At 36.0% G+C, this 57,671-nt stretch carries 37 protein-coding genes (1 of these 37 running past the window's edge); 24 read left to right on the forward strand and 13 right to left on the reverse strand.

Translation table 11 applies throughout. From position 1 onward, the window contains the following. Positions 1-6,924, reverse strand: a 6,924-nt coding sequence (locus GCQ56_RS00910) for an alpha-amylase family glycosyl hydrolase (protein ID WP_152733289.1), incomplete at its 3' end; no start/stop codon positions are given. Positions 6,925-7,301: 377 nt separating this feature from the next. Between GCQ56_RS00910 and GCQ56_RS00915 the strand changes: the two genes are divergently transcribed. Together GCQ56_RS00915 and GCQ56_RS00920 are read left to right on the forward strand one after the other, a co-directional pair. Continuing rightward, positions 7,302-7,973: an inorganic pyrophosphatase gene (locus tag GCQ56_RS00915; RefSeq protein WP_152732511.1), complete on the forward strand. Its 672-nt coding sequence runs from the start codon at positions 7,302-7,304 to the stop codon at positions 7,971-7,973. 249 nt (positions 7,974-8,222) lie between these two features. Next, positions 8,223-8,747 carry a GNAT family N-acetyltransferase gene (locus GCQ56_RS00920; protein ID WP_152732512.1) on the forward strand — a complete coding sequence of 175 codons (525 nt, stop codon included), beginning with the start codon at positions 8,223-8,225 and terminating at the stop codon, positions 8,745-8,747. A gap of 112 nt (positions 8,748-8,859) precedes the next feature. Here GCQ56_RS00920 and GCQ56_RS00925 read toward each other — a convergent pair whose 3' ends face one another. The 9 genes from GCQ56_RS00925 to GCQ56_RS00965 form a co-directional block, all read right to left on the reverse strand. Beyond that, positions 8,860-9,339 (reverse strand): nuclear transport factor 2 family protein, encoded by a 480-nt coding sequence (locus GCQ56_RS00925; protein WP_152732513.1) that lies wholly within the window; start codon positions 9,337-9,339, stop codon positions 8,860-8,862. Between the two features lie 176 nt (positions 9,340-9,515). Beyond that, positions 9,516-11,906, reverse strand: coding sequence for an ABC transporter permease (locus GCQ56_RS00930; protein ID WP_152732514.1), 2,391 nt, complete (start codon positions 11,904-11,906; stop codon positions 9,516-9,518). Positions 11,907-11,922: 16 nt separating this feature from the next. Then, positions 11,923-14,313, reverse strand: coding sequence for an ABC transporter permease (locus GCQ56_RS00935; RefSeq protein WP_152732515.1), 2,391 nt, complete (start codon positions 14,311-14,313; stop codon positions 11,923-11,925). A gap of 71 nt (positions 14,314-14,384) precedes the next feature. Continuing rightward, complete coding sequence (locus tag GCQ56_RS00940; protein ID WP_152732516.1) at positions 14,385-15,923, reverse strand: DUF4933 domain-containing protein; 1,539 nt, start codon at positions 15,921-15,923, stop codon at positions 14,385-14,387. A gap of 18 nt (positions 15,924-15,941) precedes the next feature. Beyond that, the gene (locus tag GCQ56_RS00945; protein WP_152732517.1) at positions 15,942-18,326 is read right to left on the reverse strand and encodes an ABC transporter permease; all 2,385 of its coding nucleotides are present in this window, start codon (positions 18,324-18,326) and stop codon (positions 15,942-15,944) included. 15 nt (positions 18,327-18,341) lie between these two features. Beyond that, on the reverse strand, positions 18,342-20,759 hold the full coding sequence (locus GCQ56_RS00950) for an ABC transporter permease (protein ID WP_152732518.1): 2,418 nt from the start codon (positions 20,757-20,759) through the stop codon (positions 18,342-18,344). A 55-nt stretch (positions 20,760-20,814) separates the two neighbouring features. Then, positions 20,815-23,148, reverse strand: a complete 2,334-nt coding sequence (locus GCQ56_RS00955; RefSeq protein ID WP_193323686.1) for an FtsX-like permease family protein — start codon at positions 23,146-23,148, stop codon at positions 20,815-20,817. Between the two features lie 76 nt (positions 23,149-23,224). Continuing rightward, positions 23,225-25,591, reverse strand: coding sequence for an ABC transporter permease (locus tag GCQ56_RS00960; protein WP_152732520.1), 2,367 nt, complete (start codon positions 25,589-25,591; stop codon positions 23,225-23,227). A 122-nt stretch (positions 25,592-25,713) separates the two neighbouring features. Continuing rightward, a complete protein-coding gene (locus GCQ56_RS00965) occupies positions 25,714-26,403 on the reverse strand; it encodes an ABC transporter ATP-binding protein (protein ID WP_152732521.1) in 690 nt (229 codons plus the stop codon). A gap of 213 nt (positions 26,404-26,616) precedes the next feature. On the opposite strand from GCQ56_RS00965, the gene GCQ56_RS00970 reads away from it, so the two are divergent. The 10 genes from GCQ56_RS00970 to GCQ56_RS20835 all read left to right on the forward strand — a co-directional run bounded on the left by GCQ56_RS00970 (position 26,617) and on the right by GCQ56_RS20835 (position 36,635). Then, positions 26,617-27,981 (forward strand): sigma-54 dependent transcriptional regulator, encoded by a 1,365-nt coding sequence (locus tag GCQ56_RS00970; RefSeq protein WP_152732522.1) that lies wholly within the window; start codon positions 26,617-26,619, stop codon positions 27,979-27,981. Beyond that, positions 27,971-29,314 carry a PAS domain-containing sensor histidine kinase gene (locus GCQ56_RS00975; RefSeq protein WP_152732523.1) on the forward strand — a complete coding sequence of 448 codons (1,344 nt, stop codon included), beginning with the start codon at positions 27,971-27,973 and terminating at the stop codon, positions 29,312-29,314. The genes GCQ56_RS00970 and GCQ56_RS00975 overlap by 11 nt, the downstream gene beginning before the upstream one ends. A gap of 109 nt (positions 29,315-29,423) precedes the next feature. After that, complete coding sequence (locus GCQ56_RS00980; RefSeq protein ID WP_152732524.1) at positions 29,424-29,945, forward strand: hypothetical protein; 522 nt, start codon at positions 29,424-29,426, stop codon at positions 29,943-29,945. A gap of 35 nt (positions 29,946-29,980) precedes the next feature. Further along, a complete protein-coding gene (locus tag GCQ56_RS00985) occupies positions 29,981-31,738 on the forward strand; it encodes a tetratricopeptide repeat protein (protein ID WP_152732525.1) in 1,758 nt (585 codons plus the stop codon). Positions 31,739-31,750: 12 nt separating this feature from the next. Beyond that, positions 31,751-32,023: a hypothetical protein gene (locus GCQ56_RS00990; RefSeq protein WP_152732526.1), complete on the forward strand. Its 273-nt coding sequence runs from the start codon at positions 31,751-31,753 to the stop codon at positions 32,021-32,023. Positions 32,024-32,041: 18 nt separating this feature from the next. After that, positions 32,042-32,401 (forward strand): nuclear transport factor 2 family protein, encoded by a 360-nt coding sequence (locus GCQ56_RS00995; protein ID WP_152732527.1) that lies wholly within the window; start codon positions 32,042-32,044, stop codon positions 32,399-32,401. Between the two features lie 175 nt (positions 32,402-32,576). After that, positions 32,577-33,491: a DUF6263 family protein gene (locus GCQ56_RS01000; protein ID WP_152732528.1), complete on the forward strand. Its 915-nt coding sequence runs from the start codon at positions 32,577-32,579 to the stop codon at positions 33,489-33,491. A 238-nt stretch (positions 33,492-33,729) separates the two neighbouring features. Continuing rightward, the gene (locus tag GCQ56_RS01005) at positions 33,730-34,923 is read left to right on the forward strand and encodes a porin family protein (RefSeq protein ID WP_152732529.1); all 1,194 of its coding nucleotides are present in this window, start codon (positions 33,730-33,732) and stop codon (positions 34,921-34,923) included. Between the two features lie 368 nt (positions 34,924-35,291). After that, on the forward strand, positions 35,292-35,924 hold the full coding sequence (locus GCQ56_RS01010; RefSeq protein ID WP_152732530.1) for a GyrI-like domain-containing protein: 633 nt from the start codon (positions 35,292-35,294) through the stop codon (positions 35,922-35,924). Between the two features lie 456 nt (positions 35,925-36,380). Next, positions 36,381-36,635: a transposase gene (locus tag GCQ56_RS20835; RefSeq protein WP_227005960.1), complete on the forward strand. Its 255-nt coding sequence runs from the start codon at positions 36,381-36,383 to the stop codon at positions 36,633-36,635. Positions 36,636-36,896: 261 nt separating this feature from the next. Here GCQ56_RS20835 and GCQ56_RS01020 read toward each other — a convergent pair whose 3' ends face one another. Beyond that, positions 36,897-37,598: a hypothetical protein gene (locus tag GCQ56_RS01020; protein WP_152732532.1), complete on the reverse strand. Its 702-nt coding sequence runs from the start codon at positions 37,596-37,598 to the stop codon at positions 36,897-36,899. Positions 37,599-38,375: 777 nt separating this feature from the next. On the opposite strand from GCQ56_RS01020, the gene GCQ56_RS01025 reads away from it, so the two are divergent. The 6 genes from GCQ56_RS01025 (at position 38,376) to GCQ56_RS01050 (ending at position 46,259) form a co-directional block, all read left to right on the forward strand. Next, entirely contained in the window at positions 38,376-38,792 is a 417-nt protein-coding gene (locus GCQ56_RS01025; RefSeq protein ID WP_152732533.1) for a very short patch repair endonuclease, read from the forward strand. A 131-nt stretch (positions 38,793-38,923) separates the two neighbouring features. Beyond that, positions 38,924-39,997, forward strand: coding sequence for a DNA cytosine methyltransferase (locus GCQ56_RS01030; protein WP_152732534.1), 1,074 nt, complete (start codon positions 38,924-38,926; stop codon positions 39,995-39,997). After that, entirely contained in the window at positions 39,997-42,900 is a 2,904-nt protein-coding gene (locus GCQ56_RS01035; RefSeq protein ID WP_152732535.1) for an ATP-binding protein, read from the forward strand. The genes GCQ56_RS01030 and GCQ56_RS01035 overlap by 1 nt, the downstream gene beginning before the upstream one ends. Continuing rightward, positions 42,893-44,620 (forward strand): response regulator receiver domain, encoded by a 1,728-nt coding sequence (locus GCQ56_RS01040; RefSeq protein ID WP_152732536.1) that lies wholly within the window; start codon positions 42,893-42,895, stop codon positions 44,618-44,620. Before GCQ56_RS01035 ends, GCQ56_RS01040 begins: the two co-directional genes overlap by 8 nt. A gap of 58 nt (positions 44,621-44,678) precedes the next feature. Continuing rightward, positions 44,679-45,458 carry a DUF3883 domain-containing protein gene (locus GCQ56_RS01045; protein ID WP_193323687.1) on the forward strand — a complete coding sequence of 260 codons (780 nt, stop codon included), beginning with the start codon at positions 44,679-44,681 and terminating at the stop codon, positions 45,456-45,458. Between the two features lie 27 nt (positions 45,459-45,485). After that, positions 45,486-46,259 (forward strand): hypothetical protein, encoded by a 774-nt coding sequence (locus tag GCQ56_RS01050; RefSeq protein ID WP_227005961.1) that lies wholly within the window; start codon positions 45,486-45,488, stop codon positions 46,257-46,259. 74 nt (positions 46,260-46,333) lie between these two features. Here the strand turns inward: GCQ56_RS01050 and GCQ56_RS01055 are convergent, their stop codons facing one another. Next, positions 46,334-48,349 (reverse strand): PQQ-binding-like beta-propeller repeat protein, encoded by a 2,016-nt coding sequence (locus tag GCQ56_RS01055; protein ID WP_152732539.1) that lies wholly within the window; start codon positions 48,347-48,349, stop codon positions 46,334-46,336. A gap of 10 nt (positions 48,350-48,359) precedes the next feature. Next, positions 48,360-49,751 (reverse strand): OmpA family protein, encoded by a 1,392-nt coding sequence (locus tag GCQ56_RS01060; RefSeq protein WP_152732540.1) that lies wholly within the window; start codon positions 49,749-49,751, stop codon positions 48,360-48,362. 383 nt (positions 49,752-50,134) lie between these two features. Between GCQ56_RS01060 and tnpA the strand changes: the two genes are divergently transcribed. The 6 genes from tnpA to napG form a co-directional block, all read left to right on the forward strand. Further along, positions 50,135-50,575 carry an IS200/IS605 family transposase gene (tnpA, locus tag GCQ56_RS01065; RefSeq protein ID WP_152732541.1) on the forward strand — a complete coding sequence of 147 codons (441 nt, stop codon included), beginning with the start codon at positions 50,135-50,137 and terminating at the stop codon, positions 50,573-50,575. A 457-nt stretch (positions 50,576-51,032) separates the two neighbouring features. Then, positions 51,033-51,932: a 4Fe-4S dicluster domain-containing protein gene (locus GCQ56_RS01070; protein ID WP_152732542.1), complete on the forward strand. Its 900-nt coding sequence runs from the start codon at positions 51,033-51,035 to the stop codon at positions 51,930-51,932. A 174-nt stretch (positions 51,933-52,106) separates the two neighbouring features. Next, complete coding sequence (gene nrfD / locus GCQ56_RS01075) at positions 52,107-53,429, forward strand: NrfD/PsrC family molybdoenzyme membrane anchor subunit (RefSeq protein WP_152732543.1); 1,323 nt, start codon at positions 52,107-52,109, stop codon at positions 53,427-53,429. Between the two features lie 4 nt (positions 53,430-53,433). Continuing rightward, complete coding sequence (locus GCQ56_RS01080; RefSeq protein ID WP_152732544.1) at positions 53,434-54,324, forward strand: cytochrome c; 891 nt, start codon at positions 53,434-53,436, stop codon at positions 54,322-54,324. A 172-nt stretch (positions 54,325-54,496) separates the two neighbouring features. Next, positions 54,497-57,286 (forward strand): nitrate reductase catalytic subunit NapA, encoded by a 2,790-nt coding sequence (napA, locus tag GCQ56_RS01085; RefSeq protein ID WP_152732545.1) that lies wholly within the window; start codon positions 54,497-54,499, stop codon positions 57,284-57,286. Positions 57,287-57,349: 63 nt separating this feature from the next. Next, positions 57,350-57,671: the 5' portion of a ferredoxin-type protein NapG gene (gene napG / locus GCQ56_RS01090; RefSeq protein WP_152732546.1), read on the forward strand. 470 nt of this gene lie beyond the right edge of the window; the window shows 322 of its 792 coding nt (coding positions 1-322); its start codon is at positions 57,350-57,352; its stop codon lies beyond the right edge, outside the window.

Below are 57,671 nucleotides of genomic sequence, written 5' to 3' on the forward strand. Positions count from 1 at the left end.
CTTGTTTACACTGATACTGATGTTTTCAGAAACTGTATTGTAGTTATCCGCATCAGTTGGTGTAAAAATCACCTCCACAGATTGCATTCCCGCATCAGGAGTAGCAGATGGGTTTGCAAAAGCAAAGCTTCCATCCACATTTGCAGTTCCACCAGTCAGATTGGATTCACTTAAGGTTTGACCATAAGTGATGGCATTTGCCGTTGACCAAACGCCCACACTTGGAGTAGCCTTGTTTACACTGATACTGATGTTTTCAGAAACTGTATTGTAGTTATCCGCATCAGTTGGTGTAAAAATCACCTCCACAGATTGCATTCCCGCATCAGGAGTAGCAGATGGGTTTGCAAAAGCAAAGTTACCATCTACATTTGCAGTTCCACCAGTCAGATTTGATTCACTCAAGGCTTGACCGTAGATGATTGCATCTGCCGTTGACCAAATGCTCACACTTGGCGTTGCTTTCTCAACACTGATGTTGATATTTCCGCTTACTGAATTGTAGTTATCTGCATCGTTTGGCGTGAAAATCACCTCAACAGATTGCATTCCCGCATCAGGAGTTGCCGATGGATTCGCAAAAGCAAAGCTTCCATCCACATTGGCAGTTCCACCTGTTAGATTTGATTCGCTCAAGGCTTGACCGTAGATGATTGCATCAGCCGTAGACCATACTCTAACACTTGGCGTTGCTTTCTCAATACTGATGTTAATATTTCCGCTTACTGAATTGTAGTTATCCACATCAGAAGGCGTGAAAATCACTTCTACGGATTGCATTCCTGCATCAGGAGTTGCCGAAGGATTCGCAAAAGCAAAGCTTCCATCGACATTTGCAGCACCACCAGTCAGATTGGATTCACTTAAAGTTTGTCCGTAGGTGATGGCATCAGCCGTAGACCATACGCTCACACTTGGCCTTGCTTTTACAATAGTGATGTTAATATTTCCGTTTACTGAATTGTAGTTATCCGCATCGTTTGGCGTGAAAATCACCTCAACGGATTGCATTCCTGCATCAGGAGTTGCCGATGGATTTGCAAAAGCAAAGCTTCCATCTACATTTGCAGTACCACCAGTCAGGTTTGATTCACTTAAAGTTTGTCCGTAAGTGATTGCATCAGCCGTTGGCCAAAGGCTCACACTTGGCGTTGCTTTCTCAATACTGATGTTAATATTTCCGCTTACTGAATTGTAGTTATCCACATCAGAAGGCGTGAAAATCACTTCTACGGATTGCATTCCTGCATCAGGAGTTGCCGAAGGATTCGCAAAAGCAAAGCTTCCATCTACATTTGCAGTTCCACCAGTCAGATTTGATTCACTTAAAGTTTGTCCGTAAGTGATGGCATCTGCCGTTGGCCATACGCTCACGGTAGAATTTGCCTTACCAACACTGATGTTGATATTTCCGCTTATTGAATTGTAGTTATCCACATCGGTAGGCGTAAAAATCACCTCAACAGATTGCATTCCCGCATCAGGAATTGCCGAAGGATTTGCAAAAGTAAAGCTTCCATCCACATTTGCAGTTCCACCAGTCAGATTGGATTCACTTAAAGTTTGCCCGTAAGTGATTGCATCTGCCGTTGACCAAAGGCTCACTGTAGAATTTGCCTTACTCACACTGATCGTGATGTTTTCAGAAACTGAATTGTAGTTATCTGCATCGTTTGGCGTGAAAATCACCTCAACAGACTGTGTTCCTGCATCAGGAGTTGTCGATGGGTTTGCAAAGGCAAAGTTACCATCTACATTTGCAGTTCCACCAGTCAGATTGGATTCACTTAAAGTTTGTCCGTAGGTGATTGCATCTGCCGTTGACCAAATGCTCACACTTGGCGTTGCTTTCACAACACTGATGATAATATTTCCGCTTACTGAATTGAAGTTATCCGCATCGTTTGGCGTAAAAATCACCTCAACAGATTGCATTCCCGCACCAGGAGTTGCTGCAGGGTTTGCAAAAGCAAAGCTTCCATCCACATTTGCAGTACCACCAGTCAGGTTTGATTCACTTAAAGTTTGTCCGTAGGTGATGGCATCAGCCGTAGACCATACGCTCACACTTGGCCTTGCTTTTACAATAGTGATGTTAATATTTCCGTTTACTGAATTGTAGTTATCCGCATCGTTTGGCGTGAAAATCACCTCAACAGATTGTATTCCCGCATCAGGAGTAGCAGATGGGTTTGCAAAAGCAAAGCTTCCATCCACATTTGCAGTTCCACCAGTCAGATTGGATTCACTCAAGGCTTGACCGTAGATGATTGCATCTGCCGTTGACCAAATGCTAACACTTGGCGTTGCTTTCTCAACACTGATGTTGATATTTCCGCTTACTGAATTGTAGTTATCTGCATCGTTTGGCGTGAAAATGACCTCAACAGATTGCATTCCCGCACCAGGAGTAGCAGATGGGTTTGCAAAAGCAAAGCTTCCTTCCACATTGGCGGTTCCACCTGTTAGATTTGATTCACTCAAAGTTTGTCCGTAAGTGATTGCATCAGCCGTTGACCAATTATCAACAGTAGGTGTTGCTTTATTAATCGTTAATTTACCTGGTACATAAGTAATGTCGTAGTGTGGAGAACTTAGGCCAGAGGCTACGATATTTTCATCTTGTACTTCAAAACTTAAAGTTCCTTCTAGATCATCAGCAGTATGGTTATGAACAAAGCCTTCATATGTAACAGTAAAATCTGGTAAAGGATCTCCGTAAGTCATACTGGCATTTTGAACTGTAATGCTTAGAGGATGTTGAATAGGATCTACCGTTACAGTGAATGAAAATACATCGCTCGTATATTTTCCATCCGAAACCTGCGCTTTAATCTGTAAATCTCCATAATAGAATGGATCAGGAGTAAGTGTGGAATTACTTATTGTGTAATTATCTCCACCCAGATAGGTAAAGCTATATATCGCAGCCGGATCTTCATCTTCATCTTTTACAGTAAACCATTCGGGAAGGAAATTCAAATTGTCATTCTCGTCAAATGAAATATCCTGAACACTTTCTATTAATGGCTGATGAAAGTTGGCTCTTGATAATTGGCGGGAGCAAAGAATTTTGTATTCCCCTCTTTTCAGGTAGTATTGCTGACTGGTGCTTGATACATTTATATTGCTGCCATCTTCAAAATTGTACCATGTACCTGTGCTTCCAAAATGTGGAGTAATGTTCCCATCGTTCTCACTAAAATTTCCAATTACAATTAACTGAAATCCTTCATCAGATTTTGTTTTGCCATTTAAGGTAATTCGTTTCATAGTACCGGAAATGTCAAAATCCTGAGCTGTATCGTTGTTGTAAAGCGTGTAAGTATTTCTAAGGTGCAGCAAGTCGGCATAAAATTCATACATACCCTTACGCTGTTCATTTTCGAAATAATCCCAGCGCACTGGTTTTCTTCCAGTTCTGCCATTGTAATCAATGCTGTAATCGTAACCCAACTCGCCAAACTGCCAAATCATTCTGGCTCCAGGCAGCAATAGGTTAAAGGCAGTGGCAGCCTTTAGTCTTGGAATGATGATTGCCAATTGTTCATTTGTTGGTTCCTGGTAAAGGTCGAATGATCCGGCGTTTATATCCCTGCCATATTTCATTGCTTTAAAAGCCAAACGTTCCTCATCGTGGCTTTCCATATAACTCATGAGGTTGGCATATTGGTAGGACTTGTTTCTGTAGTATGCTTCAGAAATGTTTACATTGTTACTCCATCCCATAGCCATTTCTTCGTATTTTTCAGAGATGCCTTTACCTCCCCACATCATGATTCCATCGTTGGCCAGTTCACTGTCTTCGCTGGCATCAGCCAAATGTTCGAATATGGTAATAACACTCGGGTGCTTGCTTCTCATGGCACCAACCATTCTTTTAAGAATGCCAATGCGCTGAGCATCGTAAGAACTTCCCCAGCTATCGGCAGGATAACTTGTATTGCTGAATCCTTTGGTAAAGTCAAATCGGAATCCGTCGAAATGGTATTCCTCTATCCAAAAATTAAGGATGGAATCTACCAGGTGTTGAGTGTGTTCGCTTGTATGGTTAAAATCGGCACCCCAATGCGCTCCCGGGTTTTGAAAGTTGTGTTCTTCATTGTACCATGGATTGTTTACAGCCGGACGGTTATCTGTATCGTTCCAATACATCTTAGCCAAGGGACTTGAGTAAAAAGAATGATTTAATACCATATCGTTAATAACAGCAATGCCTTTTTCATGGGCAGCATCAATGAAACTTTTCAGATCTTTTTTGGTTCCATAAGCCTTATCTGGAGCAAAGTAAAAGTTGGGATTGTATCCCCAGCTGTCGTTTCCTTCGAACTCACTTACCGGCATCAAATGAATGCAGTTGATGCCCATATCTTTTAGATATTCCAGTTTTTGAGCAGCAGCCTTGTAGTTGCCTTCAGTGGTGAAATCACGGATGTGTAGTTCATAAATATTTAAGTCGTTATGAGACGGAACAGTAAAATTATTGACTTGCCACTGGTATGAAGATTGTCCGGTTTGAAGAACAGAAGCACGGTCGTTGGCTTTTCCACTTGGATAGGCAATCAGCCCCGGATAAGTTGTAGATGAAATGTATTGATCATCCGGATCGCTTACCTTTTCGGTATATGGATCTGCAATTTGTAAATAACCATCAATCAAGTATTGGAATACATACTCTTGTTCAGCTGTTAAATCTTCCAAAGTAATCCACCAGTAATTGCCATCAGTTGTTTTCTTCATTTTGCTGGCTTCACTTGCAGTCCAGTTGTTAAAATCACCCAATACATGGACTACCGATTTGGAAGGAACAGATCGGTTGGCATATACATTTCCGTAACCATCTTTGTAAGTGATAGAAGTAGGAGTATGAAGAACAAGTGTTGCTTTGGTATCGTTATCTTCCAATCCGGATCTGTTTTTGTGATAGATAATTCCTTTTTCTCCGGGCTTAATCCATGAAGGAAGATCTTCCACAATAACGGAAGAATAAACATTCATCTCAATAGTCTTCTCTTTGCCAACGCTTCCGTTGGTACCCCGAATAAGAATTGTATGAGCTCCTGCTGTACTGAAACTATGGTTTACAGTACTTGTGGAAACATCTGTTTCGATATGAATGGACTGATTATCTGCCAGTATTTCAATATTTGAGATTTCAGAAGTGGTGAAATTGATTTCAAAGGAAGATCCTGCCTCAACTGTTCTTTCCTGAGCAATTGGGTGAAGGATACTGATATGAAATTCAGGGTCAGTTTCCAGATAATAATCTTCATCCTCTTCATTTTTCTGGACCTTTGATCCATCCTGATTTCTGAAAAGTAAACCAATTCGGAACAGGTTTTCGTTCGTATCACTGATTCCAAAGTAAATTGATGGTGTTAAGGTAATTTGCCATACTCCAGTTGAGATTTCGGTTAGTTGTCCGCTTGTATTGTCACCCCATTGTGATTGACCTACATAATCGGCTGTACTGTTTCCCGGTCCCGAAGTCACCGCCCAGCTGTGCATATAGATTTGGCCTTCATCTTGTAGTTTTTTACCAGTAGCAAGGTCCGGTCGAAAGGTAATAGTAATTTCATCAGATATTTTTGGTAAGGCAGGACTTATCTCAATCCAATCGGGGATGGTGGCAGCTTGAAGAGCTAAAGAGAAATTCGCTCCACTATTGTCCTCTTTCAAAGTTCCGTCAGCTGATCTAAAGAGAAATTCTAATCCGCTTACTTCTTCTCCTGGAAGTAAGTCTGCAAAATCAGATGTTGGTGTAAAACTGAAGATCCATTGATTTGCTGAACTTCCCTGAGTCATAATTCCAACATTATCATCTTCTCCCCAGTTGCCTATCCATTCATTTTTACCCGATGTAGTGCTTACACCATAATGCAGATAAACTTTTGAGGCATTTTCCAATGCAGTTCCTTTGGCATTAAAAGTGATGCTTACCTGCTGGTCAGCAGAAGGATTTTCAGGTGAGGTAACAAGCATAGGAGGATCGGCAATCGTTATGCTTATTGTATAGTCTTTGGTTGAATTGTTTTCCGCGGTAACCGTATATGTTTGTGGATTTGTAAAATCTCTTTCAACGCCTGAAAGTGGAGAGATAGAAGCCTCCGGTGATACTTCAATAGTTGGAGTCACCTGGCTTAGGCCTATACTTGTATTGTAAGGTAATACCAAACTAACTGTATTGTCACCTATAGTGGCCTCGATATCATCAACTGTAAATAGGATTATGTCCTTAGCGATACTTAATTGGGTTACCGAAGCTGTATATGTACTTTCTGAACCGTCTTCAGCTGTTACTACATACTGAACAGGGGAAGAAAAATCTTGTGCAGTACCCGATGCTGGTGATATTGTAGCATGCTCTGAAACTTCGATTACCGGACTTAGACTGGTAATGTCTGTTTCTGCAGGGATTTGAATTGAAATCTGGTCACCAGAGATTTGAGCACCTTGACCGTTAATTGCAAAAGAAGTAATCTCTTTTCCGGAATGGAAAACATGTGCTTCGGTGAGTGTTAGTTCAAAGTTTCCTGTTTCGTTGTTACCTCCAGGATCATATTGATTTCTAAATTTTAGATCAATACTGTAAACCGTTGTACCTTCAGTCAGGGAGAAATACTCTTTAGGAGTGATGGTTTTTTTCCACACTTTTGTTCCTTCATGGGCGGTCATTTCCTGACTGTCATTCAGATTTGAAAAAGCATCATTTATATTTTTCCAGTGACCAGCAGTTGTATTTACTCCTGCATGCAAGTAAATTTTGGCTTCCCCATCGGTCCAAAAAGAAGAACTTTCTTTATCGAAATAGATGGTAATTTCGTTGTTGATGGTTGGATTGGCAGGTTCAACCCATACTGTTTGGGCTATTCCGTTCAGGAGATATCCTGTAAGTAAAATAAAAAGAAGTAAAGATTTTCTCATATGTTATAATTGTAGGATTAGATGAGAGTCAAAAATAAGATTATGAGTGGCTTAAGTTGTTTCTATCGTTTGCGAAGTGGTGAGATATTCCTGCAAACGATACCGCAAACGTTTTCTGTTCTTTTTATTTTTGATGAATGCAGTATTATATGTCAGATGGTTAAGGTTTCAAATGGTACTATTGTACAATGGGCATTCATAGAAACTGTTTTTTGAGTATAGATTGCAGTTGAGATGTCGGATAATACTCATTTTATTACAATATTCAGAAAAGAAAAAGACGATTAGCTCGTTATTTATATTGTTTTATTACATTTGTTTATACCAAATGAATGAAATCGTTGTGCCAAAACGAGGCTTAAAAAGATACACTAACTATGGGAAACAAATTAAATGATCCGATTGCAAGATTAATGGGTTTGCGTTACAAGTCACACCCTTGGCATGGATTAGATGTTGGAGACAATGCACCGGAATCGGTAATGGCTTTTATCGAGATGGTTCCAACAGACACAGTTAAATACGAAGTCGATAAAGTAAGTGGTTATCTAAAAATTGATAGACCTCAGAAATATTCGAATGTAATTCCTGCATTGTATGGGTTTTTACCACAAACCTATTGCGGTAATTCTGTAGGAGAATACTGTAGCGAGAAATCGGGTAAAAAAGATATTAAAGGAGATGCAGATCCTTTGGATATTTGTATCCTGACCGAAAAATCGATTTCTCATGGAGATATTATTGCTGAAGTTCGTCCAATTGGGGGCTTTAGAATGATTGATGGAAATGAGGCTGATGATAAAATTATTGCAGTGTTGATTAACGATGCTACTTACGGTTCATTTACAGATATTAAATGCATGCCAGATGTAATTGTAGATCGTTTGAAGCATTATTTCCTGACCTATAAGGATATGCCGGGATTGGATCGTCAGGCTGAAATTACGCATACTTATGGTGTTGAAGAGGCACATGAGGTAATTGTTCGTTCGATGAACGATTACAAAACTAAGTTTGAGAATTTGGAAGATATCCTAAAGCACGTATAAAAATGAATAATTGGTAATTATCAATTTATAATTACATAAGATATAGAAAGCGATGACTCTGAAATGGGTTATCGCTTTTTTGTTGATGTTAAGTGATTGATGAGGCAAGTTTTGGAAATTGTTAAGCGGTAGTTAAATGTTGTTGTAATTTAATCTAAATAAGAATTTTGACTGGTAAAAACTTGCACAATTCACAGATATGTGCGAGATTAAGAATCCTAGTATGAATTTTAAAATTAGAAGATTAGAATGAAGATAATTATAGATACCGAACGATTATACCTCAGAGAAATATTACCTACCGACGATGAAAGCATGTTTGAAATGGATTCCGATCCTGAAGTATATAAATTTTTAGGACGAAAGCCCATTCGTGACATTGGACAAAGTCAGGATATGATTGAGAATATTCGAAAGCAATACAAAGAAAATGGGATAGGTCGTTTGGCAATTATCGAGAAGGAAACGGATCAATTTATTGGCTGGACAGGTTTTAAATTGGAGAAAGGAAATTATAACGACTACAGCAACTTTTACGATTTGAGATTTCGATTACTTCGTAAATATTGGGGTAAAGGTTATATTACCGAAGCTACAACAGCAGCCATAAAATATGCATTCGAAGAACTAAAGATTCCTGAGATCTGTAGCATGACATTAATTAGTAACCAGAAATCACAGCATGTTTTGGAGAAATTAGGCTTTAAGTTGTTGGATAAATTCAACTATCAGGGTGATGAAATTACCTGGTACAAGAGAATTAATAAGGAGTAATTTTCCTTCTATTGCAGAAGCGATTGTTTTAATCACCCCCAGCTATAGCTGAGGGTAAAATGATAAAGTAGTTTATTAATTCATGTTGCCTCGGGTTTCAACCCGAGGAATATTATTCTTTCTTTTTTGGTAAAGCGTGATAAGTTTTAGTCACAATCTTCCACCCTGTCTCAAATTTCAATAGTGACAAATAATCGATAAATTTAAGTTCATCGCCTTCGTAAAAATCAATTTTAGCGACAGCAGCTTTACCAGTCACATCAATAAATTGATATTTTATGGTGGTCAATTCATTCTGGAAAGAATATTTTAGCTTTTTACTTTTTTTACCAGATTCAGCATACTGAATCCAATTGTAGATAGGAGTTTTATGCATGATATCACCAGTATGTCCTACACTAAGTAAAGAAAATCCGGGGTGAAATCCTTTGTTGACAGCATCAAGATCAGTGTTGTTGCACAAACCATCAACATAAGCGTTTTGAATAATTTTTTTAATCAATTCCTTTTCCTTATCAACATCATTTTCTTGTGCTATTAGTAATGTGAAAGATGAGAAAAGAAGGATTGCGAATACGAGTGTTTTTTTCATTTTGGGATGTTTTATTATTAGTTATACTTAAAGATAATCTTTCATTCTTTAGATTTTAACTTTCTCGAAAATATGAGGTTTTGCATTGTAAAGCATGGATACTTGTTCACTTACACTCATGTTTGTTTTTTTAAGCCCCTTTAGGGGTTTGGGGTTAGTAAGGTGTTCCATATTCTCTACTCATACCTCAAACTCTCTACAGGATTTCTTTTCGCAGCTTTCCACGATTGCCAGCTTACTGTAATCATTGCTATCGTTATTGCCACGATTCCTGCTAGTGCAAATATCCACCAACTCAATTCAATTTTATAAGCGAAATTTTCCAACCATTTGTTCATGCTGTACCACGCCAATGGAAACGCAATTAGTAGTGCTGATAGGATCCACCATAATAAATCCTTATTCAACATGTTCACAATTTCCAGAGTTTTGGCACCATTGGCTTTTCTTATACTAATTTCTCTTTTTCGGGCTTGAGTCATAGATACTGATACAGCTACTAAACCAATGCAAGCAATTAAAATAGAGAGTATAGCTAAGGAGAGTAGAAAGTTTCGTTGGTTGATATAGTGTTTGTATCGGTGCAGATACAAATCATCAATGAAATGATATTTAAAATCATAATTTGGAAATAGTTCATTCCAGGTAGCTTGAATTTCTGGTAAGCTTCGAGAAAGAGCTTCCGGACTAAATCGAATACTGATACAAGAATTCACCATGTTCTGATACAGAAGTACCATAGGCTTTTCTTTCTCATTCATGCTGGTCAAGTGAATGTCCTTACAAACACCAACAATTTCTCCATTTGGGAGAAGTTTTTTATAGTCAAAATCAAATTCAAATTTTCTGTTTAGAAAATCATCTGCCGGTAGATCTTGTTGAATGTGTTGAATTGCAGACTCATTGAGAATGTATTGCTTCTTGTCCGGATCGGGATCAAAATTGTTTCCGGCAATGAGTTTAATCTTGTAGAAATCAAGAAAATTATGATCGCAGGTTAAGACATTCAATCTTTGTTTAGAGAATTTTTCTTTAGTTATACCTTCCAGGTTATAGTAAAAAGCATCCATAGTTTCGCCTCCTGGCTCTTCCATGGCGCTGGTTACATCCTCGATTCCTGAAATTTGTAGCAACTTATTTTTAAAAACAGTATAATCTTCAATTACAGAGTGCGATAGGTTGGTAATGTTTAAAATGTTCTGATCATTTCCACCAATTCTCTTTGTCATTATCAAATTTACCTGACTTTGAATCACAAAAGTTGAAACCAATAAACCTGTTACAATGGCAAATTGAAGAAATAAAAGAATACCACTTACTCTTTTCTTAGAGTGGGATGCCGGGCGTCGACCATTTCTATTAATCGTATTCGAATAAAACTTATGCCTCAGAACAGGAAAAGTTCCAATAAGAGAACCACAGATGATTAATAGTAACACTATACCAGCGAGTGGTAAGATAATTCCCGAAGAAATTGAAAATTCAGGCAATGAGAACACCTGTTGAAAATAGGGATATACAATTCCAGCCAGTGTCAAGCCCAATAAAACCGAAAAACCAACAATGATTATATTTTGCCACAAAGCCATCATAGAAATGTGATACAATTTGCTACCAAACAGATGATGAACTAAAATGTTTTTAGATCGTTTTTCAACTGATACCACATTTAGGTTCGTAAAATTAAGAAAGGCAACCAGTACAATTAAGATAGCCAGAACCACAAGTATTTTAATATTCTTGATATCCCCATTGATTTCTAATTCCCGATCTTTATGGCTGTGTAAATGAATATCATGAAGCTTCTGGAGGTGTAGTGTGTTGTATTTTGCATTTTCAGCTTCAAAATGTTTCTTTTTAAAGTTGGCAAGCTGCTCATTTATCAAATCCAAACTATTTGGATTTTCAAGCAAGAGATAGGTATAATTCCAATTTGAATAATTGTCTTGATTTTCAAGTGAAGTAAGAATTTCAGGATGAAAATGTGCTTGAACTGGAGCATCCTTCATTACACCTACAATTGTGTAATCGAAGAATTGCGTAATTTGCTGATGTTCCAGAGATATTTTTTTACCAATTGGATCTTGATTGGGAAAGTATTTTTTTCGAATCGATTCCGAAATGACAGCTTGCTTTCCTGAATTTAGAATGTTTTTTGGATTCCCCAGCAGCAAGGTATCATTGAAAACCGTGAAATAATTCGAATCGGTAGCAAATGCTCCTTTACTGTAGAACTTATTTTCGCCAATTTTTACTGCACATGTCCTGAAAGGAGAAAGTCGTGCCATGCTCTTTACCTCAGGAATATCATCAACCAGGTATTGAATGCCGGAATATCTTACTCGGGCAAAATGACTAGTAAAGTCATCTCTGTTGTATTCTATTGTGAAACGTGCAATACGATCGCTATTTGTAAAATACCTATCGAATCCGCTTTCAAATTGTATATAGTAAAGAATTAAAAATACAGAGGCAAAGGATACCGACAATCCAATTAGATTTGTGATGCTATAAGCTTTCTGTCTAAGGATATTTCTTATTGCGTATTTGATTGTATAAAAGTTCATAAATTCTACAGATTAATTATTCATACCTCAAACTTTCTACCGGATTTCTTTTTGCAGCTCTCCACGATTGAAGTGAAATGGTCAAAGAGGCATTAGCTATTGTTATTATCCCCGATAGAGCAAAAACCCACCATGAGAGTTCTGTTTTGTAGGCAAAATTTTCCAGCCATTTGTTCATCACATACCAGGCAATAGGGCAAGCAATAACAAAGGAGAGTATGATCCATTTCAATAAATCTTTGTTGAACATGTTGATGATTTGCCAGGTTTTGGCTCCATTTACTTTTCGTACTCCTATTTCTTTGGTTCGTTGATGAATAACGAAACTTGCAATTCCCAATATTCCTAATAAACTTACCAGTAAGGCTAGCAATGAAAATACTTCGGTGGTGTTTTTCAAATGAATCTCATCCTGATATTTACTTTGCAAAATATCATCAAAAAACTGATAGGAGAAATCTCTGTTATCTCTATGCTTCTGATATGTTTCTTTTATATAGTTAATGGTTTCTAATTGCTGATAGCCTGAAATTTTAATATTCATTGTCATGATATTTTCAGGAGAATTCATGAGTACCAAAGGTTCAATTCGATGATGAAGAGGTTTAAAATGAAAATCTTTAACAACACCAACAATAACTTCATCTCCAATTCTTTGTCCGATAGGATCATTAAAGCCAAATAACTTTTCAGCAGTTTCGTTAATTACTATTGGAAAAGAAAGTTTTTCTTGTTTTTGCGTATTTTTTTCTTTTTTGTGTTCTTTCCAATATGCTTCGTAATCCATTTTTAGAAATTGTCCTTTTGTTATTTCCAATTGATAATTTTTTGCAAAATTTTCATCGGTATGAATTACCGAAACAGTGATACTGTCTCGCTTACCATTTTTGTCTATCGCGTAATTTGCACGCCAAGAATACTCAATTGGAGCATAGGTACTGGCTGATACACTTGTAATATTTGGATTTTGGAGCAATTCATTTTTAAAAGCTTCACTATCATACCACAATCCGGTAGGAACAACAAGCATGTTATTGTGACTTAATCCTAAATCTTTTGAGTTGATAAAGTAAAATTGCTTGATTAAAATTCCGGAGGATATGAATGAAAATATGGCAATGGAAAACTGGATCACAATCAAGAGCTTTAACAAACCAGATTTGTTGCCAGTTATATTTTGTTTGTTGAGAATTAAAGTAGGTCTTAAATTTGATAGGTACAATGATGGATATAATCCGCCAACCAATGCTGTGAAAAAGGTCAGGACAATTAAGTTCAAGAGTAATTTAGAGGAAAGGTGAAAGTGAAGATTTTGTCCTGTTAATTGATTGAATTGAGGCATGAAAATCCAACTTAAAACAATAGCTAGAATAGCTGCAATAAAGGTTTGAATTAAGGAATTACTCATGAACTGGATCAACAAATGAATTCGTTTGGCTCCATTTACCTTTTGTATTCCAATTTCCTGTGCTTGTTCACTGTAACGAGCAGTGGAAAGAATTGAGAAGTTTAAGATTACCATTATCAAAATCAGCAAGGCTAATCCCGAAAAAATCAAGACATATTTATAACTGCTAATATGTTGATCAAGAATATTTGGTGTATAATCAGAATGCAGGTGAATATCTGCAATGGGTTGAAACAGGAGTTTATCTGTTTTGTTCGAGTATCTGCTAATATGATTGCTTACTTTAGCAAGAAATGAATCATCGATTAATGCATTTTTCCCGAGTTTTATATAGGTCCTAATCCAATAGGAATCACCCCAAAGATTTAGATAATGACTAGTTGAAAGAAGTTGCTTCGATACCAAAAAATCAAAACTAATATGACTGTTTGATGGGACTTTAAGAACGGCTCCAACGGTATAAATTATTTCGTCGTATTTGTCACTGATAATTTTCTTTCCCAAGGCTGATTCCAATCCAAACAATTTGTGCGCAATTTTCTCAGACAATACAATGTTGTATTTGTTTTCGAATGCACTTTCTTTGTTGCCTTCGATAAAAGTGAAGCCATTAAATATGTCAAAGAAACCTTTATTTGTGTAGCACTTACGGGCTTCTATTTTTCTGTTTTTATTATCGACATATAAAGGAGCATCTTCCGATGAGGACATGAGAAATGTAGCCGCTTCAATTTGTGGATAATCCTTCTTTAATGTTCCGGCAATTGGCTGATAAGATCTACTTGATTTTACAATATCTTCTCCGGCTTTTGACAAGGTAAGAACACGATAAATTTGATTGTAATCTGAATGAAATTTATCGAAGTTTAGCTGATTGTACACCCAAAGATAGATCAGTAAAGAAGCCATTATTCCAATGGTAAATCCGGTAAAGCTTACCAGAGTTAGAATTGGCTTTTTTAGCATCGATCGGAAAATGATTTTAAAGGTTTGCTTCATCTGTATGTCTTGTCAAGTAAGATTAGAGGAAGGTTCACGGGAATAAAATCCCATGAACCCAATTATCAGTTTTATTTTACCAGCATTAATATCTGGTCATCATTGGTACAATTGTTTGCCAAATCGATCAACTTTTGTTTGTTCTCGGCAGGAGCTATAGAATTTTTAAATTCATCTGATGCAACTTGTTCCTTGATATCTTCACCACGTAGTGCCATCATAATTTCTCCATAACGATTGATCATATAGGATTTAGGCCACACACTAAAACCTCCATCAATATCATTAACCAGATTATCTAATGTATAACTGGTAGGATTGTTTTTTACAAATTGTAAGTTTTTATTTTTCTTATCGTAAAGTGCATAATGTAATTTCACACTTTTACTTTTCATGGAGTTTGGACAAAGATTATTGTCTTTGATGAAACTCATGTAGATATAATCTTTTGAATCAGCCCATTCATAAGGTGTTATTTTACCTGTAAGATCAAATGTTGAATTCAATGCTTCTTGTTTTTTTACTTTATGATTTCCTAGATTAAATACATATTCCGGTTGAATGATGTTAGGAGGAATTACTTTAAAAATGGTGTCGTTGTAATCTGTTCGGAAGTAGTAATTTCCATTTTTCTCGTATGAATTTCCGTAATCGAAACCACGATAACTTCTTCGCTTAAAGTTTTTCAATTGTTCCAACTTTTTAAAGCTCGATAAAGTGTCACCTCGTGTGTTTAAAATTTTCAGCATATTGCTTCCATTTGGACTTTGTAATAGATAGGTGTTTTTATCAGGACTAAAAATGCCGATCATATCATACAAGTATTTAGATCCATAAGATGACATTCCATTAGGATGTGCGGCTTTAAAAACCTTATCCTGACCATGGTTTAAATCAACTGATATTTTGCCCATACCTATTACTTTTCTTGGATTTTCAGGCTCAAATTCAGTGTTTATTCCAAGCAATTCCTGGGAGCAGTCCAATTCCATAATATAGTCCTGACCGGTATTGGTATTTTTATAATGGTAGAACAAATTGTCACCTCTCGACCATACTGAAGTATTGCCTCCTATTTTTGCAAAATTGGAAAAGTAAACACTTACTTCATCTCTTTTGCGATCATATTTTACTCCACTTAAGTTGTTTTTTATAATCGTGTTTTTGAATTTTCCATCCTTAGTGAACAAATGGATACCGTATATATTTGAAGCAACCAAATGTTTATCGGTCATATAATATTTGTAATTCATATTATTAGAAATACTCGAATCGGGTAGGTTCTGAATTCTTATGTATTCGATTGTGCTGGCAACATCCGAAAGTTTAAATTCTTTAGTGCTGTCAATACGATTTACCACATCGATAATATGTGGACGATGTTGCAAATTGACTTTACGAATGGCTTCAAACCTAAATCCTTTTGGAAGTTTTGCTAACGAATCAGTCAGTTCTTGTTCTTTTTGCTGACGCAATTCTTCCTTTTGAGCAAGAATCTCTTCTTCACTAAGAATTTTTTCAGATAACTTTTTTTCATTGATTTTCATCTTGTTGTTCTGACAAGCAAATGAAAATAGGAGAAGAAATAGTGTAAGGTGAATTAATTTCATAATTATATTGGGTTTTGATTATTCATATCTCAGACTTTCCACTGGATTTTTTCTTGCTGTATTCCAGGATTGGAATGATACAGTTATCAAAGTTATTGCCAGGGCAAATGCACCGGAAAGAATAAAAATCCACCAGGAGATTTCAGTTTTATAGGCAAAGTTTTCGAGCCATTTATTCATGGCATACCAAGAAATGGGGCAAGCCAGAACAAAAGCAGCAAAAACCCATTTTTGAAAATCTTTGTTTAGCATACCAATTATTTCGTAAGTTTTGGCCCCGTTTGCTTTACGAACGCCTATTTCTTTGGTGCGCTGTTCCGATGAAAAATAGGAGAGAGCACTTATTCCAATAATTCCAATGATAATTCCAAGTATGGAAAAGCTCAATAATATCTTCCTCAGAATATTTTCCGATTTGTATTGTTGTGCGACCTTTTCATCCATAAAGAAATAGTCCATTTTTTGGTTTGGATAGTGTTTCTTCCATTCTTCTTGTATGAACTTCATTGCCGATCGTATGTTTTCAGAAGCTATTTTAATATGAGTAAATCTTGCATTACTTCTAGATTCTCCTAACCAGAAGAAATAGTTTCCAACTTGCTCGTGAGCCGAACTATAATTAAAATCTTCAACTACACCTATAATATTGAATCTGATTTGATCTTCTTCTAGTGCTCTACTTGACAGATGGGTTTTAATGTTATCCATACTTAGATGCTTTTCAAGCAATTTCCTGTATAGGTGATTGTTAATTACCATACCGCTTATTGTATCTTCTAATTCGTTGATATCATTATAAATGAATTTAATATCCATTGTTTTTAGGTATTCATAATTTGCTAAACCCATTTCGGCAGTGCCTTCTACATTAAATTCTTCTAACGAGTACTCCTGCGTTGGATATCCAAAATATTGCCTGGTAAAACCAACCGATTCTATTTGAGAATTTTTGCTTAGCTCGTTGGCAAACACTTTAGGATCTTTGGAGAAATCCTTTTGATGAATGACCACAACATTATTTTTGGTAAAGCCGAGAGGTTTATCCAATATAAAGTTGATTTGTTTGTTTACCAGAATTGTAGATGAAATCAAAACAATTACAATTAGGATTTGAAATATCATCAATGGCTGTAGCAAACGCTTTCCAGTTAATGGTTTTAAACCTTTTATTATTTCGCTGGTAGAATTGCTTTTTAGGATAAAGAATCGAACAAATAAAACGGATATTAATCCACTGCAAGTAAGAATTAATAGAATGGACCAATAAATTATGGGTTCATTATAGAAAATATCAAACTGAATTTCGTAAAACTGATTGATGAAAGGTTTTATCAATTGTATTGCAAACAATGAAATTGCAATTGATATAGAATTTAGAACCAATACTTCAAGAAGAACCTGATACAGCAAATGTTTTTTATGTGCACCAATAGATGATTTTAATCCAAATTCTTTCGATCGTTTGAAAAGGTTCACAGTAATTAAGCTGATAAAATTGACCAGAGACACAAATAATATCACGAAAGAAACCAGAGTAAACAGGTTGATATTTATTTTAGTATTGCTCTCTTTTAGTTCAAATCTGTTGTTTGATTTTAAATGGATATCCGTCATCTTTTGAAGACGAAATTTGTAATCTTTTGGACCTCTTGTTTGTCTGAAACTGGACTTATTGAAATGAGTAAGTATTTTATCAGCAATAAAATTTGGAGAAGTGCCTTTCTTCAATTTTAAATAATTGTAAACCCACTGAATTTTCCTTGTTGATAAGGATGCATATCGTTCTTCCAAAGTTCCTTTTTGGGAAAGAAGTATTTCGCAATTGAAATGAGTTTTTATAGGGGTGTTTTTAATTACTCCTGCTATTTCATACTTTCCCAAATCCCTTTGATATTGTAATGCCTCAACTTCAAAATATTGACCAATTGGGTTCTTATTCTTAAAGTACTTTTTCGCAAATTTTTCAGATACAAAAGCTTTATTGGGTTTATCAATTTCTGATAGATTTCCGATCGTACTTTCTATCTTAAATATGCTAATAAAATTAGTATCAACAGATAAAATATCTTCTTGAACTACGCTCTCATTATTTATTTTTATTGTACCAGATTTACAATGCGAAAATTGAGTGGCATTTTCAATTTCAGGTAATTGTAATGCCGCTTCTTTAATAAAGCCTAAACTTCTTGCCCACGAATCATCTATATGCGATGGCGTTGACAATACTCTATATATTTCTTGGGAACCTTGTATGTGATTGTCATAACTTTTTTCATTTTGCACATGAATGAATAGGACAAAAAAGGATGCGATTCCAAAACTGAGTCCCAGAATATTTGTTACAGAAAAAGCTCTATTCTTAAGCAATCGTAAAACGGATAATTTTAAATGATACCAAAGCATAATTTTTAGTTTTTATTATTCATCTCTCAAACTTTCTACAGGATTTCTTCTGGCAGCTCTAAAGGATTGTATCGATACTGTTAGTAGAGTAATTCCCATTGCTATGAACCCCGATAATGCAAATATCCACCAGGAGAGTTCGGTTTTATATGCAAATATTTGAAGCCACTTTTGCATAAAGACATAGGCAATAGGGCAGGCAATAACAAATGCAATAAATGTCCATTTTGTAAAATCTTTAAGAAGCATAGACATTATTTCTATTGTTTTTGCACCGTTTACTTTTCGTACACCTATTTCTTTATTATTTTTTCGTGTAGTTATTGTAATAAGTCCTAAAAGTCCCAGACATGCTACAAATATTGAAAGCACAGTAAATAAAAGTAGAATGGTACCAAATTGTTGATCCGCATAATATAACTCACTTAGGCGATTATCCAGAAAATTGTAAATATACGGATCATCAGGATAGACCAATTGCCATTTTTTTTGAATAAAATTTAGTGTGGTACTAATATCCGTAGTATTAATTCGAACTGAATAGGTTCCAAAATTTGAAGGATGATTAAAGAAGTAAACTGTTGGTTGAAGTTTACATTTTAAGCTTTCTTGATGGAAATCAGCAATAACGCCTCTTATTTGATTTTTGGAATCGTTATTTATTAGATAACTGCCAATTGCATCTTTAGGATTTGGAAAGCCAAGTAACGTACTTGCTGTTTCATTTATTAAAACTTGTTGTTTGTTACTGTATTCTTTTAAGCTGGTATTGTTTCCGGCTAACCATCGAATGTTAAAAACATCAATAAAATGTTCATCAATAGAATTTGTTTTGAAGGAGTTATCGATTTTTCGATCATCTAAAAACTGATAAGATATATCACTAAATAATTGTGAACCTATTCCGGTACCAGAACTGGTTACGGAGTTGATTAGACTATTAGTAAGCAATTCATGTTTGAAACTTTTATACTTGTCTTGTTTCGTGCTATCCATGTTAAGTGTACATGGTGCATCAATCATTATTATTTGTTCTTTTTGATAACCTAAATCTTTTGATTGAATAAACTTAAGCTGTTTGTTTATTGATATTACACCTATTGTTAGTACGATTGATGCTGTGAGTTGAAATATGATTAATATTTTTTTGAAGTTTAGACTTCCCGAATTGGAAAGCTTATATCCTTTAATTGAATTTTGAGGCGTAAGAGATGCTATTATCAATGCAGGATAAATGCTTGATATTACAACTCCCATAAATAAGAGTGCAGGAAATAGAAGATACAACCATTGATTTTCGATTAAGTAAGAAAATATTGGTTTACCAGAAAGAGATTCAATTTTTGGAATAAAGAGGAATATAAATACTATAGAAATAAGAACACTTATGGAATTGACAATGAAAACTTCGGTTACGAATTGCTTAATTACATTTGATTTTGATGCTCCATTTACCTTCCTAATGCTTATCTCTTTTAAATTGTCATAAAGTGAGCTGTTGATTAAATTGAAATAGTTAATCCAGGCAATCGAGATTATTAGAATGCCTATGATAAGAATAATATCTGCATCACGTTTAGAGCCATTTACTTTAAATTCATTCTCAATTTGTGAGTTTAAATGAATATCACAAATTGCTTGCAGATTAAAATTGTATTGAAAATTATCCTCTTTAAGTCGCTCCGGTAAATGTTTGTCAACTATTGTATTGATCTTATTCTTGATTGCATTTTTATCAGTGTTTTCCTTTAATTGCACGTAAGTGTAAAGCCAGGAATCTCCTTCCCAATTGATATTATTTGTTCCCCAACCTGGCCATAATACATTTCCTGTACTTAAAGACAAGAGAACCTTAAAATTAAAATGGCTGTTGTCGGGTAGTGATTTAAAGACTCCTTTTACCGTAAATGCTAATTGTTCGTTTACATAGATAGTTTTATTCAGAGGATCTTCATTGCCAAAATAAAATTTAGCCATTTCATCTGAAAGTACTGCGGAGTATGGATCAGCAAGAGCTGTGTTACGATCTCCAACGATCATTTCCACAGGAATAACATTTAAAAATGTGGAATCTACCCAAAATAAATCTACTCTTTTTTGTTTTTCTCCCTTCAAATAAACCAGGCATTTTTCATATCCAGCTCTAGCATATTCTTTAACTTCAGGAAGTTCTTTTTTTAGTAAAGGTCCAATAGAATAGCTTGAGGTAGCTTTGTTAAATATGGTTCTATCATTTTGTTTTAATTCAAGGCTAAGTCTGTAGATATTTTCAGAATTTGGAAAAAAGCGATCATAGCTATTTTCATAAGCAAAATATAAGCTTAGAATAAAAAATGAACTTACTCCAACACACAGACCAATGATATTAACTAATGTAAAAGAATTTTTACTGAATATTTTTCGGAAGGCATATTTAAGGTATTGAACGATCATGTTTGATAGGTTTTAATTTTAATCAAGGGTTAGATTTGATGTTTATTCAAAGAGATCATTCATACCTTAAACTCTCCACTGGATTTTTCTTTGCTGCTTTCCAAGATTGCCATGAAACAGTTAGTAAAGAAATACCCATAGCAACTATACCTGCTAATGCGAATATCCACCACGAAAGTTCAGTTCTATAGGCAAAGTTTTCTAACCATTTGTTCATAACATACCAGGAAACCGGACAGGCTGGTATAAAGGCAATGAATACCAGTTTTGAAAAGTCCTGATTGAGCATTTTTATGATTTCGTGAGTTTTAGCTCCATTGGCTTTTCGAACTCCAATTTCCTTTATTCTTTGTTTTCCAATAAAGAGAGACAAGCCTAATAAACCAAGGCTGGCGATTAGTATGGCAATAAATGCTAGCAAACCAATGGTTTTTGAAAATTGAATTTCAGATTGGTACAGCTCGTTAAGAGCATCATCGGTAAAAGTGATATCAAAAGCTTGTTCATCCTCGAATGATTCCCAGGTATTTCTAATTTGACCAATGGTGTTGTGGATATTATTAGTTGAAATGCGAATAACCATTTGTTTGCTTGATGAAGGAGATAAAGCCAATAGCATCGGTGGAATTTCATCCGTCAAAGAAAACATGTGAAAATCGGCAATAAGCCCACGTACTATTCCAAAGTTTGTTTTTTTACCAATTAGATCCGTTAAACCTAAGGCATTGGCAGCCGATTGATTTACCAAAACACCCGATTGATGTTTCTCTATCTGAAAATCTTCTCCTAAGAGAATTTTGATTCCCATTGTTTTTGCAAAATCATAATCTACAAACAAACCTGATACTGAAACGTCCTCATCTGGTCGATCAAAACGTTTAATTCCCATATACATGTGATTGCTTGTTGGAGGAAGCCACATTGCAGAACTTACTGATTTTACAGATGGTATTTTTAGTAATTTTTGCTTTAAAATATCCTTATTCCTATCTCCAATATTTACGCTTACTAATTCGTCTTTGGCAAAGCCCAAATCCTTAGTAAAAGCATAGTTTACTTGCTTTTGAATAACAAAGGTGGAGGAAAGTAAAACGATGAAAATCAAAATTTGAAAAACAATCATTGCTTTTTGCAATGTGAATTTTTGATTTTGACCCGCTTTTGTTCCTTTAAGCATAATGGTTAATTGCGATTGTTTAAATCTTAAGAATGTTGCACCAGCAGTAATTAAACCAGTCACAATGGTTAAGGCGATTAGAATGCTGAATCCTGCTATAAAATTTGCATCAATTTGCAGTGAATAGGATTTACCCAATAACTCACTAATAAAAGGCAAGGAAACTTGTGCTAAAGCAATGGCAAACGGTAAGGCAAGTAAGGATAATAAGCAGTAATCGAATAATAATTGTTGAAGAATATCTTTTTGGGAGGCTCCAAATGTTTTCCTAACAGCAAAACTTTTTAATCGGGTTATGGCTTGTGCTAATGCCAGGTTTAGATAATTAATGCAGGCTACAATTAGAATCAAGAATCCGATACTACCCAATACAAATAGCATTTTTAAATCTCCAGAATCGGTTTTATGATTGTCAATATATCCACCTGATTTAAAGTACACATCCTTTAAGGCTTGAGCAGATAGTGTGTATTTTTTCTTGCTATTGGAATATTCATTTCCCAATTTTAATAGCTTCTCCTGAAAAAGAGGAATGGATACAGATTCTTTAAGTAGTAAATAATTGGTAAAGAATACACTTGTCCAGGCATCCTTCATGCTTTTTCGATCTACCTGATTTCCACCTGTAATTATGTTTTTTTCTAAATCATCAAATGCAATATCCGTATTCACAATAAAATCGGCTTTTACACTTGTGTTGTTTGGAATGTCTTCAAAAATTGCAGCAACCTGCATGTGATAATCCAGGTTGTTCAATTTCATTTTTAATGGTTTACCAACAGGATTTTCACGACCAAAATATTTTTTAGCCATTGCAGCACTTAATAAAATTTGATCTTTGGTTTCATCAAATGCATGTAATTTACCTTGTAGAATTTTAACACCAAAAACAGTAAAAAAAGAACTGTCAGTTCCCAATACCGATTCTTCTTCTATAAACTCATTGTTTTTCTGAAATTGAGTGCCGTATACATTGTACTGATGAGTGGCAGCAATTACCTCCGAAAACTTTTCTTTGGCAAGCTGACCAACCTGGTATGGATTTGTCGCCCAGTATTTATTTTCAACCTTACTGTAATTTAATACTCTGTAAATTCGATCCTTATTTTTATAAAAACTATTGTAATTCAATTCGTTTAAAATGAACACCAATACAATGGTTACAATGCTTAAAGCCAAAACAAGTCCGGTTAGGCTGATAAGTGTACTCACTTTTTCAGTTTTAAAACGTCTTAGGCTGATAATTATATTTTGATAGAAACTCATAATTATTTTTGGGTTTTATTATTTACTCATACCTCAAACTCTCTACAGGATTCATTTTAGCCGCTCTCCACGATTGCCACGACACAGTTAGCAATGCAATTCCCAATGCAATGATTCCCGCTACTGGAAATATCCACCAGCTAAATTCCGTTTTGTAAGCAAATGCACTCAGCCATTTACTAAGCGAAAACCATGCTATAGGACAAGCAATAAGGAATGCAATTCCTACCCACTTTACCAGATCTTTATTGAGCATTTTTACAATTTCTAAAGTTTTAGCACCATTGGTTTTTCTTATTCCAATCTCCTTGGTGTGTGTCTCAACAATAAAATAGGTTAAACTGATTAAGCCCAAACAGGATAGAAGTATTGAGATAACAGTGGCATAATTCAATATCCTCTGAAACTGTCTCTCTTTTTGGTATAATGCTTCCCAAGATTCATCCAGATAGTTAATTTCCATTGGAAAATTTGGTGAAATATTACTCCAAACTCTTTCCATGGATCGAATGCAATTTTCGGTACTTGCTATATTCGAAGTATTGATTTTAAAATATGCCACTTCATCTGATTTACCACAGCTGCGAAAGCCCATTGCTCTAATAAGAGAATGTGTTGATTCATGATTGAAATCTTTAACCTCTGCGATTACTTTTCCAATTGTGCCATTGTTAGAAATGTTTGCATCTTCCAGAACTTGTATGTTAAATTTTTTGATAGCTGTTGAATTGAAAATCCAATCTTCATTTTCTTCCGAGTATTGATTGAATTGCTTTCCTCTTACCAGATCGATTCCGAAAAAGTCGAAAAAATTAGGACTGATGAACAAATTTGCAAAACCTATTTTTTGCTCTTCTCCATTGTATATCATTGGTAATCCCCAGTTGGAATGATTGTATCCTGGTAAGGAAGATGAATAAGTAATGTCAACTATTTCCGGAATTCGTTTGATTTCAGAATTGAAGGCATCTATGCCATTTTTTATTTGAGGATTGGTTGTGACATAAAGAATTTGCTCTCTTTTAAAACCAGGATCCAATTCGCTCATGTAATTATTCTGTTTGTTAATAAGGATAATGCCACTTAGCAATACTATCGTTATACAGAATTGAAAAATAAGGAGTGAATTTCTCAAATAATTTTGCGATCGAGTATTTGTGGTATTTTTAAGTAGAGCTGTAGTTTTACCTTTACTCAATGATATCCCTGGAATAATACCAGTTAATAGAAAAGTAAAACTCAATAGTGAAATAAATATAACCAGGTTAGTACCAGTAAAAATTTCAGCTAAAGTAAATTCAGAATTAGTGATTTGATTTAAACCAATCAAAAGAAAATTACTTAAAACAATAACCAGAATGCTGGTAATCAAAAGAACTAAGCCTGATTCAACTGCAATTAATTCAATTACTTTGCCTTTTTTACCTCCCAATACTTTTAAGATTCCAATATTTCTTAAACGTTTTATTTTTTGAGCAGTAACCAGGTTAATGTAATTGATACACGCCAAAAAAAGAATCAAAAATCCTGTTATTTGAATAATGGTTAAGGTAAGTAGATTACCATGTTTTAAAATTTCAATTTCAGGATGCTGACTATAGGATTGGGTGAAGGGTTGAATTTGAAATTTTGTACGTTCTTTATAACTTTCGGGTATATTTTCAACTGAGATATTTCTTAATTTTTTATTAATGATCTCAGCAGAAATATTTGATGGAGTTTTTGCGAAAGCATTATAGTTTTGAGCTCCCCAATATTCATGATTGTTCTTAAACCAATTAATTTTAAAATTGGTAGGAACAGATAAAACAGCATCAAACTCCCAGGAACATTTGTGCGATAAGTTCTTAATTACCGCACCAACTTCTATTATTTCATTCTGTAAATAGGTTGCATTGTATTCCAGCTCTTTACCTATTGGATTTTTAGTTCCAAATATCTTTTTGGCTACCGATTCGGTCAATACAATTTTGTTTGCCGAACTTAAAGCCTCTTCTAGATTTCCATACACAGTTTCGAACTCAAACACCTTGAAAAAACAGGAGTCCGCGATTAATAGCTTATTTAATTTAAGATCAACATTTTCAAACTTTAGAAAATTCTGAGGAGACCAAACATATCTTGCATAAGTGATCGCTTCTATCTCTGGAATTTCTTTACGAATATGTCTGGTCATTCTGCTTGATAAGTCAGGATCATTGTTATTTAAAACAGTATAAATGTTTTCAACATCAGCAATCTCTTGATCCATAGTTTTCTCTTTGTTCACATATGAAAAAACCAGTAAACTAATGGTTATTCCTAATGCCAATCCACCTATGTTAATCGCAGATACCAGTTTGTTTTTCTGTAAATTTTTAAAAGATATTTTAAGGTTGTGTAAGTTCATCTTTGCAGATATTTATAAGTAAGTTTTATCTGTTTGTATTAGATAGTTTCCATGCAAATCTCTAATTCTCCACAGGATTTCATTTGGCTATTCTGCGCGTTTGTGGATCTTATCTTCCTATGCTAGGCATGCTCTGCTACCAAACTCTCTTCCGTTACTACTTTACCATCAAACAAATTGATAATTCGGTGAGCGTAACCAGCATCTTTTAAGGAGTGAGTAACCATTACAATGGTTGTTCCTTCGCGGTTTAACTCTGTAAGAAGATCCATAACTTCCTGTCCATTTTTTGAGTCGAGATTACCTGTTGGCTCATCGGCAAGAATTAATCCTGGGTTTGAAACTACGGCACGTGCAATGGCAACTCGCTGTTGCTGTCCACCCGATAATTGCTGAGGGTAATGTTGTGCACGATGACTCATGTTCATTCTATCCAGAACCTTATTCACCATCTCTTTTCTCTTCTTGCTGCTAATTCGTTGGTACACCAAAGGCATTTCTACATTTTCGAATACATTCAGTTCATCAATTAGATTAAAGCTTTGAAAAACAAAACCAATATTTCCTTTTCTCAAGTCGGTACGTTGTCCTTCTTTCAATCCAGCAACTTCCGTTTTATCAAATGTATATTGTCCTTCCGATGGATTATCCAATAAGCCAAGAATGTTTAAAAGAGTTGATTTACCACATCCTGATGGTCCCATAATTGCAGCAAATTCACCTGATTTAATGTGAAGGTTTACATTGTTTAAGGCTAGAGTTTCGATCTCATCAGTCTGAAATACTTTCGAAAGTTGTTTTGTTGTAATCATCTTTATTGTTTTAAATTGAAAATTCTTTGTTAATTATTGATCACATATATCTAAAGTTGTGCCGTTAGTTGTAAGTTGCACTGTGTTAGTTGTGTATCTGCTTTGTTTAATTGAGGTGTGTAAAATAATTGGACACAGTATGTCTAATATTTTGAAAAGCTGATTAAATTAGAGCTGCAATCAAAAAGAACAAGTCAAACGCAATACTTTCCAATGAAAAAATCCAATATTCTAATTGTAGATGACAATAAAAGTGTGTTAAGTGCACTTGATTTATTATTGTCTCCTTACTGCAAGAACCTAAAGTGTTTATCATCCCCTAAGACTTTACTGTCCGAACTTCAATCGGAGCATTACGATGTTGTGTTACTGGATATGAATTTTAAGGCGGGTATCAACAATGGAAATGAGGGGATCTTTTGGTTGAATGAGATCCTATCTCAAAATCCTGGCATTAGTGTAATCATGATTACGGCTTATGGGGATGTTGAATTGGCAGTTAAGGCCGTTCGTTCTGGGGCTACCGATTTTGTTTTGAAGCCCTGGGAAAATGAAAAAATGATTGCTACAGTTGATACGGCTTGCAAGCTGAGCCAATCGAAGAAAGAGGTGAGGAATTTACAGCTAAAGGAGAAGCAATTGATTGAAGAAATCAACGGTCACAATAAAGATTTAATAGGTTCCTCGCCTGCATGGGAACGAGTTTTGAATTTGGTTGAAAAAGTTGCCAAGACCAATGCCAATGTTTTGATAACCGGGGAAAATGGAACTGGAAAAGAGTTGGTGGCTAAGGAAATTCATCGCTTGTCAATAAGATCAAAGAGGGTGATGGTGAGCGTGGATATGGGTTCCATTGCTGAGTCCTTATTCGAAAGCGAATTGTTTGGACATAAGAAAGGAGCCTTTACCGATGCTCATTCCGATAGAATGGGAAAGATTGAGGCAGCTAACCGGGGAACACTTTTTCTTGATGAAATTGGCAACTTAACCATGCCAATGCAGGCAAAACTGCTTTCGGTATTGCAAAACAGAATATTAACTCGCGTAGGAGACAATTCTATTCAGGAAGTTGATCTACGTTTGGTTTGCGCTACCAATAGTAATTTGCAGCAAATGGTGAATGAGGGTCGATTTCGTGAGGATTTACTATACCGAATAAACACCATACAGATTGAGTTGCCACCTTTACGTGAGCGTGTTGAAGATATAGAGGAATTGGCGAATTTCTTCATCTTAAAATATGCTGACAAATACAATAAGAATCAATTAAAAATTAGTGCGAACGGAATCAGTAAACTGAAAGGGTATCATTGGCCTGGTAATGTGAGGGAATTGCAGCATGCTATTGAAAAGGCAGTTATTCTTAGCGAAAACCATGTGTTGAATGGCTCCGATTTTATTTTTAAAACCGATGAAATTTCTGGAGTCAATCGTTTTGATGGAACCTTAGAGGAGATGGAAAGAAAATTGATAGGCGCTGCCATCGAAAAGCAAGCAGGAAATTTATCTGCTGTTTCAAATCAGTTGGGAATAAGTCGACAAACGCTTTATAATAAAATAAAAAAGTATGACCTATAAGCACTATAATCTTGCTCTCACATTTCGATTGGCAATATTGGTTGGATCTTCTGTTTGGATTGGAATTTCCATTATTGATAAAGCCTATTATTCCTTGGCTTTTGCTTCTATATTCTTGTTGATATCCGTTTGGGTTTTAATTCGATTTTTGAATAAAACACACAAGCAGATGGATTTCTTTATCAAAGCAATTAAGAATGAGGATACCACTCTTAGATTTCCCAAAAAATCAGGTAATCTTATTATAAACGAGTTGCATCAAAGTTTAAACGAACTGAATTTTATTTTGCAGGAGGTTCAGGTAAAATCAAAAATAAAAGAAAAATACTTTGGCGAGATTTTACAGAACATTTCAACAGGAGTAGTTGTTTTGTCGGAGCAAACACATGTTACCGATGTAAATGCAGCCGCTCTGGAGTTGTTTGGATTGAAAACCTTCACTCACATTAGTCAGTTGAATCGGATTGATTCTAAGTTTGCCGGAGATCTTGCAGGCATTCAGAACAAGCAAAAAGTAGTTCTTGATTTAAATACAAGCAAAGAGCAAATTCAAATCAATACAGCTTGTTCTGAAATCAACCTCGAGAACGAAAAAGTAAAGTTGATTACTCTTCAGGATATTAGAGGGGAATTGGAACGAAAAGAGATTGATGCCTGGGTAAAATTGATTCGGGTTTTGAGTCATGAAATCATGAATTCACTTGCTCCTGTTACCTCTATCGCACAATCCTTAAAGAAAATATGGGAAGAGCAAATAGAGAGTGAGGATTCCAATTTACCCGAAATAAAAGTTGCCAAAACCGTAAGTGGCTTGGGTGTGATTACTGAAATGAGTGAAGCATTGATCCGATTTGTTCAATCGTATAGAGTTTTGTCTAAAGCACCAAAACCGGTACTATCAAAAATTCCAACACAATCCTTTATCGATAGATTAAGTATCCTCTTATCTCCAATAAAAGAAGATTTTGAGGGAAGCTTGCGGGTAAATTTACCGGCTAAAAACTTTGAGTTTATTGCCGATGAACAAATGATGATACAGGTAATTATTAATTTGGTAAACAACTCCCGAGAAGCATTTAACGGAGAGGCAGAAAGCTCAAAGATCGATATCAATCTAATTAAAAAAGGACAGTTTACCGAGATTAGAGTTAGCGATAATGGACCGGGTATACCTGAGGAAATTAGCGATGAAATATTCATTCCATTCTTTACTACCAAGCAAAAAGGTTCGGGTATTGGTTTGAGTTATTCTCGTCAGATTATTAGAGCCCACGGTGGTAGTTTGTTCTGTAAATCTAAAGAAGGGGAGACGGTGTTTACCATTAGGTGGTAAATAAGTACTGTCGATTCACATAGCTAATTAATATGTTTTATTTATTTGATATTATTTTGTAGATTTAAAATTACTATCATAGACCTAATTATTTATATTATATCTTCCTATGAAAATCATCCCTACGCTTATTATTTTACTATTAATACTCTCTTCATGCTCTTCAAACAGGTATTTATTGGATGGCGACAAAACTAATAGCAACTATCTCTCAGAATTTATAACAGAACTTTCTGAATTGGGAGAAATTTCAAAGCACCCAATGTTGGTGATTGATGGGGAACCGAAAAGGTGGGATGTGGAGTTGAAGTCAGAAAAGCTTTCCTTAAAAGGAGATCAAATTGCAAGTGTTGATAAAATGGATCAGGAAAAGGCTGAACAGATATATGGTGAACCTGCTAAAGATGGAGTTATTCTGGTTAAAACTAAGCAAAAGGTTTATGACGACAAATTGCCATTTGATAAGCATAAAGTCTTGTATTTTTTGGATAATAAAGTGATCTCTCTTCAGGAGTTAAAAGATATTGATCCTAATACCATAGGATCCATTACGGTTATTAAAGGTAAAGAAGATATGAAACCATACACAACAGAGAATTATGATGGTGTGGTGATTATTAATACCAAATAAATTCAATTAGAATATATACTTAAAGATTCAAAAGAATGAAACTGAAAATTCTTTGTTTGCTTTTTGCATTGAGCATTGGGTTGCATGTATCGGCAATTGAAAAAAAAGATAGTCTCTTTTTAAATTTATTGAAACCTGATAATATAAGCTTATACGATAACTTCAATCATGGTAAATACGTCTATGAAGGATTAAATTTACTTATGCAGGATAGTCTGGAAGAGGGCATGTTTAAATTGGTTAAAGGGTTAAATTTAATTAATAGAAATAATAACATGGAAAGAACTCATGATTATCAATCTCAAGAATTCTTCCAATTAATGAAACTTGCAGTTGACGATAATGTCATTAGTGCCCAAAAAGAATTACTACTTGATTTTTTTGGGAAAAGTTTAAAGCAGGATATTAATGGTGTAGATAAGTTAATTACAAAAGAATGGGTAAAAAGTTTACATCCAGAAACTAATCTACGTTTATTGGTATTTGTATCAAGTATTAGAAATAACCCAAAAGAAACAGATAAATATTTAAAGGAATTGCTTAAGAATTTTCCTGATATTTTTACAGCTAACCTATTAAAAGCTGAGATGTTATACAATGCGGGAGATTGGCTTAAGAGTAAATATTATTTCACACGCGCGATAAAACTGAACTCCACTTCATCATTTGCTTATGTAAAAAGAGGACTTTGCAACAAGGAATTAGATTTATGTGATGAGGCAAAGAAGGATTTAAGATTTGCAATAAAGTTATCACCTTCCTATATCAAAGCCTGGAACGAAATAGGACGAATTTACGATGATTCGAAGCAATATAAAAAGGCAGTTGCTTCATATAGAAAAACAATTGAAATCAATCCTTTTTATGTTTGGGGGCATGCAAACCTAGGTCTGACCTATTCAAAAAGTGGAATAAAGGATAGTGCTCTCTATTACTATAATAATGCACTCGAACTCTATCCCAATAGTGATAATTATTATAATCGAAAAGGAGATGTTTATTATAAATTCAAAAACTATAACGAAGCCATATATAACTACAGCAAGGCAATTGAGTTGAATCCGAATAAGGATTATTATTGGGATGATAGAGGTGATGCTTATTTTAAAATTGATAGTTTCGAGTATGCAAAAAAAGATTTTGTAAAGGCGTATGAATTAGATTCTAATTATGAATATGCCATTAAAAGAGCAGGAGATTGTTGTTATGGTCAAGAGGATTGGTCCAAAGCGATTGAGTATTATACTAAGGCAATTAAAATAGATCCTGAGTATGAATTAGCGATCAGAAGTAGGGCATATTGCTATTTGGAATTAAATGAACTGAAAAAATCAATTGATGATTTTAATTTGATTGTCACCCTTTACCCTAAAAATATCTACAACAGGTTAGCCAGAGCAGAGTATTTTATTGAAATAAAAGATTATAAAGCTGCCAAAATTGATCTATTGGCAGCCAAAAAAATTGATCCGAAAAATAGTAGTGCTATAGGTAATTTAGGTTGGACCTATTACTGCTTAAATCAGTTTGAAGACTGTATAGAATTATCGGCAATAGCTATTTCAATGGATGAGAATGCCTATTACGCTAAGTTCAATCAAGCCTTGGCAACTCTTCGCTTGGGTAAAACTAATGAAGCATATGAATTATACTTGAGATATTATGATGAGGCAAGCAAAAAGAAGGTTGACATTGATGGAGCAATTCAGGATTTGAATGATTTGATAGATAAAAATATTCTTGTCTCTGAAAGCAGATATATTCTTCAGGAAATCCTAAAAGCGAAACTTTAAAAATTTTCTAATATGTCATACGCAGGTCATGTGTTGCAAATGATTCAGAGAATGCGAGCAAATAGAGAGCAGCTTCATTCTCATAAGAAAAGTTACTCGGATAAATTTGATACCAATGGCAAGCATCGAACTATGGTGGAATACAAAAAACTGCCTCCAGATGAATTGTTAAAAGTTAAAAGCAAAATTCGCAAAAGAGCCAGTAGGGATAAGCTACGTTACTACATTACAACAATTATTGTTTTTACTTTGGCAATGGTTGGATTGTTTTTTCTTTTAATCTAGTGAATAAAAATACAGATGATGAATCCAAAACAAATTGTAGAAAAATGGGTTGAAGTGTTCAACCGGGGAGATGCAGATCGAATTGCTGAATTTTATCACGATGATGCAATTAACCATCAGGTAGCCAACAAAGAGATTGAAGGAAAAGAGGCGATTCATAAAATGTTTGAAGAAGAATTTGCTCTTGCTGATATGACCTGTATTGTTGAAAATATATTTGAGGATGGTGAGTGGGCAATATTGGAGTGGAAGGATCCTTTGGGTTTGCGAGGATGTGGATTTTTCCACATTACAAATGGGAAAATTAAATTGCAACGAGGCTATTGGGATAAGCTCTCCTTTCTTAGAATGCACAATTTAGCTATACCTAAAAAATAAAGTGGAATTAATTGCTCAGAAAAAAGATTGCATGTAGTTTTATAGCAGGAGTAATTATCTAAATAAATCATATCAAATGTAACGTCCAGGATTAAATAGTTAATGAGCCCAATGTGGGTATTATTATTTAACTCATGGGAAGTTCCTTCTGGTAAAAAAAATAAATTTTAAACAGATGAAAAGAATAGTACTAGCTATATTAATTCTAAGTACAAGTTTGTGTGTGCAAGCTAAAAAATACAAACTGGCATTAAATCTTGAACAAGGGAAAGAATACCATCAAAGTTCTGTTGCAGACATGACCATTAGTCAGAACTTTAACGGAATGGATATGGATGTTGAAATGACCGTAAAAGGCAATTTGTCTTTTAAAGTGATAGAACTGAAAGATGACCATTACAATATGGATGTTTTCTATGAAAATATTGCCATGGAGATGGAAACGCCTCAAGGAAAAACGGCCTTTAGTTCGGAAAATGCCAAGCCCGAAGATATGATGTCTACCATGCTGTCGAAACTTACAGATAAGCCATTTCAGGTGAAAATGACCAAAAGTGGGAAGGTAATTGAGATTAATAATATGGACAATTTGTTTATAGGCATGTTTGATGGAATGGAGCTAAACGTGCAACAAAAAAACCAATTGATAGCTCAATTGAAACAATCTTATGGTGAGAAAGCCTTCCGCGGAAGTTTTGAACAAGTAACAGCCATTTATCCTGAGGAGGAAGTTGCCATTGGTGACAAGTGGAATACCGAAACAAATCTGGAGGCAGGCATGTCGGTAAAATTAAAAACCGATTTTACCTTTAAAGCTGAAAATGATACGCATTACCTAATTCAGGGAACAGGAACATTAATCAACAATGAAAATTCTCCTTACGTTAAGAATAATGGTATGGATATAAAAATTGATTTGAATGGTAGCCTGATTTCCGAAATTAAGGTGGATAAAGAAAGTGGTTGGATTATTGAAGCAACCATTACACAGGATTTAAATGGAAACACACACATGAAAGGAAATCCTCAAATGCCCGAAGGTATGAGTATACCGATGAGCATAAAATCGAAATCTGTAATTACCAATTAGACTAGTACAATAAAAACATGTAAAGCTGCAATCCTGATTTGGGTTGCAGCTTTTTTTATGAAATCAATTTTAATAGTTATTACTCATTAATCTTGGTTTATTTGATGTAGCTGGTGCTTAGGTTTACTTGGTTTCTAATTTTTCACATTAACTCAAATGAGTTTATTTGCCAATTCATTTTGCTTACAATATATTTTGTAGTTTTGTCGCCACCTTTAACTTAATAACAAATAATTCTATGAAAAAAATTACTGGAATCCTTTCATTGGCATTCATACTGTTAGGTCTAACACTAAGAGCCCAAAATGATTTTAGGACTGGTTATATTGTGATATCTGAGAAAGACACAATACGAGGGGAAATAAATTGTAGTGGTAAATTGAAAAGCTATAAACTATGCAAGTTTAAAACTAATGGAGAAATTAGAAAATATACTCCTGAAGAATTGATAGCTTATTCAATTATCGATGATAAATCTTTTGTTTCTGGTATTGTTCCTAACTCTTTTGTTGAGATTCTGGTTAAAGGGAACCTTAGTCTATACAAGCATGATAAAGATTTTTATGTGAAAACAAATGTTGGTAAAATCCATAAATTGTCGGAAGGAGTAAAGAAGAATGATTATGTTGAGGAGAGTAAGATAGACAAGGTTCGATGGAAAGGAACTCTTTCATATATTTTATCGGATTGTAAGGCAAGTACAATGAAACCAAAACAATATAGGTTAAGCGAAAAATGCCTGGTTGAATTGATTTCAGATTATAATATATGTAAAGGAGATAATTTTACAGTAACAAAAGAGAAAAAACAATGGAATAAGATCACTTTGGGAATAATAGGTGGTTTACAATTCGAAAAGTTAAAATCAGATGTGTTTGATGAAGATGCAATATCCTTTTTTGATTCAAAATATACATATACGACTCCATTTATTGGTGTGATGATGAATGTTGTTTCTCCACGGATATCAGATAAATTAAGTTTTCAAACTGAATTTCAATTCAGTCAATATAGTTTTTCAGGAGTAAACTTTGAATATAGCGAGGCTACTCCGATTTATTACAAGCACGCTTTGAAATTGGAATATAATAAAGTATCCATTCCAATATCATTACGATACAATTTAAGAGCAAAAAAATGGACATGGTATGGACAATTGGGCTTGTGTGTCGAATATAATTTTAATGCCAAATTTTCAAATACTACTCACATAATAAATGATACGGGTTCATATCCTATCTATAATGTGAATTTAGGAGTTAATAAAAATCAAGCAAGTGTATGGGGCGGTCTGGGAACTTATAAATCATTTAAAAAAATGAATATAGGACTTAGTTGTCGTTATTATAAGCTTTCCGGAGTTTCTTCTGTTAGTGGAATAGAACTGGCTAATAGTCGTATGTCTGTAGGTTTAATAATCTCAAGAAACTAAATCATTTGATTGACCTGTTAGGATACCATTCTCTTCCAGGTCTTTTTTTATGATTTCCATTCATTTTAACAACTCAATATTTAAATTGTAATATTCTTCTCTACATAAAAATGGAGTTTTGTAGAAGATGATAGCTTGTAGCAAAGAACAAAAGGATAATTGATGTGTTGAATTTATTCTTTGCCTCGGGTTTCAACCCGAGGTTTTTTTTGGAATTCATCCAAAGCCTGATCAGGCATTCTAAATAGCCTCCCAAGCTTAAAGTTTCCTTCAAATGATATCAATACAATGCCCTACATTTTCTAACTTGTTAATGCACACCTAAACATTAATGTGAAAGTAGTTGTTGAATGTAAAGAAGGACAGACATGAGAAAAGTTGATTTGAAGAAAAAGTACGAGCAATTCTATTCCGAAAAAAAAGGAAACATCTCCATTCTTGAAGTTCCATCTTTCAACTACCTGATTTGTGACGGAGAGGGCAATCCGAATACTTCGACCGATTATAAAAATGCCATTGAAGCCATCTTCTCATTGTCTTATAAACTAAAATTCAACATTAAAAAAGGCAGAGAGATCGACTATGGAGTAATGCCCCTGGAAGCCCTTTGGTGGATGGATAACATGAAAGAATTTACCTATGAAAACATAGACAAGTGGAGGTGGTGTGCCATGATTATGCAACCCAATTTCATTACCAAAGAACTGGTGAGGGAAGCCATGGAAGAATTGAGTCAACAAAAGGAATTGCTGTCCCTTCCCAAATTGGAACTGATAGAATATACCGATGGACTGAGCGCACAAATCATGCACCTAGGACCCCATGCCGACGAAGCACCCACCATTGAAAAATTACACGCCTACATTCACGAACAAGGCTACGAATTGCGAGGAAAACATCGCGAAATCTACCTAAACGATCCCCAACGAACCGCCCCCGAAAACCTAAAAACCATCATCCGCCAGCCCATTGCAAAACCGTACGGTCATGCCATGGCATGACCCCACCGCAATACGCCATCCCATTCGTACGATCACGCCATCCATTCGTACGGTCACGCCATGGCGTGACCCCACAATAAAATTGTATTGATAAATAAATTATTGTAATTTCCTGATACATATCCTAGGGATATGCCATTGCATGATCATCAATTATTATTTCAATTCAATATCCTACAAATGAAATCCCGCAAAATCATCAGAAAACAAGATGCTGATTACAGCGCTGAAGGCTGGTATTTCATAACCATTTGTACAAAAGAAATGGAATGCTTTTTTGGCGAGATTGATAAGGGAGTATTTCATGCAAATGAAATCGGGAAACAAGCAAGCACGTTTTGGAAGGAGATCCCCAAACATTTTCCAATGGTGGAATTGGGCGAATTTATAATCATGCCCAATCACATTCATGGCATCATCGGAATTGTGCGGCCATCCGTACGGACATGCCATGGCATGTCCTCACGTTCCCCACATAAAAATCAATTCAGCAAACCCATACCCGGATCCATTTCCACCATTATAGGGCAATTTAAATCCACATTAACCCGATGGTGCAGGACAAATGAATTTTATCATTTCGCCTGGCAATCCAGATTTTACGATCACATCATCCGAAACGATGCATCTTTCGATCGCATTACAGAATACATCAAAAATAATCCTGCCAATTGGAATCCGCACGGTCAGTACGGTCACGACATGTCGTGACCTTTTTTTGAAATAATGCAAATTGGATCTGATTCGTACGACCACGCCATGAATTATCGTACGGACATGCCATGGCATTCGTACGGATATGCCATGGCATGTCCCTACAAGAATCCCCCAAAAATAATTCTGGAGGATTTCACATTTATTAATCAATCGTACGGACATGCCATGAATTATCGTACGGTCACGCCATGCCATTCGTACGGACATGCCATTCGTACGGACATGCCATTCGTACGGTCACGACATGTCGTGACCCTACATTTCATCAACCACCTCTTCCTCTTCTTCCGATGAGGATTTAGGGCTATGAGCAGGAAATTTGAACCATTTTAAAAAATCTTCATCCTCTTCGTAAATAATACGGGCAGCTTTAAAATAAACCGACAGTTTCTCGTACAGAGAATTTAGGGCTATTGTGCGATCTTCCGTTGCACGATTACGATTCAGGATGCATTCCGATTGCTCATCCATATATATTTTTAGCTGGTCGCGGTGGTTTAGAATTTGGGTGAAGGTCTCCTCGGTCCAGCCGTTGGCTATCAATCTGTCTTTGTACTTATCCGAAATCATGTGGAAATCGGTAAGAAAAATATACATCAATTTACCACTACGGCGGGCATCGTCGTAGTCGTTAAAACCAAACTGATTCCACACCTTTTTATCGTTTGGGAATGCCAGTTCGATATCGAACTTACGACGTTGGAAAAATTTACTACAGGCTGCCAATTCCGTATTTACATTCTCGGTAGCTTTCGCCTGAATGTCGATATAGGTATTATCCGAAGAGATATTGCTTGCTGTTTCGTACAAGCTTTCCAATTCGACTAGCTTCTCGGGAATAAAGTGGGGCGAGAAAGCAATAAAATCATCATGTTTGTCCTTGATGATGTTAATTCTTTGTCCTGAAAAAATAATAAAATTAGCATCGCTACCATTGTAAGCTCTTGTTTGTCCCATAGTCATAAGTTTATATTTAAGAATTACTATATGAAAATTAATGGGCTTTTTGGAGATATGCAATAAAATCGCAAAGTTTTAATATGTTAATACATGTTAAAATTTACACACGCCTTGTAAATACTAGTTGTCTGTGAGTTATTGTTTTTATTTATCAAAATTCGAACTTTTATTTATTAAAACTATGTGAAATAGGTAAAACCCACTAAAAACACCTAAAACACTGATGCTCTAGCGTTTTATGGGGATGGGTATGCATGGATAAATGATGATTTTATGCTGAGTATACGCTACTTTGCACGCATCCTTACATTTCTGAGAGCAGAAGGTGAATAGTTAAGAGCTGGCGCCACAAGTTTAAGAGCTAAGACACGATTTTGTTAAGCCGCGACAAAATTTTGCAGCTTTCCGATACAAGCCAATCAATTGTTGTAACAAGCCAAAGGTTTGATGTCGAAAGCCAATGCCTTGTCGGTACAAGCCAATCTCTTGTCGTCGCATCCCAGAGGACTGTCGGTACACGCCAGAGGCTTGTCGTCACATCCCAAAGGCTTGCCGACGCTTCCCAGTGGCTTGTCGCCACACCTTTGCAATGCCGCGCTGCTTACAAGGCATTGGCTTCCCTCGGAATGGAATAAACTTGCGACAACAAAAAGTAAAGCTGTGGGAGCAATAAATAAAGTAGTGAAGGAATGAGGTAAAGGAGTGGCGACAAAGCATAAATTAGCCCAAACGAAGAATAGAATTTGTAAATTGCCAATAAAGCAATAACGGACAATGGCAGACGTTCACGAACCTAAAATACGTTCCTACAACATGTCGCAGATAAAAGCGAAAAACACCAAACCCGAGTTGGTAGTGAGGAAATTTTTGTTTGCCAATGGGTTTCGTTACCGCCTGAACCAAAAAGACCTGCCGGGCAAACCCGATATTGTTTTAAAGAAATACAAAACTGCAATTTTTGTAAATGGCTGCTTTTGGCACGGACACAAAGGCTGCAAGTATTTCATTTTGCCCAAAACCAGAACCGAATGGTGGCTGCAGAAAATTAAAGGAACACAAAAGCGCGACCGCAAAGCCGAAATAGATCTCAATACACAAGGCTGGCGAGTAATTATCATTTGGGAGTGTGAATTAAAAACTAAGAAAAGAGAGCAAACCCTCAATGAACTATGCGTAAACCTTGCGAATTAGATTGTTAATAAGTTTCTTATTTTATAATTATTATAAAATGCCCTTTAATATGTTAGATTTGAAAAAATGTGTATATTTTTGTTAGGATTATTATTTTTAATAATTAGGTCAAATAATATTTTCTAGATTACATGCGCGAGAACAAAGTTCTTAATGATAAAAAAATAAAAGCTGTAGATTTCTTCTGCGGTGGGGGTGGTATGAGTTGCGGAATGCAACAAGCTGAGATTGATGTGCTGGCAGGTATTGACTACGAAGGAGCCTGTAAGGAAACCTACGAAACAAATATAAATGGAGCTCAGTTTATACAAGCTGATGTGTTTGAGTTAAAAGAAAAAGAACTTCAAAAAAAACTTAAGCTAAAACGAAATGATAAGAACCTATTGCTAATTGGTTGTAGCCCTTGTCAGTTCTGGAGCATAATAAATACGGATAAAAAGAAATCGGAAAAATCGAAAAACCTGTTAAAGGAGTTTAGTCGATTTGTAAAATATTTCAAGCCAGGTTATGTAGTGGTTGAAAATGTTCCAGGAGTATTACGAAAGAAAAAAGAGAGCGGGCTTGAGGCATTTATAGAATGGTTAGAATGCAATAAGTATAAGGTTCATTTTGAAGTACACAATACTAACGATTATGGTGTTCCACAAAATAGAAAACGATTTACACTAGTTGCCAATAGAGTTGGAAAAGAAAAATTATTTCCGGTAAAAGACGAAGGTAAGAAACTAACTGTTCGAGATGTTCTAGGTGAAAAAAATGGTTTCCCAAAAGTTAAACCAGGGCACCAGGACAAAACAGATTTCATGCATACTGTAGCAAACCTAAGTGATGTTTGTAAAGAGCGTCTCACTTATGTTGCAAAAGATGGTGGTAATAGACTAGGGTTTGCCCATATCCTTCGTTTACAATTGAAATGTTTTATTGGAAAAGATAACTGTTTTAAAGATACATTTGGTCGCCTATGGTGGGATAGACCTTCTTCAACGATTACAACAAAATTTTACAGTGTCTCAAATGGTAGATTTGCACATCCTGAGGAGGATAGAGCTTTATCATTAAGAGAAGGGGCTGTTCTACAAACATTCCCTATCAATTATAAATTCATAGCTAATAGTAATGGTGCTATCGCTAGACAGATTGGAAATGCTGTACCTCCTGAATACGCTAAAAGAATTGGACAAGCAATAATCAAAAATCATAGTTAATGCAATTTAGAACAAAAGCAAGAGCCGTTGATTTGTTAGGTAAAGGACAAATAGCTGATTTACCAACAGCAATCACTGAGCTATGGAAAAATGGTTATGATGCTTATGCTGATAACTTAAGTGCCGATTTATATAAACGAGGATATAATGGACTTTCTAAATCATATTTCATAATTTCTGATGATGGAAAAGGAATGTCTGGTTCTGATATTCTGGATAAATGGTTGGTTTTGGGGACAGATTCCAAATCAAGAGCAGATTTAGATATTGAGTCGGAAGAAACTTTATGGAAACGACCTCGTATTAAGGCAGGAGAAAAGGGAATAGGGCGTTTATCTGTTGCTTACCTTGGTAATCCCATGTTGATGTTGACAAAGAAAATCGGCAATCCTTTACAGGCTGTATATTTTGACTGGAGATTATTGGAAAACTACAATTTGTACTTAGATGATATTATCATCCCTTTAAAATCTATCGAAAATTTAAATAATTTAAGTGAGGATTTCTGTTGTTTGAAGGACGAATTTTTATCAAATTTTAATAAAGAAAAAGATCTAGATGGTAAGCCAATTTGGGAAGGCAGGCAGGTTAAGTTAAAATCTGATATCATTTCAGAAACTAATGATGCACTTTTAGAATCTCAGATTTTACAGCGTATAGTCTCATTCTTTAATAATGAAGATTCTCATGGATCTTTGTTTCTTACATTTAATCCGATTAATCAGATAATTGAACTTTCCGAAAAAGATGATGATGTCATAGAAGATAATAATTTTGTTATTTCAAGTTTAACTGGATTTACTAATCCTTTTAAAGAAAGCTCAATAAATATAAATACGAAATTTGATATTCATGAGGATCGTGAAACAAGAGATCTACTTCAATCTAGAGGTGAGTTTTTTAACCATTCAGATTTTGATTTAGCAGATGTTTATATAAAGGGAGATTTTGATGGTAATGGCAGTTTTAATGGATTTATTAGAATCTTTGATAAGACCATTGATTATAATTATACAAACCCTAGAAAAAAAGATAAACGTTCCCATTATGGGGTTGTTCCAATTGAATTAGGTTATTCTCCAGGTGAGGAGAAATCATCATTTTTATCCGATATTCAGTTTAGCAAAATTTCAAATAAAGTTAAAGAATATGGCGGTTTATATGTTTTTAGAGATGAATTTCGTGTTTTGCCATATGGTAGAGAAAATGCGGATTTCTTGAATTTCGAATTAAGAAGATCAAAAAGAGCAGGAACCTATTATTTTTCTTATAGAAGAATGTTTGGGTATTTGGGTTTAACTAGGAATGAAAACCAAAAATTAAAGGATAAATCAAGTCGAGAAGGGTTGATAAATAATGCTCAGTATCGTGCATTTACTAGTGATGCAATAAATTTCTTTATAACCTTAGCTCAGGATTTCTTCGCAACTAAACCTAATCAACCTATTTTCAGAGATAAATTAAAAGAGGTAAGAGATCAGAATGAGGCTTTAAAAGCTGATAAAGCCAGAGAAAAAGCAGCTAAAATAGCATTTACAAGGTCGCTTAATAGTTATCCTAAAAGATTAGATAAACATCAAACTAAATACGAAGAATTACTATTTCTTTTAGATGAAAAATTAAATAATATAAATGTTACTTATTCTGAAGTTGAAAGTATTTTAGATGACCTTCAAAGAATGGATTTGGAATTGCTAAAGTTAATACCTAAAGTTCCGCGACGTTATAAACCTACCGAAAAGCAAAAAGAGCGATTATATAGATTTGAAAGTCGTTTAAACGCATATATTGAATTGGTAGCTCCCAAAAGGGAGGAACTAAAAAAGAAATCTCAGGATAAACTTGAGATAAGAGACTTGAAAATTGATTTTACTAAAAAATATAACGGTTTTATTGCTTCATTAGAGAGTTCTCTAAATGATTATAATCAACAACTTATTGAGAAAATCAATTTATTATCTAAGGATTATAAAGAAAGGTCAAGACGATTAGTTAAGTCAATAATCGAGAATAAAGAACAAATAGTAAATAGTGTTGTCTCTAAAGATCAGGTAAAGGCATATACAGTTGAAATTGAACAAAAGTATACTAGTTTATTGGAGGAGGCTGGAAGGACTTTATTTCCGCTTGTTGAGCATATCAAAATATTAACATTTGATATTGACGAAGAACAGGTGCAAGGTGCGTACAAAGCTCAATATGACCAAATGAAATTTCAGTGGGAACAAACCAGAGATACAGCCCAATTAGGTATTGCAGTGGAGATAATTGATCATGAGTTTAATCAATTATATGCTAAAATTAATAATCAGATTGGCATGTTAAATAATAATGGATTTGCCAGTGAAATTAAGGAGTTTGGTTTCCTAGAAAAAAACTTTAGACAGTTAGAGGATAAATATGCATTATTGTCACCACTTTATAGGATTTCTGGAGCATTAACGAAAGATATTTCCTGTGAAGTAGTCTATTTGTATTTATTAGAATTTTTTGAAAATAAAATAAACGAATATAATATAAGCTTTGAGATGTCAGACTCCTTCCAGAAACATTCTATGTTAATAAAGGAACCTGTAATTCATACTGTATTCATTAATATCATCAACAATGCTATTTATTGGTTGCGAAACAAAGAACAGCGTATAATAAAGCTTGATTATTGGGCAGAGTCAAATGAAATAATTATAGCGAATTCTGGAGAAAAAATACCTGATTTTAGGTTAGAAAGGATCTTTGAATTGTTTTATTCTCAAAGACCAAATGGTAGAGGTATTGGTTTATATTTATCAAAACAGAGTTTAAATGAAGCTGATTTTGATATTTATGCAACTAATAATAAAAAATATAATCTTTTAAACGGAGCTTGCTTCGTAATAAACAAAATAAACGAAGAGAATGTATAACCAAAAAGCATTTGAGATATTAAACTCATCTATTAATTCCGCTATATTTATTGATGAGAAAGCAAAAGATTTTTATTCAGGAACGCCAATTGATACTCAAATACCAGAAGAAACTCTGTCAGTAAATCTTTATAATACGTTTAAAGAAAACGGAAAAAGTCTAGCAATTCATAAATTTGAAATTCCTAATCTTACGGATTCTAATACATTGGATTACTTATTTAAAGGGAGAGATCTTATTTTTTTAGATTGGGAACTGGCAGAATTAGCAGGACAAGAACATTCTTTAAATTTGCTAAATAGAGCGGTGAGTATCCCTCATGTTAATTTTTGTTGTATATACTCTAGGTCAACTAATTTTAATGAAATCCCACTTTTTTTGGATACTTATTTTTCTGGGATAAGTGAGGAAGAATTTGAAGTAATAAAGGATACTTATGATTATATAACAAGTGAGGAAATACTGGAGGTTTGGGATAAAAGTACAGATGAAATTTCAACTTTTTTAGAGTCAAACGAAATTAAAATCGAAGATTTCCCAGTTGAAAGGTTGAGGGGTAAATCTGAGTATATGATACTCCGTTATATATATATAGCACTTGATAGTGAGAAATATATTATTCCTGACCCAGTAGCTAATAAATATGAAGTACTGAATACAGGTAACGATTCCTTTATAATCAATAATACTTTTGTCCTTACGCTGAAGAAGGATGCAGATACTGACTCAGATTACACAACTCTTTTAAATCGAATATCGGATGTTATAGTAAAGAATTCTGGAAGTTTTTTTCAGTTACTAGGCTTAGAGATGCAATCTGTTTTTAACTCAAATGAACGATTTATTGATGAAACTATATTAAAATCGACGACAGAAGCTCTTTTCCAATTTAGAAACCATATTAATGACGATAATATTTTTGGTACAACTATTAAGAAATTGTTATTAGAACAAGCAACTATAAAGTTAAGAACTGCAAAGCTTAAGTTGTTGGACTCTAAATTTTTAAATTCGAAGAGCAAAGAGCTGGAAAATAAAAACCCAAGTAATGAGGATTTGTTTCAATTGAATGTTTTTTATAATGCTGTATCTGTAAAAAGCCTGCATCCCGACAGTGTTCCAAATCTTAATTTTGGCGATATTTTCAAAGGACCTGATGATGACTATTATTTATGCGTAACAGCGTTATGTGATTGTTATTATCCAAATAAAATTGATCACAATTTTTATTTTATAAAAGGTTCAGAGTTTAATGATATAGACTTAGCTCTTAAATTAGGAGATACTGCATTTTTAAGTTTTCTACCCAATGGAAAAGCAGTTTATTGGGGAGATATTGAAAAACCAAAATTGAAAAAAAATGGTGCTTTAAATCTTTCTGGTTCTGAAGATAATCTTAAAAAACTTAAAGGAGATATTGAGTTACTAGAAAAGCACCTGACGAAATTAAATTATAATCAAGATCTACTAAGTAATTTTTTATATAAACCTTTTTACATAAAGCCAAAAGTTTATAATGTTGAAAATAATAAACTAATTGATAATAAAATTAGAATTTGGGATATAACTAACAAATTTAAGAAAGAGGTGTTTGACCAGGATCTAAATTATTTTGATGTTGAATATATAACAACTTTAAGGACTGATTATGCTCAAAGGCTTGCAAACCATGCGTTTGGGCACCCATCCAGAGTTGGTGTTGATTTTGTGAAAAATTAATATGTCTATCCCTTGGTCAAGCATTGAAGTCGAATTAATAGTTGCAGATTATTTTGCAATGCTTAATAATGAACTGTTAGGCATTAAATATAACAAAGCAGAACACCGAAGAAATTTATTACCCTTATTGAATAATCGTTCTGAATCTTCAATTGAATTCAAACATCAAAATATTAGTGCTGTTCTTGTTAACCTAGGACAACTATATATAAAAGGATATTTACCAAGGTTTAATTATCAGGCATTATTAGAAGAGATAGTCATTAAATATCTAGAGAATAATCAATGGATAAATAAGGAGTTCCAAGGGTTTGTAGATAGAGACATCAAAAAACTGATTAATTCGGTAGAATTTGAAAACCTAATTCAAAAGGCTCCAGAACTAGGGGAGGTTCAAGAATCAAGAGTGACTTATAGAAGAAGAGCAGTTAAGGTGAACTACCTGGAGAAAGAACAGCAAAATAGAAGTTTAGGTGAGCTTGGCGAACAATTCGTTTTTGAATATGAGAAATGGAACTTGCTTAAACAGGGAAAACATAGCTTATCAGATAGTGTAGAATGGATCGCAAGAGACCAGGGTGATGGTGCGGGATTCGATATTCTTTCAAAGAATCTTAATGGAACAGATAAATACATAGAAGTGAAAACAACTCGTTTAGGAAAGGAAACACCTTTTTACTTCTCAAGTAATGAGTTTAATTTCTCCATTGAACATGTAAAGAATTTTTATCTTTATCGTCTTTATAATTTTGAAGATAAGGTAGGGATGTTTACAAAGAATGGTAGTTTCAAGGATATTTGTAACTACAAAGCAACGAATTACAGAGGATATTTTTGACTATAACATTAATCCTATGCTTTATATATGAATTATTCTTTCAATTTAGTAGAACAAAAAGTAAGAGAAACTGAATTCTTTCTTAAAAAAATGATTGAATCCGAGAGTGAATGGTTTGAATTCTCTTGTTATTTAACTGCTTTTCTGTCTGCGTCAAGGTCGATAACATTTGCACTTCAAGGATATAAAAAAATTGAAGGATTTAAAGAGTGGTATAAGGCTAAACAAGAAATAATAAAAATAGATCCTATTGCAAAGTATTTTGTAGAAATCCGAAATGAAAGTATACACACCGGTGTAGTTCCAATTGGTGGTGCACGATATTTTGATGGTAAAGTTGAGTACCGATTTGATAATAACAGTTTAAAACTTAAGGATATAGTTTCGACTTGTAGAGTGCAATTCATTAAGCTTCTTGAGATAGTACATGATTGCTATGTTACACTTGGTGCTGAGATTGATCCACAGCAATATTACACAAAGGAATATTTTGCAACTTTGGACTTAAATATTGATGATGCAGAGTTTGAAGTTTGGGGTTGGGTGATGACCTCATATATAGAAGAAGGAATGGATGAAGATGACCGATGGCATGAACTACGTGGTAGGGTAGGTGAATGTGAAATAAATCATTTGTTTAAAGGTTATTTAAACAAAGTAACACCGCAACCGATTATTCCAGATAGAATTGCAGATTTTGATTTTACCGATGAGGAGCGAGGTTGGGACTATATACCGCCTGGTTTTGAATCTATAGAAGAATACCGAAAACAATTCCAAAAGTCTAATGTAGGACTTTAAGGTCTTTCCGATATCTACATAAAATACAAAGGGCAAGCCAAAAGCCTGCCCTTAACTATACCCTAATACCTTGTTTAAAAGCTCAATTTAAATACGATCAGGTCGGCTTTATCTTCCAATCGAGTAGCGCTAATGGCAACAGAATTGTCATCGCAAACTGTGATATCATTCAGTTGAACGCCCTGTGGAAGGCTAAATTCTTTTTCACTTTTTACAGTCCCCAAATCATCAATCTGTACCAGCTTAATTTTGTTATCGTAGGTGCCTGCAAGCACAAAACTCTTATCGGCTAAAGCCACAAGATGCTCGGGCATGCCCTCGCCCAAAAGGTTTAGTGGGGTTTCCCAAAGCTTTTTACCAGAGCTGTCGTAAGCAGCAGCAAAGGCGCCATTCGCACTTGCACCTGCAAAGAGAACTTGCTTGTTGGCATTCATGCCAATGGCAGTGGCTTCCTGATTCTCGGGCAATAAAACATCCCATTGTAAATAACCAGCCTCATCGATAGCAAAAATCCACTTTCCGGCTGCAGCAAAAGCAGTGTTCGAAGCATCATCGTTAGCCAAAGCATACACTTTGCCCTTATTGGTATACTTGCGCGACCATAGTTTTTTACCATTTGCATTTAGCTTCACCAGGGCAGGAGTAGACAAGCTGTCTTCGGCATTGCTGATGTAACCAGCAAGTAATATTTTATTGTCGGGGTAGACTACAAAATCGAGTGCCTCATCCATGCTCACTTTCTGGTTGAATACATTTTGCCCGTTGGCATCTAACTTGTAAATCCAAGCCTGACCTTTTAAACTATCAAGAATTGCATTGGTAATCCCTGCCACATAAATTTCGTTCTGAGCACTCACGCTCACCTTATTTACCAGGTCATCGAAGCGATTTCCCAAGGTCTTGTTCCAGAGCATTTTTCCATTGGCATCTAAGCCTAAAATCCAGGAGTCGAATAGCTCGCCCTCTGCTTTTTGTGTAGCCGAAACAACCACCAATTCTCCATTGGGGCGTTTGGCAATTCCTCCACCAAAATCGCTCAACTGTTGGTTGTCGAATCCCTTTACAAAGAGGTAATTTTCCTCTGGAAAATCGCTAAGGATCTCTTCGCCCAGTATCGTAGCTTTCAAATTAAAAATATCGATGTACTGTTTTCCTTCGGGGTATAAGGACACAAACTTGTTATAAGCCTCAACACTTTCTACACGTTTAGCCCATTCAAAAAGCAATTGCTTTCTTAGGACTTTAGCCGCAGCTATTTTTGTTGAGAAAGGAAAGTCTGCTATAAAACTGTCGATAGCTTCAAGCGTCTTTTTCTCCGATGCCTCTTTAAATGCCATGTCAGCCATTTGTTTCTTCGCCTCTTTAACTTGCTGCGCCTCTGGATAATTTTGTATAAAATTGCGCAAGTCGCTTAAGGTACCTTTACTTATGGCACTTTTATAAGCCAAGCTGTTTCGAATTTTTGTGGCAATGCTAAGCTGAGCCGATTCGGGATAATCTTTTAAGAATTGATTGAAAGCGGCTATGGTATTTTGCTTCTCTGCCTCGCGAAATTTAATGTAGCTTAAAATATGCGACACATTGGTATAGTATTTCGAATCTTGAAATTCTTTTAAAAATCGCTTTGCATGATCGGCATTGTTCTCCTCCCTCACGAATTTAATCAACTTGTCTTCGAGGTATTGATATTCCCAATCCATGTTTTTAGCTATGGGTCTATTTTTACGATTCTTATCTTGTCTGTAAAACAACTCATTTAAAATTTCTTTATCGTTAGCAGTAAACTGAGATTGCTTATCATACGCTTTCTGAAAATATTTTAAGGCATGAAAGTAATCTTTACCCGAATAGGTATCGAAAGCGTAAACGGCAGCAAGTCCTATGTTTACCATTGGCGATTCAGGCTCTTCCGCTAAAATTTTCTCGAAATTGATTTTCGCCTTAGTCAATTCTTTATCAATATCCTCTTGTTCCCGGGCTTCCATGCCTTTAAACAAAGAGCTGTTGTATATCCTTTTCGGATTTTGCGCCAAGCTAGCCAATGAGATTAGCAGAAATAGGATGAGTATATTTAGTTTTCTTGAATTCATAAGTAGGGGCTTATTTTTTTAATACTAAAAATTCCACGCGGCGATTTTTCGAGCGACCGTCAACGCTTTGGTTGGTATCTAAAGGTCTTGAATCTCCGTAGCCAAGCGCTTTCATTCTGTTCGCATCGATTCCTTTACTTACAAGATACTTCACCACAGACTCGGCACGTCGCTGACTTAAACCCTCATTCAATTCATCGGACCCTTTATTATCGGTATGTCCGCTAATCTGAATTTGGCTAACGATTCCTTCTTGTAAGAAATTGGCAACCTTGTCGAGCTCTTCAAAGGAGGTGGGTAGCAGAGTACTTTTGTTGGTCTCAAAAAAGATATTGTCTAGAATAAGAGCAGCTCCTTCTTCAATTTTTCTTAGCTCTTCGGTAAACACATCTTCTGGCAATTCAGGCTCAGTAAACGTAATAGTCCCTTGCGAGTGGCAATTGTTCTGGTCACTTACGTGATAGGTATAGGTACCAGCCTTTAAATTGCTAAGTTTTTTTGTGTCTTTAAGTCCATTGCTCCAGTCAATATAATATGGAGGCTGTCCGCCAGATATATCTAAATGAATGACACCATCGTTTATAATTTTGGTAATTTGACCCGTTACCGGATTTTTACCTCCTGTATAAGAGGAATCAATCACCACGGTTTCTAATCCTTTCGGAACACATGCGCAGGCAGAGCAATCCACTAGGGGGCGAATCTCAAAATCGTCGAAAAAGTAGTAAGCGTAGGCTTTGCCTTTTTTATTTTTGGTATCGCGACCGGTTACTACATAGTTGGTGTTTTCATAGTTTTTGAAGTTTCCTACCACAAAGAACTCCTCACCACCTTTGGCTGTATATACCTGGCAGAACTGAACCCACTCTTCGGTATTGTCTAAAAACAAACCTTCTTTATTGCTTAAATCCGCTCTTAAATTTAGATAGGTTTTATTGCCATTGGCTATTTTTGTTTCGGTAAAGTGTAAGCCCAACTGATCTACAGCAAACTTACTTCCCGATGCCAATTTGTACCAAAAGGAAACGCAATATTTTTGATCCGGAATCATAGGACGATTTAGAGTCCCTTGAATATATTCCCTGAAATTGCGATTGCTTCCACTTAGAATTGCACCCATATAGCCTTTGCCTGATTTGGCTTTACTGTAGCCCGCAAAATTATCGGGTACTTTTACTTCCCGGGCGCCACATTCGTTAAAATAATCGGGAGTGGTAAAGCTTGGATAAGTCCAATCTGGAATCAACCTATGAGTCTTATTCATAGAGGTGTATCCCTGTGGGCATTTTACAAACTTTTCGAAGCTGGGATTAAGCACCATATTTTCTTCCTGAGCAGATGAGCCAAACCAGGTAATCATAGCACTCAACAGGATGAGATACTTTAAGTAGATGTTCTTCATTATAAGTAAAGTTATAGTTTAGTGATCATCCTCCAATAATATTCTGCAAATTCTCAATGCTTATGTCTATTCATGGAGGCTTGTCAATGAGGAAAACAGGAGAAATGGATTGTTTTAAAGGATTCAAAACGATAATCATACGCCTAAATTCCTCCGATCATTTCAAATGTATTAACAAAACATATTCTAAACAAAATTATTAAGCATATTTCTTTGTTTATTCATATCCCCCCTGATGAATCAGGGGGCAATTCATAATCTGGAGATAATTCATGAATTGCCTCTGAATTGTCTTTGAATTGCCTCGGGTTTTAACCCGAGGATAATAAATTTGCAATGTTCTGTTCAATTGGTTAATTTCCTATTGCCTAAATATGAACAATATGCCACATGTAAAAGTGTATATCCATTTTGTTTGGAGCACCAAATACAGAGAACCTTTTCTTGAAACTCCAGAATTAAGAAAAAAGATGTGGGACCACATTAGAAAGAATTCAATGGACAAAGGAATTCATATCGATTTTATAAATGGGTATAAAGATCATTGTCATTGTTTGGTATCATTGGGAAGTGATCAAACTCTGAGTAAAATTATGAGAATGATAAAGGGAGAATCATCACATTGGATCAATAAACATGTATTCGAAAAACCATTGTTTCAATGGCAAGAAGAATATTATGCTGTCTCTGTAAGCCAATCTATATTGAATAAGGTCAGGGATTACATCAAGAATCAGGAGATTCATCACAGCCACAAATCATTTGATGAAGAGGAGAATGAAATGATTGAGAAATTTGGTTTTGTGAAATATTCCAAATCATAGAATTGGGCTAAAGCCCTGTTTTTATCTATTCATATCCTCCAGATGAATCTGGAGGCAATTCAAATCTGAAGACAACTCATGAATTGCCTCTGAATTGCCTCGGGCTTCAGCCCGAGGACTAAATAATGTTTTAAAACATCTATCTGAATTTATTCTAAATACAAACTGCATAAAACGATGAGATTATCTTTTTCTATTAAATGTTCTACAACGTTTGCATAATGGGGTATTCAGAGCTTCAACTCTTAAAATCCTGTAATGCGCAATTGATTCGGATGAACATAACGAGGCTAATAAGGTCTTAGATTTCATATATTTATTCAGTAGTTAATACTTGAACTCTAATTTAAATCTATGAAACGTCCGTGCCTAAAGGAATAAAGAACTCTCAAATGAGTTGAATCTTTAGTCATCGGAATGTTCCATCTGGTACGAAATCAAAAACCAATTATAACAGATGAACACGGCGAAAAAAAACGACAAGTCCCGAAGAAGATTCCTGCAAAACCTGGGAATGGCAGGAGCCAGTGCCGTTGCCGGATCTGCCTTACTACTACAAGGCTGTTCCGATTCAGGCAAAGCCAGCGGCAACAAGGTAAAAGTACTCACCCCCGACAACAAATTGGTAGAAGTTGATGTTGCTCACCTAAAGCCAGGTGACAAAATTCAGGATCTAACCTATCTTCAAAAGCGGGGTCGTGAAGGAATCCCTGGAAAGAAATTTGTAATGGTGGTAGATTTGGCAAAATGTAAGAATGCACGCAAGTGCATGAAGGCTTGCCAAAGTGCTCACCAATTGAAACCGGAAATGCACCATATCAATGTATTGGAAATGGAAGATCCGGTAAAGAACACCTCTTATTGGATGCCAAAAACCTGTCAGCATTGCGACAACCCACCATGCGTATCAGTTTGCCCTGTTGATGCTACTTTCAAGCGACAAGACGGAATTGTATTGATCGATAATGAGCGTTGTATTGGTTGCAGATTTTGCGTGGCAGCCTGTCCTTATTCTGCACGTACTTTCAACTGGACTGAGCCTAAAAATTCCGATCAGTATGCCGATGAGGTTTACGATATGGAACTGAATGTACCTCAGAAGAAGGGAACTGTTACCAAGTGTGCTTTCTCGGCTGACCAGTTGCGCGAAGGAAAATTGCCTTACTGTGTATCGGCTTGTCCGAATGGGGTGTACTACTTCGGCGATCAGAACGAGGATTTGGTCACTAACGGTACCACCCGAAAAACAGTTCGCTTAAGTGCTCTTCTCGACGAGAATGCGGCTTACACCTTAATGCCTGAGCTGGGAACCAAACCAAGCGTTTACTATTTGCCTCCAAGAGAGAGTGAGGGATAAGTTTGAGGTTGATGCACCCCTCTCCCTATTGGGATCTCCCCTAGAAGGGGAGAAACACAAAATAGATTACTGTTTTGTGTTTGAGAGTTTTTCCCTTTTAGGGAAAATGCCGACAGGCAAAAGGGTGTAAGATAAAACAATAAACTATTGACTAATTACTAATGACTATTTCCTATGAATGAAACGATAACAAAAGAGCTGAGCGAATCGCAAATCGATCAGGATCTTTTAAAAAATGTGAACTGGGGAGGCAAATTCAAGCTATGGCTTGGCTTTCTTGCGGTCTCACTTATAATTTGTTTGTACTACTATTATCTACAATTGTCAAACGGATTGGGCGTAACGGGTCTTCACGACTATGTATCCTGGGGCATCTACATTTCCAATTTTGTATTTTTTGTGGCAACCTCTTTAATTGGTATGCTTATTTCCTCGGTTCTGGGACTGATGAATGTGCATTGGGTAAAACCTTTGGCTCGTATTGCCGAGCTGGTTGCAGTAGCCTTTGCCATGGTGGCAGGCTTAATTATCATTACCGATATGGGTAGACCAGACCGATTGCTAAATGTATTTATGCACGGTAGGGTACAATCACCAATTGTTTGGGATATCGCAGTTGTGGTTACCTATGTTGCCATTAGTGCTCTGTTGTTTTACATTCCTATGTTGCCCGATATTGCGCTTTGTCGCGATAAGCTGAAAGATGTTCCGAAGTGGCAGCAGAAAATGTATAAGATTCTGGCACTGGGCTGGAGCGGAAAAGCGAAGCAATTTAAGATCATGCACAACTACACGCGTATCTTATTAATCCTGATTATTCCAATCGCCTTATCCATACATACGGTTACCTCCTGGCTGTTTGCCATGACCCTTCGTTCGGGTTGGGATTCGCCAATATTCGGTCCTTACTTTGTATCGGGCGCCTTTGTGGCGGGTTGTGCAGCGGTAATCATTGCCATGTATTTCTTCCGTAACAATTTCAAGCTGAAGGATTACATTACGGTTGATCATTTCGATCGCATGGGTAGATTATTGGTGCTGGTTGCCTTGGTGTATGTGTATTTCAATATCAATGAAATTATCGTGCCCGGATATAAGGCAAATACTGCCGATGCCAAGCACGTACACGAAATGTTATATGGACACGAATCGGTAATGTTCTGGATGGTACAACTGGGCGGATTGGTAATTCCTTTTCTTCTGATCTTGTTCCGACCAATGCGCAGACCTTTGCCATTAGCTGTAATCTCCATTATTATTTTGGCGGGAGCATGGTTCAAAAGAGTATTGATCGTGGTTCCTACACAGTTAGCTCCTTACTATCCGATACAGAATGTTCCAGAAGGTTGGTCGGGTTATACACCTACTACTCCTGAGATTGCCGTTACGGTGGCTTCCTTTATAATAGTACTGCTTATTATGACTGTTTTAGCCAAGCTGTTCCCGATTATACCGGTTTGGGAAGTAAAAGAGGAAATTAACCACAATAAGAAATAGCACGATGAAGAATACGAAACGATATAGATTGATCATTCTGTTCTGCCTTTGCTTTTTGGCTGTGGCAAATGTGAATGCTCAAAGCGATTGGCAAGTTCCTGCCAAAGAAAATGAGAACCTAAGTCCTTTCCTTTTTGATGATGATATGATTCTGGAGGGAAGAATCTCTTACGAAAACTCCTGTACGTCATGTCACGGTACGCCGGGTCAAGATGATTATACGCCAATGGCGCCAAGTCCGGGTGATCCCGCTTCGGATCAGTTCCAGTTGCAAACCGATGGGGCATTGTTCCATAAAATTAAGGCGGGTCGTGGTACCATGCCTAAGTTCGAAGATGCTTTCGCAGATGACGAATTGTGGAATCTGATTGCTTACATCCGTAGTTTTAACAAAGACTATAAGCAAGAGCTGCCTGATATGGAAGGTGTTGTGATTCCTGAGTACACCATGAGTCTTGGTTTTGATGATAATGTTGACAAGTTGGTGGTTAAAGTGTTTGCAGAAGAGCAGCCACAGCCAGAAGTAAGCGTTGCTGCATATGTAATGGGAACCTTTGGGAAATATCTTTTGGGCAAAGCACAAACCAACGATTTAGGTATTGCTTATATCGATGTTGATGCTACTATGCCTGGCGACGAAGAAGGAAAATTGAGTGTAATGGTAAAAGCTACCAAAGGATTTGCCAGAGCAAAGAAAGACGAAATGCTCACCATGGTTCAGCCTACTGTTCGCAAATCGGCAATAGAAGGACGTCACCTATGGAGTACCGATAAAATGGCTCCGGTTTGGTTGAAGGTAAGTTTCTTCATCACCGTATTTGGTGTGTGGTTCGTACTGCTCTTTATTGTAATTGGCTTGCGAGGAATCAATAAAGCCAATAAGGAGGAGGCATAGTCTTAAAATTAACTATTGCTCCTAACACCCCTCTCCCTGTCGGGATCTCCCCTAAAAAGGGAGAATGGTAAAAACAAGGAGTCTTTCCCTCCTAGGGAAAGTGCCGATAGGCGAAAGGGTGAATAAAGAGTTTTTAAGTAATAGAATTAGAAATATATAACATTCAAAATATATGAAACTAGCAAGGCGTGATTTTTTAAAGAGTTCGGCGGCTATAGCAGCAGCAACAGCGGTTGGCGTTGCCATTCCTGAAACTCTTAAAGCAGAGGCTCGCGAAGCCGAAAAAGGCTGGTCGTGGGATAAGGCTGTATGCCGATTTTGTGGTACTGGTTGTGGTATCATGATTGCCACCAAAGATGATAAAATACTTGCTGTAAAAGGAGATCCATTGGCACCTGTAAACCGTGGATTGAATTGTATCAAAGGCTATTTTAATGCCAAAATAATGTACGGTGCCGACCGTCTGAAGAAACCATTGCTTCGTATGAATGAGAATGGGGAATTCGACAAAAACGGAAAATTTAAAACCATTAGCTGGGAACGTGCCTTCGACGAAATGGAGAAGCACATGAAATCGGCGATGAAAGAATTGGGACCAACTGGTATTGGTATCTTCAGTTCCGGTCAGTATACCATTATGGAAGGATATGCTGCTTCAAAACTGATGAAGGCAGGTTTCCGTTCACATAATATCGACCCGAATGCCCGTCACTGTATGGCGTCGGCTGTGGTTGCATTTATTCAGGCTTTCGGTATCGATGAGCCGGCAGGGAACTACGACGATATGGAAATTACCGATACCGTTGTTACCTGGGGAGCCAATATGGCGGAGATGCATCCGATTCTATGGTCGAGAATTACCGAAAATAAGTTGAGTCATCCTGAAAGAACTAAGGTGATTAACTTGTCTACTTATACCAATCGTACTTCCGACTTGGCAGATATCGAAATCATTTTCAAGCCAAATACCGACTTGGCAATTTGGAATTATATTGCTCACGAAATTGTTTACAATCAGCCAGAGGCTATCGATTGGGATTTTGTAAAGAAATATACCGTGTTTGCAACCGGTTTTGTGGATATAGGTTACGGAATGCGTACGCCTGATCATCCTAAATTTACCGATAAGGAAATTGAAACCGTTAAGCACGAAGTGGCGAAAAAGCTAACTGCTGATGAGGGAAAAGCGTTGTCTTATCTTGGTTACAAAGAAGGTGATGTAATGGAAATGACTCATCGCAATAAGGCGGTAAATCACTGGATCATTCAGTACGAGGAATTTAAGAAAGCATTAAAGGCTTACGATTTGGATTATGTGGCTCAAGTTGCCAAAGGTGATCCTGAAGAGTCGATTGAAGATTTCAAGAAGAAGCTGAAAGCTATGGCTGATCTTTACATTGAGAAAGGACGAAAAGTTTGTTCGTACTGGACCATGGGATTCAACCAGCATACCAGAGGTTCATGGGTAAATGAGCAGGCGTATATGGTGCATTTACTACTTGGAAAGCAATCGAAGCCAGGTGATGGAGCCTTTAGTTTAACAGGACAACCATCGGCTTGTGGTACTGCTCGTGAGGTGGGAACCTTCTCGCACCGATTGCCATCGGATATGGTAGTTGCGAATCCTAAGCACCGCAAAATTTCAGAAAAATTGTGGAAAGTACCGGAAGGAACCATCAATCCTAAGCCGGGTAGTCACTTGATGAAGATCCACCGCGATATTGAGGATGGAAAGATAAAATTTGCATGGATTAATGTATGTAATCCATATCAGAATACTGCCAATGCCAATCACTGGATTAAGGCAGCTCGCCAGATGGATAACTTTATTGTTTGTTCTGATGGATATCCTGGTATTTCGGCTAAGGTTTCCGATTTGATATTGCCTTCGGCGATGATTTACGAGAAGTGGGGAGCTTATGGTAATGCGGAACGCAGAACCCAGCATTGGAAACAACAGGTTACTCCTGTTGGGGATGCCATGCCTGATGTGTGGCAATTTGTGGAGTTGGCGAAGCGATTCAAGCTTAGTGAAGTTTGGGGCGCACAAAAAGTTCCTGGATTAAAAGACGGTCTTCCTGATGTTTTAGAAGGAGCAAAGGCTATGGGGTACTCTCCTGATGATACACTTTACGACGTACTGTTTGCCAACGAGGATGCGAAGAAATATGCTTGGCCAGACCCAATTGCAGAAGGAAAAATGAATACCGAATCGGGTGGTGACAAGCGTAAGGTAATTGGTTCGGATGGTAAACCATTTGAAGGTTACGGATTCTTTATGCACAAATACATTTGGGAAGAGTATCGTAAGTTTGGTATTGGAAACGGTCACGATTTAGCTGATTTTGATACCTATCACAAGTGCCGTGGTTTAAAATGGCCGGTTGTAGATGGCAAAGAAACCCTATGGCGCTTCAACTCAGAATACGATGTGTATGCGAAGAAAGCAGATGTTGGACCTTTTGCATTCTATGGCAAAGCCTTGAAAAAAATGCCTCAGGGATCCATCTCAAAACCTGACATGTCGAAACCAAAGGTTGATTTGAAGAATAAGGCGAAGATTTTCTTCCGTCCATATATGGAGGCTCCAGAGATTCCAAGTAAAGAGTATCCATACTGGATGTGTACCGGTCGAGTCTTAGAGCACTGGCATTCGGGAACCATGACCATGAGAGTACCGGAATTGTATCGTGCCGTGCCTGAGGCATTGTGCTACATTCATCCGAAAGATGCGGCTGAGCAAGGTTTGGTTGAAGGCGATCTGGTTTGGATCGAATCAAGACGTGGACGTGTAAAAGCACATATCGAAACACGAGGAAGAAATCGTGTGCCAAGAGGACTGATTTATGTGCCTTGGTTCGATGAGAAGGTTTTCATCAACAAATTGTGTTTGGATGCCACTTGTCCAATGTCGAAAGAGACAGACTTTAAGAAGTGTGCAGTTAAGATAACGAAAGCATAATCAGGATATGGGAGGTGAGGTATTGGAATATCTCTTTATCTCACTTCTACAAATCTCATATCTATGAAAGAAGAATCTATGGCAACAAGAAGAAAAGTGATTCAAAGAATGCTGGAGGGAGCGGCTTTTATGGGCAGTGGAGGTTTACTGTGGGGAAAATCTGTGCAGGCGACCACCAAAGCCGATTATGTACTTCGCCCGCCAGGTGCTTTGAAAGAGAAGAATTTTCAGAAAGCTTGCATCAAATGTGGTCAGTGTGTGGAGGCGTGTCCTTACGATACGCTAAAACTAGCCGAACCAGGTGATGGCATTGCCAACGGAACTCCATATTTCGAGCCAAGAAGCATTCCTTGTTATTTGTGTACCGATATGCCTTGTACCGATT

This window comes from Marinifilum sp. N1E240, assembly GCF_009295825.1.
In the GTDB taxonomy this organism is placed as follows: Bacteria; Bacteroidota; Bacteroidia; order Bacteroidales; family Marinifilaceae; genus Marinifilum_A; species Marinifilum_A sediminis.

Coding starts and splice junctions, on each gene's coding strand:
- GCQ56_RS00980 (WP_152732524.1), top strand. CDS start 29,424: ATGAAAATCATCCCTACGCTTATTATTTTACTATTAATACTCTCTTCA.
- GCQ56_RS00950 (WP_152732518.1), bottom strand. CDS start 20,759: ATGATCGTTCAATACCTTAAATATGCCTTCCGAAAAATATTCAGTAAA.
- GCQ56_RS00965 (WP_152732521.1), bottom strand. CDS start 26,403: ATGATTACAACAAAACAACTTTCGAAAGTATTTCAGACTGATGAGATC.
- GCQ56_RS00990 (WP_152732526.1), top strand. CDS start 31,751: ATGTCATACGCAGGTCATGTGTTGCAAATGATTCAGAGAATGCGAGCA.
- GCQ56_RS00930 (WP_152732514.1), bottom strand. CDS start 11,906: ATGAACTTTTATACAATCAAATACGCAATAAGAAATATCCTTAGACAG.
- GCQ56_RS01030 (WP_152732534.1), top strand. CDS start 38,924: ATGCGCGAGAACAAAGTTCTTAATGATAAAAAAATAAAAGCTGTAGAT.
- GCQ56_RS01010 (WP_152732530.1), top strand. CDS start 35,292: ATGAGAAAAGTTGATTTGAAGAAAAAGTACGAGCAATTCTATTCCGAA.
- GCQ56_RS01020 (WP_152732532.1), bottom strand. CDS start 37,598: ATGGGACAAACAAGAGCTTACAATGGTAGCGATGCTAATTTTATTATT.
- GCQ56_RS00915 (WP_152732511.1), top strand. CDS start 7,302: ATGGGAAACAAATTAAATGATCCGATTGCAAGATTAATGGGTTTGCGT.
- GCQ56_RS01025 (WP_152732533.1), top strand. CDS start 38,376: ATGGCAGACGTTCACGAACCTAAAATACGTTCCTACAACATGTCGCAG.
- GCQ56_RS01005 (WP_152732529.1), top strand. CDS start 33,730: ATGAAAAAAATTACTGGAATCCTTTCATTGGCATTCATACTGTTAGGT.
- GCQ56_RS01040 (WP_152732536.1), top strand. CDS start 42,893: ATGTATAACCAAAAAGCATTTGAGATATTAAACTCATCTATTAATTCC.
- nrfD (WP_152732543.1), top strand. CDS start 52,107: ATGAATGAAACGATAACAAAAGAGCTGAGCGAATCGCAAATCGATCAG.
- GCQ56_RS00995 (WP_152732527.1), top strand. CDS start 32,042: ATGAATCCAAAACAAATTGTAGAAAAATGGGTTGAAGTGTTCAACCGG.
- GCQ56_RS01050 (WP_227005961.1), top strand. CDS start 45,486: ATGAATTATTCTTTCAATTTAGTAGAACAAAAAGTAAGAGAAACTGAA.
- GCQ56_RS00975 (WP_152732523.1), top strand. CDS start 27,971: ATGACCTATAAGCACTATAATCTTGCTCTCACATTTCGATTGGCAATA.
- GCQ56_RS00920 (WP_152732512.1), top strand. CDS start 8,223: ATGAAGATAATTATAGATACCGAACGATTATACCTCAGAGAAATATTA.
- GCQ56_RS00970 (WP_152732522.1), top strand. CDS start 26,617: ATGAAAAAATCCAATATTCTAATTGTAGATGACAATAAAAGTGTGTTA.
- GCQ56_RS00925 (WP_152732513.1), bottom strand. CDS start 9,339: ATGAAAAAAACACTCGTATTCGCAATCCTTCTTTTCTCATCTTTCACA.
- GCQ56_RS20835 (WP_227005960.1), top strand. CDS start 36,381: ATGTCCTCACGTTCCCCACATAAAAATCAATTCAGCAAACCCATACCC.
- napA (WP_152732545.1), top strand. CDS start 54,497: ATGAAACTAGCAAGGCGTGATTTTTTAAAGAGTTCGGCGGCTATAGCA.
- GCQ56_RS00940 (WP_152732516.1), bottom strand. CDS start 15,923: ATGAAATTAATTCACCTTACACTATTTCTTCTCCTATTTTCATTTGCT.
- GCQ56_RS01070 (WP_152732542.1), top strand. CDS start 51,033: ATGAACACGGCGAAAAAAAACGACAAGTCCCGAAGAAGATTCCTGCAA.
- GCQ56_RS00935 (WP_152732515.1), bottom strand. CDS start 14,313: ATGAAGCAAACCTTTAAAATCATTTTCCGATCGATGCTAAAAAAGCCA.
- GCQ56_RS01000 (WP_152732528.1), top strand. CDS start 32,577: ATGAAAAGAATAGTACTAGCTATATTAATTCTAAGTACAAGTTTGTGT.
- GCQ56_RS01055 (WP_152732539.1), bottom strand. CDS start 48,349: ATGAATTCAAGAAAACTAAATATACTCATCCTATTTCTGCTAATCTCA.
- GCQ56_RS00985 (WP_152732525.1), top strand. CDS start 29,981: ATGAAACTGAAAATTCTTTGTTTGCTTTTTGCATTGAGCATTGGGTTG.
- GCQ56_RS01080 (WP_152732544.1), top strand. CDS start 53,434: ATGAAGAATACGAAACGATATAGATTGATCATTCTGTTCTGCCTTTGC.
- GCQ56_RS00960 (WP_152732520.1), bottom strand. CDS start 25,591: ATGAACTTACACAACCTTAAAATATCTTTTAAAAATTTACAGAAAAAC.
- GCQ56_RS01045 (WP_193323687.1), top strand. CDS start 44,679: ATGCTTAATAATGAACTGTTAGGCATTAAATATAACAAAGCAGAACAC.
- GCQ56_RS01060 (WP_152732540.1), bottom strand. CDS start 49,751: ATGAAGAACATCTACTTAAAGTATCTCATCCTGTTGAGTGCTATGATT.
- tnpA (WP_152732541.1), top strand. CDS start 50,135: ATGCCACATGTAAAAGTGTATATCCATTTTGTTTGGAGCACCAAATAC.
- GCQ56_RS01035 (WP_152732535.1), top strand. CDS start 39,997: ATGCAATTTAGAACAAAAGCAAGAGCCGTTGATTTGTTAGGTAAAGGA.
- GCQ56_RS00945 (WP_152732517.1), bottom strand. CDS start 18,326: ATGCTTTGGTATCATTTAAAATTATCCGTTTTACGATTGCTTAAGAAT.